We start from the raw sequence: 57671 nt of genomic DNA, 5'->3' as shown, positions 1-57671 counted from the left end.
CCGCCGCGCACACCTTCGCGCAGACTGGTCCTTTCCGCCCCCGCAATCTGCCGCGCGGCTGGGACAACGTCGTGCTCGCCGGGTGCGGTACCACTCCGGGCGTGGGCGTGCCCGTCGCCGTCATCTCCGGCAAGCTCGCCGCCGCCCGGATCACCGGGGCCCACCGGCAGCGACCCCACCGTGCCCCGACCCGGGGAAGCGCCCCGTACACAGTGGGCGCAGACGGTGCAGACGGTGCAGACGGCAAGTACGGCAGGGACGGTACGGCCAGCTCAACCGGTGCGGTCGGCGCAGACGGCGCAGAAAGTGCGGACGGTACGGTCGGCGCGGACGGTGCACGGTGACGGCCCGGGAACTGGACGCGGCGGGCATCCACGATGCGGCCCTGCGCGCCGCCTACACCCGATGCCGCCAAATCAACGCACACGGTGGCGCCACCTACTTCCTCGCCACCCGGCTACTGACGCCGCATCAGCGCCCCGCCGTGCACGCGTTGTACGGCTTCGCCCGCCATGCCGATGACATCGTGGACGCGCTGGACGACGCGACGGACGTCACCGCTCGGGCCGCGGCTTTGGACGCGTTGGCCGCCACCGTTGACCGCGCGCTGCGCACCGGGCGCAGCGATCATCCGGTGGTGGCCGCGCTCGCCGACACGGCCGGCCGGTACCGCATCGAGCCGGCGCACTTCACCGACTTCATGCACTCCATGCGCATGGACCTGCACGTCACGGACTACCCCAACTGGCAGGCGCTGCGCACGTATATGCACGGCTCGGCCGCCGTCATCGGGCTGCAACTGCTGCCCGTCCTTGGCACCGTCGTACCGCGCGAGGAGGCGGCGCCTCATGCAGCGTCGCTAGGAGTGGCCTTTCAGCTCACGAACTTCCTGCGCGATGTCGGCGAGGACCTGGACCGGGGCCGCGTCTATCTGCCGCGCGATCTGCTGGCCGCGCACGATGTGGACCGCGCGCTGCTGATGTGGTGCCGGGCGACGGGCCACACCGATCACCGAGTACGAGACGCGCTGCGGGAGTTGATTCACCTCACGCGCGGCAGCTATCGACACGCCGCCAAGGGGGTGCCGATGCTGCATCCGGCCTCTCGCCCGTGCGTGCGTACCGCGTTTATCCTGTACCACGCGATTTTGCAGCGTATCGAGGCCGCCGACTACGCCGTCATCGACCACCGGGCCATCGTGCCGCGCCGCCACCGGGCGGCCATCGCGCTCGGTGGCCTGGCCACCATCGGAGCCGGGCGGCTGCGCGGTGCACTCGGCCCCGGCGGTGGGCCACCGACACGGGCGGGGGCCCCCGCATGAGGCGGGGCGAGCCCTGGCGGGTTCCGCTGCGGTTGCTGCCGGCCCCGCCGTGGAGCGAGCAGAGCCCCACGTGGCGCGCCGCAAAGCCGCATCTGATCGCCGGGGCGCTGCGTCGCGCCCTGGCCCGCCCTTCAGGCAACTGGTACGTCCTCGGGGCCAGCCGCGAGCTGCCGCCGGGGCGGCCGTTCGGGCGCACGGTGGCCGGTGCGGAGGTCGTCGCCTGGCGGCGGGAGTCCGGGCAGGTGACCGCAGGACCTGGCGCCTGCCCACACCTGGGTGCCCCGTTGTGCCACAGTCCGGTGATCGCGGGGCGGCTGGTGTGCCACTGGCACGGACTCACCCTGGCCGAAGAAGGCGGCCCCGGTTGGGAGCCGTTTCCAGTGCACGACGACGGCGTGCTCGTGTGGGTGCGGCTGGACGACATCGGCGGTGAGCCGCCGCTACCCGCGCCGCGACTGCCCGAGCGCCCGCGCCCAGAGGCCGCGGTGGACGCGGTCACCACGGTCGTGGGCGCGTGCGAGCCGCAGGACGTACTGGCCAACCGGCTCGACCCCTGGCACGGTGCCTGGTTCCACCCCTACGCCTTCAGCCATCTGACGGTCGTCGAGGAGCCCGATGCGAAGGGCGACGACCGGTTCGTGGTCGAGGTCGCCTATCGCGTCGGCTCCCGAGCGGCCGTACCGGTGCGTGCGTCGTTCACCGCGCCGGAACCGCGCACGTTGGTGATGCGGATCATCGACGGTGAGGGCGCGGCGTCGGTGGTGGAGACCCATGCCACTCCGCTGACGCCGCCCGGTGCCACCGAGCCGCGCACCGCTGTCATCGAGGCCGTCGTCGCCACCTCCGAGCGGCCCGGGTTCGCCGTGGCGCGCGCGGTGGCGCCGCTGTTGCGGCCCCTGGTGCGGCGGGCCGCGGCCCGGCTGTGGCGCGATGACATGGCCTATGCGCAGCGGCGTTGGGAGCTACGTAGCCGCGGCCAGTTGCCGGGCGTGCCATGACCGCGAGGAGCGCGGCGCCGGCCGTCAGCGGGCCGCGGTACGAGGACGGTGCGCAAGAGGTCGCGGTGCCGCGGCGCGGCGCGGGCCCGCTCCGGCGCGTACCTGCCACGCACTGTGCGCGCGGCCGGCCGGGTGGCCGGCCCAAGGGCGGTTCGGGCGCGGCCGGTGGGGCTTGTCTTCGCTGCGTCGATGCCGGGAGGGGCACGTGAGCGAGGTGGACATCGTGGTGGTCGGCGGCGGCGCGGCAGGGCTGTCGCTGGCCAGGAGGCTGACCGCGCCGGCAGGCCCCGGCCGGGCCGTACCGTCGATCGCGGTCATCGAGCCACCGACCGGGCCGCTGAGCAGCCCACCCCGCACCTGGTGCTTTTGGGAGCGGGGCGAGGGCGACCTCGATGCGTACGTCTCCGCTTCCTGGGGCCGCGTGCTGGTGCGCGGGGCCCACCGCGAGGTAGTGAGCGACGGCCGGGGCCACCGGTACAAGATGATCCGCTCCCATGACTTTTTGCCCGCCGTCACCGCCGAGTTGGCCTCGCACGAGCGAGTGCGCCTGCTGACGGCCACCGTCACCGGCATCGTGGACAGCCCTGATGGCGCTCAGGTCACCGGCACCGACGCCACCGGACAGCCGATGTGTGTGCGCGGGCGCTGGGTGTTCGACTCCCGCCCGCCCCAGGGCCTGCCGCCTGCGCGTACGACATTGCTCCAGCACTTCCGCGGCTGGTTCGTACGGACCGCGTCGGATCGGTTCGACCCAGGGGTAGCCGAATTGATGGACTTTCGTACGCCCCAGCCGGCCCGGGGCCTGTCCTTTGCCTATGTGCTGCCCTTCACCCGCCGCCGGGCGCTGGTGGAGTACACCGAGTTCTCCCCACGTGTACTGAGCGACGACGGCTACCAGGCCGCGCTGGAGCACTACACACGCCGCGTCAGGCCGCTGGGCGCCTTCACCGTCACCGGCTGCGAGCAGGGCGTCATCCCCATGACCGACGCCCACTTCCCTCGCCGGCGCGGTGCCCGCGTCTTCACCATCGGCGCCGCCGGCGGCGCCGTCCGGCCCGCCACCGGCTACGCCTTCGCCACCATCCAACGCCAGGCCGCGGCCATCGCCACCGCCCGCAGCGCGGGCGCCCCTCCGCTGCCGCCGCGACCGCACCCGCGCCGCCACCTGGCCATGGACGCGGCATTGCTCCGGGCGCTCGCCACCGGCCGCGTCGATGGCGGCGCGTTCTTCACTCGGCTGTTTGACAGCAACCCCCTGCCGCGTGTTCTCGGCTTCCTCAACGGCACCTCCTCACTGGTCCAGGACGTCGCGCTCGGCCTGCACTGTCCCCTGTGGCCGATGACCCGATCGCTGCTCGAACTGCCCTTCCTGCCCCGCCAAGCCGCCGAAGACCAGGGCCAGGGCCAAGAGGCTTTCCCGCATGCCGCCCAGCGAAAGGCGCACCCGTGAACCGCCGTCGCACGACCCGACTGGCCCGCGACCGGCGCGCCACCTACTGGCCCGCGCCCCCCGGCGCGCCCCAGCTGACCGACCCCGCAGCGCGCACCGCCGTCGTCGGCGGCGGCATCGCAGGGCTGGCCGCCGCCACCGCGCTGGCCGAACGCGGCATGCGAGTCGATCTCCTGGAGCAGCAGGCGGTGCTCGGTGGACGCGTCAGCGGCTGGACGACACGGTTGGCCGATGGCACCGAGGCCACCATGAGCCGCGGTTTCCACGCCTTCTTTCGGCAGTATTACAACCTGCGCAACCTGCTGCGGCGCACCGATCCGGCCCTGACCGGCTTGGTCGGGCTGCCGGACTACCCGCTCCACCACGCGGCCGGCCACCGCGATCGCTTCGCGCAACTGCCGCGTACCCCGCCATGGAACGTGCTCGCCTTCGCCGCGACCAGCCCGACCTTCACCGCAGCGGGCATGTCGGGCATGAACCCGCGCGCCGCCCTGCACCTGCTGGATGTGCAGGCCAGCAACGTGTACGGGCGGCTCGACCACCTCAGTGCGCACGACTTCCTCAACGCCGTGCGGTTTCCGCCCCCGGCCCGGCACTTGGCCTTCGAGGTGTTCTCCCGTAGCTTCTTCGCCGACCCTCGTGAGCTGTCGGCCGCCGAGCTGGCGCTGATGTTCCACATCTACTTCCTCGGCTCAGCCGAGGGCTTGCTGTTCGACGTACCCGCCGAGCCCTTCCCCACCGCGCTATGGGACCCGCTCGCCGCCCGGCTCGACCGCCTCGGTGCTCGGGTGCGCACCCGCACTCGGGCCGAGCATCTGGAAGCGCGCGGGGGCAACTTCGCGCTCACCACCACCGACGCCTGCGGGCGGGTGCGCGAAGAGCGCTACGACGCGGTGGTCCTGGCATTGGACACCGGCGGCCTGCGGGCGCTCGCCGCGGCCTCCCCGAAGCTGGGTGGCCCCAGGTGGCGCAAGCGGATCGATGCCCTGCGCCAGGCCCCGCCCTTCCTGGTGTCCCGCTACTGGCTGGACCGCCCCGTCGCGCCACACCGCCCCGCGTTCTTGGGCACCAGCGGATACGGTCCGCTCGACAACATCAGCATCCTGAGCCGCTACGAGGGCCAGGCCGCACGCTGGGCCCGCCAATCAGGCGGCAGCGTCGTGGAGTTGCACGCCTACGCCGTCGATGCGGACGCCGACCGCGTGGGCGTGCAGCATCGGCTACGGAGCGAGCTCGCCCGTATCTATCCCGAAACCGCGGGCGCGGTGGCCATCGACGAGCGGCACGAGTGGCACGCCGACTGCCCCCTGTTCGCCCCCGGCACCCACGCCGACCGCCCCACCGTGCACACCCCGCACCCTCGGCTGGTCCTCGCCGGAGACCTCGTACGAACCGCTGCGCCCGTCGCCTTGATGGAACGCGCCGCCACCACCGGTCTCCAAGCCGCCAACGTCCTTTTGGCCACCTGGCAGGTGCGCGGCCATCCCCTGCTGACCGTCCCCACAGCAGGGCGCTCCCCCCTGCTGCGCACGCTCGCCCGCGCCTTCGCCCCCACCCTGACCACCCCTGACCACCTGCGACGACCAGACCGCCGTGGCATGGCCACCGGCTCCCCATGCCTGTCAGCCGAGGCCCAAGTCCGGGGGCCGTGGTCCTAGCTGTGGCCTGGTCCCAGCCCTGGTCCCAGCCTTGGCCAGGGAGGTTCGTCGGAAAGTCGTGCGCGATGATGGCACCGTGAGTGAAATAACTTTGATGTCGGACCCGAAGGTCGCCGCCATACCTGTGGTGGATTGCGGTGAACGTCTCGTAGACGTCCGCCTCGGCGGCTCGCTGCTCGTCGATGTGCGCAGGCAGGACCCGTCAGGCGCGTTCGCGTACGTGCGGGAAGGCGTACTGGAACGGCTGCTCACGGCCCAGGCGATGCTTCCGCAGGGCCTGCGGCTGCTGTTCGTCGAGGGGTACCGGCCGCCGTCCCTCCAGCGCACCTACTTCGAGGAGTACGCCGGCCAGCTACGGGCCGGCCACCGCGAATGGCCCGAGGAGCAGGTGTTCGCGGCGGCGAGCCGGTATGTGTCGCCGCCCGATATCGCCCCGCACAGTGCCGGCGCGGCCGTTGACCTCACGCTGGCCGACAGTGGTGGGCGCGAGTTGGATTTGGGCACGCGGATGAACGCGAACCCCGAGGAGAGCGACGGCGCCTGTTACACCCATGCCGGCAACATCAGCGAGGAGGCTCGGGCCAACCGGGAGGTGCTGGGTACGGCGCTCACCTGCGCCGGCCTGGTCAACTACCCAACGGAGTGGTGGCATTGGTCATTCGGTGACCGCTACTGGGCTCTGCTCTCCAAGGAAGTTACTGCCCGCTATGGCTCGCAGGAGATGACTCCGCGCGGCTGACGCTGGCTCGTGCAGCGGTGATCGCCATCGTGGCGTAGTGCGTCGTGAAGCTGCCGCCCACCGCGTCGATAGCGGCCCCGACGCCCTCCAGTATCGACGCCAGCGTGTGAGGCGGGACGTGGGTGAGGGTTCCGTGGGTGGGCAGTTGTTCCAGCCACGCGTCCCGGGTGTAGGTGTGCTCCCAGTCGTACCGTCACTGCTGTGGGGTGCTGAATCCGCCCGCACCTTGGATCGCGTCGGCGGTCTTGGTGACCAGCGCCTGGTACGCGTCCATGACCTTGGCCTCCTGCGTCAGCGCAGGGAGATTGACCGGCGCATCGGGCATGACCCGGCGGTAGACCGCGGCGCAGGCTTCCGCAACGGTGACCGGCAGACGGAACACGTTCCACAACACGGCGAGTTGGCCGCCGGGGCGCAGTGCCAGTGCGACCTTGGCCGTACCCGCAGCCGGGTCTATCCAATGCCATGCCTGGCCGGCCACGACCGCATCGAACGTCCGGCCGGCCGGGCCCCATGCCTCGAAGGTCGCTACGTCGGCCTCGACGACACGGTGGCGCGCCAGGTCGGCCATGCGCGCGTCGGTGGCTCGACACCGAGCACCCTCCGTAAACAGCGCACACGGGCCACGGCCCATTCCCTTGGCTCTCACGAGATGGCCCGCACAGCACGTCGGCAACCGGCAACCAGCAGCTACGACAACAGCATGCGGCTGGCTGTACTGGTCTGCCCTGCGTCCGTCAGGCGCCCCCGGGCGCCGCGTGCGGGTTGCCAAGGCCCTCGCCGAGTGAGGCGATCGCCGCCGCACGATGCCCCGCGGCGAGCAGCGGGGCGCGGATGTCGCGGTCGAGATCGGGTAGATAGCCGATCAGCACGTCGGCCGGCCCGTCGATCTCCACCCGCCCCAGGGCTGCGGGCAGCAGAAATGTGCGAGCTCGATCGAGGGTGCCAGACCAGCCGTGCGGCGCGGTCAGCGTGGCCGCAGCTCCCGCGTTGCTGAGGATCACGGCGGTGTCGAGGTCAATGGCCAATTGCTCGGCGGAGCCCGCCTGGTGGCGTTCGAGCGCGAAGTAGGGGCCGGCACACAGCACGGTCCGTTGCGTATCGTCGTTCGATGGCAGGCTCAGGCCAGGGTGGAAGACAGGCCGGCATGCCGGCTTCCACTCCACCAGCAGTCTGTCGATGTTGGCCCGCCGCTGCGTCTCGTCCAGCGGCGAGCCATCTTCCATCCGCCACGTCATGGCGTGCTGTTGGATGTCGGAGGTCTGCTCGATCTCGTAGATGAGCGTGTCCGGGCCGAAGCTGTGCAGCGTTCCGCCGGGCACGTAGAGGGTTTGGCCCGCGCGTAGCGGCAGCCGGCGCATGACCGCATCGAAGTCCTGGTCGAGCAGGGCGCGGCGCAGGGCCTCGCGGTCGATGCCGGGGCGTACGCCAACCAACGCGGTGGCGCCGGGAGCAGCATCGAGGATGTGCCATGCCTCGGTCTTACCGTTGGTCTGCTGCTCGAACCGGCGAGCGTCCTCGTCATCGGCGTGCAGGTGCACCGGCAACGCCCCGGCGGCGTCGATGTATTTGGTCAGCATCGGAAACCGCGTCCCCGACCAGCCCCGGCCAACGAGTTCCGCCGGTGCCTCACGCACCAGTTCCCGCAACGGCCGCCCGCTCAGTGGGCCGTCCACCACGGCCGCTTCGTCGCCATCGACGTCGCTGACCTCCCAGGTCTCCGCGACGCGCCCGTCCGGCAGCCCTGAGCGGCCCCAGCGCTGCGCGATGGCCCGGCCGCCGAAGATGTGCTGCTTGATCGGGGTGGTCAGCCGTAGCGGGTACCACTGCACGACAGCCGTCCCCTCACTTCCTGGGCCGGGCCCTCGCAGGCCGGGCGAGTGGTGATACGGAGCCGGCGGCGTGGCTCGAACGAACGGGCGAAGCCGCCGCAGACTGCTCCATTCGGTGCCTTGAGATGCGACTACCCGCGATCTTTTTGGACAAACCGCCCATTTCATCGGCCGGCATCGGGCATAGACGCCTCATGGTCAAAAACCTGTGGGGCGCACAAGGCGCACGGGGCGTAGGTGACACGGGAGGTGGACACCACCGCAGGCCGCCGTGGTACCTCGCGGCGGCGGTGGTCTTCGCCGTGGCCATGGCGGGCACCACCGTGCCCACCCCGTTGTACGGGCTCTACCAGCAGGAAATCGGCTTCTCGGAACTGGTCGTCACGGTGGTCTTCGCCGCGTACGCGGTGGGAGTGATCGTCGCCCTGCTGGTCGCCGGGGACTTCTCCGACGTCCTGGGCCGACGCCCCGTGTTGCTGGCCGGCCTGGGGCTGTCCGCGGCGAGTGCGGTGTGCTTCGTGGTGGAGGGCGGACTACCCCTGCTGTTCGTGGGGCGGGTGTTGTCGGGCTTCTCCGCCGGGTTGTTCAGCGGGGCCGGTACGGCCGTGGTGCTGGAACTGGCCCCACAGGGGCGCAGGGCACGGGCGGGGCTCGCCGCCACGGCGGCGAACATGGGCGGCCTCGGTTGCGGCCCACTGCTGGCCGGGGCGTTGGCGCAGTACGCGCCATGGCCACTGCGGCTTCCCTTCCTCGTCCACCTGGCGCTGGTCATCGCGGCGTTCATCGTGTGCTGGGCCCTTCCGGAGACGGTGACCCCACCCACTTCGCGGCCACGGCTACGCCCTCAGGGGATGGGCGTGCCGCCCGAGGCACGAGCGGTGTTCGTACCGTCCGCGCTGGCCGCCTTCGCGGCGTTCGCCTTGATGGGGCTGTTCACCGCGGTGGCACCCAGCTTCGCCAGCCAAACATTGGGGGTGCGCAACCTCGCGGTCACCGGGGCTGTCGTCTTCACCGTCTTCGCCGCGTCCGTGGCAGGCCAAACACTGATGCCGCGCCTCGGCGTGCGGCGGGCGTTGCCCACGGGGTGCTTGACCCTCGTGGTGGGCCTGGTGTTGGTGGCGCTCTCGCTGCTGGCGCATTCGCTCCTGCTGCTGGTGGCAGGCGCGGTGGCGGGCGGGCTCGGCCAGGGGATGGCGTTTCGGGGCGCGTTGACGGCGGTGAGCGACGCAGCGCCACCTGAGCACCGGGGGCGGACCATTTCGGGATTCTTCGTGGTGGCCTACGGCGGAATCTCACTGCCCGTGGTGGGGGTGGGCGCGCTCACGCTGCCGCTGGGGCTGCGGAACGCGGGGCTGGTGTTCTCGCTGTGCGTGGTGGTGCTGGCCGCGTCCGTCGCCGGGTATCTGCTGCACCGACCGGTGCCGGAGTCCGAGTAGGACCGCATGGGCATGGGGCCAGGGGCTGGCATCCACCCCCGCAGCGACCCCTGGCGGGGCCGGGGTGGTGCCGAGCCCCGGGGCTGCGCCCGGGGCTCGGTGGCCGGTGGCCGGTGGCCGCTTCGTCAACGGCGGCACCTAGCCGTGAGCGGTGAGGCGATCGGCGCGTCGCGTACTGCTGGCGCTGTCCGGCCTATGTGCCGGTGGAGCCGCCGCTGCTGGTCGAAGTCTGCTCGGCACGCGCGGCAAACAAGCGAGCTCAGGCCGCCCGGGCAGGGCCGGGCTCGGTGGGCGCTACCGGAGCTACCGGAGCTACCGGAGCTACCGGAGCTACCGGAGCGTCCCCAAGGCGCTGCGACTGCGCCAGTACCGCATCCGCAGCGGCCAGGGCGTCACCGATGGAGCGGGCCCCCGTCGTGACACACAGGGTGTACGTCACGTCTGCCAGCTTGCGCTGCGAGGCCGGCGTGCTCCGGTGTGCGTGTTCGATGCGCACGGTCGCGTAACGGGCGAGCAGAGTTCTCACTTCGCGTGGGTCCGGCGTCAACACGGTTACACCTCTTTGATGAAAGGGCGGGTATGTGTTCTGTCGCTTACCCCACTGCGACCTACCGCAGGCATCCATCGGACATACGCACGGCACGAGACGTGGTGGCAGAACCCTGCTGACGCAGGTCCGTCATGTGAGTACGGCGCTGCTCACTTGGCGGGGTCATGCCCCCAGTTCATCAGTGAGTACCGCCACCGAGTGTCGGAGATATCGCCCTGGGGCCGCTGCGCCAGGTGCCGGTGCACGTATCCGACGACCTTGCGCAGGTGCGCGATGTCATCGTCGGTGAGGTCGGCTTCCTTGGTGCGCAGCAGATGCACGATGCGGCGTCCCGAGGCGTGGCCCACGCTCTCTTTCGAGCCATCGGACTGCCCAGCGCTGCGCGACTCGTCCGTCCCCAGCCACTTCTCCATCTCTCCCGCCGTCATGTTGACGGCCTCGCCGAACTGCTTCACCGCCTCCTTCCGCTGCGGGTCGGCCCCGCCGCTCACGCGTTCCCGTCCTTCGGGTGCAGGGACTCGGGCTTGTGGACCGCGTGGCGGCCGGACTTGTCGCTCTCGACCTCGTACTGCGGCTCGTCCTTGGACGCCGCGACCGTACGGCCGGCCGCCTTCGTCCGTTCCGTGATCTTCTTCCGTACCGTGCCGGAAACCTCCTGCCCGTGACTGCTCCAGGTGACCTCGTCGCCCTTGCGCAGTTTCTTGTTCTTCGCCATGGGAAGGTCCTCTCGCTCGTTGCGGCCAAGATGCCGCTCATCAGCACGACCGCGGCGTGTTCCGGTGCCAACTGGTCGGCGCCCCACGGTCGGCATGCCGGGGGGTGGACGGCGGCTTCGGCCGGGTGCTCACGGGGGCAGCTCGCTGAGGAGGTGGCCCTCGTCCCGCGTGTCGGGAGCACACCTTCCATGGTGCAGCCAAAGGCCGCGGGGGTCATGCGGAGCGCGGCCAGGCGCACGCCGCCGGCATAGGGCTGGCCGGCGGCGTGCGCCGCTCATGCGAAGGAGACAGCGGGCGATCCGGGTCGGCGTCGCTAGCGCGTGGCCGGATACGCGTAGCCGCGAAGTTCACCACCCATGGTGCCCACCACATAGACCTTGCCGCGGTCCGCGGCCACCGGGGTGGAGAACACGTAGTCCCGGGAGATCTGTCCGCGTACGCGCGAGGTCATGGTCGCGGTGTCCACGCTGTAGACGAGACCGCCGTGCCCGGTGACCACCGCATCGGTGCCGGTCAGGACGACGCCGGCGTTGGCGAGTTGCGGCACCGTGGAGGTTTGGCCGTGCACCGAGCCATCGGCCGGGTCCACCAGGCGTACGGTGCCGTTCTCCTCCGGATAGAGCAGGTACTCCCCCGACCACACCGGGGCGGTGTGCCGGTAGCTGCCCTTGATCTCCCAGGCGGTGCCCCCGGTCACCCGGTGCAAGGCCCGGGTCTGCAAAACGGTCGAGACCAGGACGAGGTCATCGGGCAGCATGACCTGGCTGTCCCAGGGGCCGTAGATCAGCCGGGAGTACGTGCCGCCGGTGGGCGTCTGGTCGGTCGTCCACACCGGTGCGCCGGTACGGGCGTCCAGCGCCCAGGCGTTGCCGTCGCCGTCGCCGAGATAGACGCGCTCGCCATCGCAGGCTGCCGCGCCGCAGGTGATCTGCGGCAGGGTGTGCCGCCACAGCACCGCGCCGCTGGCCGCATCGATGCAGGCGAACGTGCGCCTGGCGGCGGCCAGCACGACCGGCTTGCCCGCAACCTCGGCCACGGTGAGGTCCGACATCACCGGATCACCCAGGTCGGTCTTCCACGCCACCTTGCCCGTGGCGGCGCTCAGCCCGTACACGTGGTGGTCGCTGGACGGCGCGAACACCCGCCCGAGCTCACGGCTGAGCGCAAGATTCGTATGGACTGGCCCGATGGTGCGCGACCAAACGGTGGTGGCCCTGCTGCCCCGCGGACGCAGCCCGCGTATCGCGCCGGCCGAGGATGCCGCGACGACCAGGCCGTCGAACTCCACCAGACCGGCCTGGACGACGCCGCCCAGGTCCGCGGTCCACAGCGGCCGGAACCCGGCGACCTCGAACGGCACCAGTTCACGCCACACCGTCCCATCGGCTCCGACGACGCGTACGATCACCCGATGCTCGCCCGGCACTACGTTGGCCAGGGTCAGGCTGCCCTCCCATCGTGTGCCGCTCGCGGTCAGTTGCTGCCACGGGTCGTCGTAACTGCCGCCCACTTTCTTGTAGTTGTAGATCGCAGCGTCCACCCGCGCCGCGGGGGCGTGCCGGGACAGCCGCGCCCGTACCTGCACCTGGTTTCCGCTCACGGTCGCGCTCACCGCCAGTGGCCGCAGTGCGGTGTTGCCGTGCCGGCGCGGGGCGAGGTCGATCGTGGTGAGTTCGCGACGACTGCCGGTGCTACCCGGCTTCGCGGGGTCGGCGACGACGACCCGCTCCACCGTCAGGGTGTCCGCGTGGGCACTGCGACGCCGGGTCAGGGTGTAGAAGCCGGGTTCGTTCGCGTTGGCCGCCCCGACGATCTGGGTCAGCCCGTTGACCTCGCTGACGTGTTCGCGATGGGTGTGCCCACACAGGAAGCCGGCAACGCCCGCGTCGGACAGGACATCCAGGAAATCCTCGGCGTTGTTGACGAGGTAGTACGAGTCGCCGACCGGGTAATGTCCCACGACCAACTTCGGCTTGCTGCCGGCCCGGGCGAGATCACGGCGCAGCCATGCCAGGTCACTGCGGTCGTAGTGGGCGAGTTCCTGCTGGGCCATGGTCGGGTCGGTCATGACCACATGCAGCCCACCCACGTCGAACGAGTGGTTGCGGGCACCGTGGAACTGCTCATAGTTCTCGTACGCCGACGCGTCCCAGCGGCTCTCATGGTTGCCGGGCACATGGTGGACGCGCGAGCGCAGCGCGGCAGGCAGAAGGTCAACCCAGGTCTGGTGCTCACGGACACTGCCGTATTCGGTGAGGTCGCCCCCGTGCAAGATCGCGTCCGGGTCGAGCTCCACGAGCGCCTCGACAGCGGCGCGCGCCCTGGCCACCTTTGTCGGGTTCTGCGGATCGACGTGGACGTCGGTGAAGTAGGCCAGCACGGTCTGGGCCCTGGCCTGCGCTGGGTCGGATGCGGCGCCCGGGGCCGCACTCGCGAGGGGGCTGACGAGCGCGGGCCCGACCAACCCGGCGGAAGCGGCACTGAGGAATCTTCGTCGATTGACTGTCACCGCCGGGACGGTAACCGAACTCTGCGAACCCCACGGCAACGCTATGTGACACCCCGGCTCTGAGCGCCGCCGAGACGCCCATTCGTCGAGGGTGCGCGGCTTCACCCACGTACGGCGTCTGCCAAGAGTGGAGACACATAAGGCGGCAACTCAAAGGTGGGAGCTGCCCGGTACTCCTTCCCGCCCACCCGCACGGTGCACTTGTAGATCTCTGCGGCCCGCGCTTCCAGCAGGTTCATTTGACCAATGGCGTAGTCCACCTGGCCGGGGCACCCGTTGAAGCCGATATGCAGATTGTCCACCAACGCGGCGTACAGCGTGTTGAATTCATCGGCGCGCTCGTACGCTGGCGTGCCTAGCTCGTAGAGATACATTCTCGGGTCCGGCACGATCTGGGTGACCTCGCTGTCCGTGGGGATATCGAGGTGGCCGGTGGGGTTGCACTCCACGTCTCCTTCGACGAACTTCTTGTGATCGCTCAGGCCGAGGAAGGCGAAGTAATGGGAGATGTCGCCGTTCTCGTCCCACATCTTTCCATCGTCCCCCTCCCCCTCGTCGATGACGTCCGACAGCAGGGCGAGAGCGCTGTTCTCGTCCGACACGCCGATGTAGTCCTGGCCACCGAAGTAGAGGTACTGGTTGCCGAGCGACCCCTTGTTCGGGAATACATAGTCGTTGCCATACTGGGCGACCAGTGCGGTGATTCCCTTCTTGACCTCGGTGTAGAACGCCCCGATGGACGGGTAGGGGGCTAGCACAAAGGGCATCAGCGGCCCATTCTTGCCCAGCCGTACGTAGGTGACCCCCTCGGTGGGGGCGGCCCCGGCGGCCACATTCACTTCCGAGGTGTTCACGTCCCCGCGAATCCAGTCCTCGCACGGGTTCTCCGGCTGCTCGATGAAGACGCCCAGCTTCGCGTACGCTTCCCCGTAGTTGAGCAGCGGAATCTTCTTGAGCTGTTCAAAGCCGGCGGGCAACAGCCTCGGGTAGGTAGGGGCCGCTGCGCTGCGCACGTCGGCGAATCCGCCTACGGCGATCAGCACATTAGCGGCGATACTCAAGTGCCGCATCTCGCAGATGACGATCTGTTGCAGGATGTTGGCGAGTCCCTGGTATTTCCCCTTGCGGTCCGGAATGGTCCACAGGCCACTGAGGTAGGCGGGAATCGTGGTGTATTCCAGGGTCATGGCGGCCTGGAGAGCACTTCGCAGCTCCGCCATCGTTTTGATCTCCGGTACGCCAGCGGCGTCGCGCTCTTCGATGTCTTGCCTCACGAGGCTCTGGGTCATGGCTCTTTGGCTCCTTAGCTTGGGCTGGGCACGGTGGCAGGAGGCCGGCCGAGGGATTCACTGATCCGGGACAGCAGGTCGGAGGAGGGCAGCAACGCGGAGAACACGAAGTTTTGGGCGATGATCTCGTCGGGGTGGAACAGTTCCGAGGCGGTGTTGCGCCCGATCGTGTTCAGGTACTGCTCCTCCAGGTAGTCCCGCCATTCGTCGCCCGGTGGGGCGGCTCGGTAGGTGACGGGGCGCCCCTCCCCGTCCAGAACCGGCTTCCACTCGCCGCCTTCTTCCGTGACCTCCAAAAAGAGCCACTCCAGGTAGGCGAAGAACACCCCTCCGTCATACGGGCCGTTCGCCATCAGGATCGGCACCACGTCGCGGGTGGGCCAGGGCGGTGGTTCCATGTTCGGGAAGGAGAAAGTGAACAGGGCGTCGAGGAGGGGCGCATCCGGATTGGTGATCTTCAGGTCCGGCATCCTGGCGGAAGAGGTGTTCTTCGGCCAGGGCACATCAGGCAGAGCGACCGGTCGGTCGAGTTGCCGGTAGCCGATCAGCTCGTACAGCGCTTTCCGCTGCTTGGCGTTGTTCTTGCTCACCAGGTGGAACAGCTCGTGAATCAGGATGTCGCGCAGGCTGGCGGTGTTGTTCCTGGGAAACAGCGGATCGCTGTCACTGGAGACGGCGAAGATGGTGTCCACCTTGCCGGCCGGCAGCACGATCGTGTCCAGGTGCCGGGTGTACGCGGCCCGGCCCTCCTCCTGCCCGGTCGTCTTCACCAGGTGGATCACCGGCGGCAACGTGAACGACCAGCGCCCGGAGATCCTGCCGTCGATCTCCTTGACGATGCCCTGGAGCGCGTCCGTCTCCGCCTTGGTCCAGGCCATGATCTGGGAGGCCACATAGTCCAGGTAGATTTCCGTGGTGACGGTCACGGATGAGCTGCGCAGGCCAACACGGGACTGGCGGTCGAAACCGCTCAGTGCGTTGACGAACGCGTCGTGTGCGCGCAGCAGTTGCCGGCCATCGGCAACGGACGCGGCGACGATCTGCGACCCCATGATGGTCCCCAGCGGGGTGCCGCCTGGTCGGGTCACAGGGACTGTCCCGGCAGCTTCTTCCAGCCGTTTTCCACCAGCCACTGGTAGAGCTTCATCACCTGATACTTGCCTTCCGACAGTTCGCGGGAGGACGGCATGTAGAGCGTGCTGTTGTCCGTGCTGCGCAGTTCCGGGTCCGCGAGTTCCACGATCTGCGCGATGTTCTTGTCCACGCTGGTCTTGTCGCCGAGGTCGAGGCCGGCGACGTAGCGCATGACGGGATAGACCACGTCGTAGACGTACAGCACACGGTCGTACAGGAACTTCCACGCGACGTGTTCGCGAGCCGAGTCGGTCGTACATGCGTTGACCGCGGTACGGAACTCGGTAGGTACGGGCTTGTCGCGGGGCAGCACGCGTACGCAGCAAAAGGAAGCGGACGCGGTGGACAGGCCGCCTTCGGTGCTGGGCACCGGGCCGATCTCCTCCGGCAGGTCCTCGACCTTCGTCTCCCCGGGGAAGAAGACGAGGATGGGGCAGCCGGGCTGTTCGTCGTCGATGCGGTTGATCTGGAAGGACCCGGTGCCGTCCGTGAGGGTGACTTCCATGCTCGTCGCGTCGCCTCCCTCGAAGGTGACGGCCGGCGGGTAGTCGGACAGGGCGCGGCCGAGGGTCACCAGGTGCCAACCGCCCGTGCTCTCGCCGGGCGGATACGGGTCGGGCATGTACTGCGCGACCCGTACCGTGGTCGGCTCGGTGGGCTTGGCGCCCTTGGTCCTGGCGTGGAGGGTGATCGTGACGTTGTCCCCGTCCAGGTAGGTGCTGCGCTGGTCGGTTTCGACGACGGTGGCCCGCTCCGTCAGGACGTCACCGCTGTCGCCCACCGGCATCGCCGCGGCCTTGAGGCTGAGATCCGCGTCGTTGAACATTTTGTCGGTAACGGCATCGGGGATCAGTAGCTCGACGATGCCGCTGGTTCGCTCGTAGGCCGCCTTGGCGTATTGGCCATAGGGAATGGCGGGTAGCTTGTCTCCGCCGGTGGACAGGACCAGTTCGAGGGCGCCGTGTTCCGCGTCATTCTGCCGCTTTTTGCTCAGTTGCGCCTTCAGCGCGTCGCCGTCCGTTTCCGGAATGGTGCTGCCCAGGTCGATGACGGCGTAACGCTTGCCATCGGCCGCCTTGTGGCACTCGACCATCGCCGACCCGAGCCAGCCGGACACTGGGTCCTCATGCTTACTGGGCGGCGGGGCCCAGCCGAAAAACTTCTTCTTCGGGTACAACACTCTGCCGCAGGGCCCCGAGGTCACGTCCTCACCCTGGTGCCAGAGGCCGACCGTGCCGACCACCTTGGAGACGGTCGGGTTCTGGCTGGGGACCCTGCCCGCTTCCAGTTCGTCGTTCCACAGTCGGACCAGCCGCGAGTACTGGGCGGTGAATCGGTTGCCCAGGTCCGGGATCTTGTTGCAGTCCTCGAAGCCATCGAGGTTGAAATAGTGGGTCAGGTACACCACGCAGCGCACCATCAGCCCCCGCACGGTGCTGTCGTTGTCTACCTTGTCCTTGAGCGCCTGGAGCGCTACGGACGAGCCCTGGGTGATGCGGAGTTCCTCCTTGGGCAGACATGCCTGGAGCATGGCTGCGCCGACCCCGGCGAGTTGGCGCATGCCATCGGTATTGAGGTTGCGCTGGAGATTCAGCCACCGCGAGGTCATATAGGTGCCCGGTTGCACCTCGCCTGTCACAAAGCATTCGGGCGCTGTCACGGTGCCGATCTGGATTTTCTTCAGATAGAAGTTCGTGCACCAAAACGCGTCCGGGTTGTTGTCGATCGCGCGGGCGGGGGTGTGGAAGGTGTTACCTGGAAAGGGATCGCCGACGACGTCGATCACGGCCTTCTGCTTGACCAGCTCGTCGTCGGTGACGGGCCCCGTGCCGTGGGCCAACTGAGTGCCGGTGACCCGCGTCTCCAGGTCTCTGTGGTGTAGTGCCCAGCCCATGTCGCCGTAGTAGTTCCACTCGCCGGCGCACTGCTGCCACTTGCGCCCGCGCTCGTCCACGTAGTCGCGTAGCTGGCGCGCCCATACGGGGAAGGTGTCCCGGACGTTCTCCGGGGTGATCCCACTCTGCTGCTCGTTGAGGTAGTCCCAGTTCAGTTCCGCGTGCGGGAAGTCGTAGACGGGCCACTGGTCGTTGTTGTTGCCCGTCGCCGGGTTGTTGGACATGACGCCGTTGAAGTAGAGACGTGGTACGGCGAGGACGCTCACAGTTTTCTCCGGGGTGATCTCGGTGTGCGGCAGATGGGGCCTTATGTCGCCGTATCAGTGCGGGATGTTGAGGGCGGCACGTTCGAGCCGCAGCGTGGCGACGGTCTCGCCGGTGCCACGCAGGGCCAGCTTCAAGGGGATGCTGTCGCTGTCGCCGAGCAGGTCGAGGATCTCGTCGAGTTGCTTTCGGGTGATGTCGAGCACGGGCGTGCGCGCGGTTTCCGCGGCAGCCTGGGCTGCGGCCTCGGCGGTGCCGGGCTGGTGGTCCTGGATGATGGCGGTCAGGTTTCCGACCATGGCTTCTCCCGGTGCTCTTGGCACCCACCGCGGCGGCGTGCGGGTGGCTGTATGCGGACGGGACCGGTCATCCGGCCCGTGCTGCGGCTAGTTGTCCACGGCCGGTGCGCCGTGTGTCTGCGAGCCTTCTCCCCTGCGGAACACCGAGTTGCCTCGGCCTCGGCTCGCGATCACCCGTTCGGCGAGGTCGTTTCATGCGCTTGCGGGCGAGTGGTGCATCGCGCGAAGCCGGCCCGCGGCTCGGTGGCGTCCATGAGGGCCAGCAAGATGGCTGGCAGGTCGGTGGCGGCGTACCGGTCGCGGGCCGCGGGCGTGGTGATGGGCTCGGAGCACAGCAGTACGGGAGCGTCGTCAGCGGTGTCCGGGAGGCGGCCGTGGCTACCGCGTACACAGCCGGGGTCCAGCGGCACCACCGACAGGGTGGAGCGCAGCCCCAGCTTGCGGCGGGCCAGGGCGCCGGCGGCACGGAGCCGGACCAGCGGGTCGCCGGGGTCGAGGAAGAGTTCCGCCGGGTCGTAGCCGGGCTTGCGGTGGATGTCCACGCAGCGGGCGAAGTCGGGGGCTCGCGCGTCGTCAAGCCAGTAGTAGTAGGTGAACCAGGAGGTCGGCTCGGCGACGGCGATGAGTTCGCCGGCCCGCTCGTGGTCGATGCCGTGGGCGGCCTTGTCGTGCGGGCCGAGGACGTGTTCCACGCCAGTCAGTGCGGTGACCACCTCCCGCACCCGGGCGACGTCGTGTGGATCAGCCACGTAGATGTGGGCGACCTGGTGATCGGCGACGGCGAAGGCCCGAGAGGTCCAGGGGTCGAGGTACTCCATGCCTGCTTGCGCGTACACGCTCAGTAGGCCCGCCTCGCGTAGCGCGCGGTTGATATGGACGGGGTGGTCTACGGGGGTGATGCCGTACTCGGACAGCACCACCACGGTGCGCCCGCGCTCGCGGGCGAGGGCGAGCAAGGGGGCGATCGTGGCGTCGAGTTCGGTGGCCGCGGCGACGGCCTGCGGGCCGAGAGGGCCGTGGCGTTGTAGTGCGTAGTCCAGGTGTGGCAGATAGGCCAGGGTCAGGTCCGGGTCGGCGGTGCGCAGGATGTGTGCGGTGGCGTCGGTGATCCACCGGGTGGACGTCAAGCCCGCGCGCGGCCCCCAGTAGTCGAACAGCGGGAAGGGCCCAAGACGTCGGGTGAGTTCGTCGTGCAGGGCCGGCGGGGTGGTGTAGCAGTCCGGCGACTTGCGGCCATCTGCGTGGTAGACGGGGCGCGGGGTGACGGTGATGTCGGTGCCGGCGCCCATGGCGTACCACCAGCACACATTGGCCACGCGGTAATCCGGGTGGCGTCGTCGTGCGGTCTCCCACACCTTCTCGCCCTGGATCAGCCGGCTGTGTTGGCGCCACAGCAGTACCTCGCCGAGCTCGCGGAAGTACCAGCCGTTGCCCACGATGCCGTGCTGGCTCGGGGCCAGGCCGGTGACCAGACTGGCCTGAACTGAGCAGGTCAGGGCGGGGAAGACCGGGTCAAGGCGGGCGGCCGGGGCCGCACCGTGGCCGGTGTCGCAGGCCAGCGCGCGGAGCGCCGGCATATGGCGCAGGGCGCGGGGGGTGAGACCGGCGACGTTGAGGACGAGCAGGGGTTGGGGGCGCGGTGCGGCCGTCACCGGTGACGCCTGGTGCCGGCGGGGCTCGTGGGGTGGGGTGTCATGCGAGGGTCTCCTTCAGCCCGGCGTCGATCAGATGGTCGCGGGCCCAGGCGAGTTCGGCCGCAATGCCCGTGACGAGGGTGGTGGTGTCGGGTGGCCGGTGCCCGCCGGGAAGCACCGACCAGCAGTACGTCTCGACCTCCAGGTGGTCGGTGCGGGGGTGCGGCCCTGCGAGCAGCGTGCGGATGGTGTCGTCCAGGACCGGGCGTGTGGAGGTCAGGGGCGGCTCGGGCGGAGCGTGCAAGGGGACGTGGAAGTGCACCCGCCACGGCTGGCGGGGCTGCGCGTCGGTGCCTACGGGGGTGCGTAGCGCCTGATCGAGGTCGTCCCACTGCCGGGGAGGGCCGTCGGTGCCGGCGCGGGTTTGATGGAGGTATCGAGGTTCGGCGAAGCGGGTCAAGGCCCGGCGTACGGCGGGGTCGTTTGGGGCGTCGGCCTGTAGGGCGCACGACAGTTGTGCCTTGACCACCGGCAGACCGGCGGCGGCCAGGTGCCGGGCCGCTTCGCCGGGGTCCTCGAAGTCGGTGGCCAGATGGCAGGCGTCAAGGCACACGCCGATGTGGGTCGCATCGACATCGTTGAGCCGTGCGCAGGCGTCGCGTACGGTGCCGACCTCACACCCGGGCTCCGGTTCGAGGCCGACGCGGACCGTGCGGCCGGTGCGGTGGCGCAGGTCGGCCAGGCCTGCGGCGAGCGTGTCGAGCGCCCGTAGCGCCCGATCGTGGCGGGCCGGGGTCCAACTGGTGCGCCAGCCGAGGGGCAGCGTGGAGATGCTGCCGCGCGCGGCGTCGTCGGGTAGCAGCGCGGCCAGGATGTGCGCCAGGTCGAGGGTGTAGGCCAGCCGCGCCGGGTGGCTCCAATCCGGGATGTACACGGCCCGTTTGACCACCTGCTGATGGAACCCGCCGTACGGGAAGCCATTGAGCGTAACGACTTCGAGTCCGTGCGCGGACAGGGCATCGCGCAGCCGGTCAAGCGCCGCTGCGTCGTGCGTCAACTCGCCGACCACCTGGTACGGCAGCCACAGGCCCACGCCGAGGACGGGGGCACCGAGGCGCTCGCGGACGGGCGCGGCGTAGGTGGCGAGTTGGCGCAGGATGCCGTCGAGGTCTTCCGCGGGGTGCACATTGGTGCAGTACGCGAGGTGCACGGTGGTCCCGTCCGGGTGGCGTAGGCGCATCGCGGCCGGTCTCCTTCCTACCCGGGGTCCGGTGCCGCCCGGGGTCGCGGGTGGGGGCTATTCGCCGCCGCGCAGCACGGAGTTGCCGAGATAGGCGCTCTCCTGGGGCGAGTTGGCTGTCTCTTCGGGGAGGTCGAGCCGGCCGCTTTGGCCGTAGAAGGCCACCGGGTTGCGCCACAGGACCTGGTCCACCTGGTCGGTGGTGAACCCGGCGGCGAGCATCGCGTCGGCCGTGCGGCGGGTCGCCAACGGGTCGCTGCGCCCCCAGTCGGCGGCGGAGTTGACCAGCATGCGGTCGGTTCCGTACCGCTTGAGGACGTGCACCATCCGGTGCGGGTCCATCTTGGTGTCCGGATAGATGGAGAACCCCATCCAGCAGCCGGTGTCGGCGACCTCGGCCACGGTCAGCTCGGTGAGGTGGTCGATGAGCACCGTCTCGGGTGCGATCCCCGCCTCGCGCAGCACCGCGAGGGTGCGGCGGGTGCCGATGGCCTTGTCACGGTGCGGGGTGTGGACCAGTGCGGGCAGTGCGTGCTCCATCGCCATGGCCACCTGGGTGGCCAGCGCCGCATCTTCTTGCGGGGTGATCGCGTCGTAGCCGATCTCGCCGACCGCGACGACGGCGTCCTTCTCCAGGTAGCGCGGCAACACGTCGAGGACCTCGGCGCACCTGGGGTCGTTCGCCTCCTTGGGGTTGAGGGCCAGCGCGCAGTGGTGCTGAATGCCGAACTGGGCCGCGCGGAAGGGCTCCCAGCCCAGGAGCGAGTCGAAGTAGTCGGCGAAGCTGGTGGGCCCGGTCCGCGGCTGGCCCAGCCAAAACGCCGGTTCCACGACGGCCCGCACGCCGGCGGCGCGCATGGCCTCATAGTCGGCGGTCGTCCGTGAGGTCATGTGGATGTGGGGGTCGAACAGGCGCATCAGCACTCCGGGACGAGTGGTGGGGGATGGCAGGTGACGGGTGTGGGGTCGGCGAGCCACAGCGCGTCGGCGCGCACCGTACGGCCGGCGCTGCGGCGCTCACGGACGTACGCGGCGGCCATGCGGCTCAGTTCGGCGTCGGCGCGGCGGGTCAGGTCGGCCACGGCGCGCAGCGGGATGCCGCTGTGCAGGCAGGTGAGCACGCCGTGCCGCCAGCGGGGGGTGGGCAGGTGCCGGGCCGCGTAAGGGCCGAGAGCTGCGGCCACGAGGCGCGGGTCGTGCGTGCGCAGCGCGTCGGTCACCAGGGCCAGGCCCTGCTCGTTCAGGTCGTTCAATACGTTCGGGTCGTTCGGGTTGTTCGGGTTGTTCGGGGCGTTCGGGTGTTCCGGGTGGGCTGGCGCGGGTGGGCCGAGGGAGCCGAGGGCACGCAGGACGCCGCGCCGTTCCGCGGCGTCCCCGCCCGCGTAGAGCTCGGCTACCCAGTGCGCCCAGGCGGTGGCCGGCGCCGGCGCGGCGGCCAGGAGCAGGGTGCGCACCGCGTCATCGACGGTCCACACCAGACAGACAGCGGGCACGGCACCAGGCACAGCCGCCGGCATGTCATCGGGCACGGCAGCGAGTACGGCAGCGGGCGCGGTGTCTGGCGGGGATGCGACATCTGGAGCGGACGCGGCCCGGCGGGTGTCGGGGCCGGCCGCTTGCGCGGGCGCTACATCAGTGAGGAGCGTACGGCCGCAGCGGCGACCCACCTCGGCGAACCGTCGCCGCAGCATCGCCCGCGGGTCGTCGGCCACCTCGGCCAGGGCGTCCGCGAGCCATCGCGCCGCTTGCGGGGTGAGCCGGTGGCGAAGGATGGAGCGCAGCAGGGGCAGGCTGACGTCGGCGGCATTGGTGACGGCACCATGGGTACCGGCGGCGTCGGTGAAGGCAGCATCGGTGAAGGCAGCGTCGGTGGTGCTGGTCAGGGGGGCGATGGCGGCTGCGGCGAGGTTCATGCAGGGCTCCCGGTGTGCGGGGCCGTCGCGGCGGCCCGCAGGAACGCGAGGGACGCCGCGGCGGTATGCGGCGCGGCGTGGCTGTGCCGTGGCAGTTCGACGCTGACGAGCCCGCGGTAACCGGTGCTCCGCAGAGCCACAAGCACCGGCGGGAACTCGATCTCGCCGGCCCCGAACTCCAGGTGTTCGTGCACGCCTCGGCGCATGTCCTCGATCTGCACGTTGACCAGTCGCGGCCCCGCACGCAGGACGCAGTCCCGCACGGTCGCCTTCTCCAGGCACCGGCAGTGGCCCACATCCAGCGTCAACCCGAAGCACGGGGGGTGGCCAAGTAGCCCGGACAGTCGGTCGTAGCCGTCCAGAGTGTCCACGAGCATGCCCGGTTCGGGTTCAAAGCCCAGCGTCACGCCATAGCGGTCGGCCTCCTCGACCACTGTGGCGCAGCCGCTCACCAACCGGTCCCAGGCCACCGGCCACGCGAGTGCGGCGGGCCGGATGCCGCTCCACAGGGAAACCGCCTGCGAGCCCAAGTCGGCCGCGACCCGCACGGCCAGCGTCAGATATTCGATCCGATGCTGCCGGGCGTCGTCAAGCAGGGTGGGGGCGTGCTTACGGTGCGGGTCGAGCAAATAGCGGGCGCCGGTCTCCACCACCGTGTCCAGTCCAAGGCCCGCCAGTTGGCGGGCCAGTGCGGCGGTACGGCGGGCGAGTTGGGGGGCGAACGGGTCGAGGTGGCAATGGTCGAGCGTCAGGGCCACGCCGTCGTAGCCGATGTCGGCCAGGACCATCAGGGCGTCGGTCAGCCGGTGGCCGGCAAAGCCATTGGTGCCGTATCCAAAGCGCAGCCGCACCGGCCGTCGCACGGCCTCGGAAGCCCCGGGCACGGTCCCCGCTGCCATCGCGACACCGTCCGTACCTGCCATCGCGACACCGTCCGCACCTGCCACCGCGACACCGTCCGCACCCGCCACCGCGACACTGTCCGCCCTTACGGCTGTCGCACCGCTCGTGTCCGGCTCCGCCGACCCGGGGTTCGCGCCTGCTGTGGCGACCGGCTGGGGGCCGCCCGTCTCCCGCGCGGTGTACGTCATGTCGGCGACACCTGCCGGGACAGGGCCCACACCAGTGGCACCGCGGCCAGCAGCGCCGCCGCTGCGGGCGCCCGGCCGGCCCGGGCCGAACACGCGGCTTGCAGCGGAAGGGTGCCCAGGATGCCGGCCGTGACGGCGCGGCGCACACTGCGTGGGTCCCGCCGGACCACGATGGCCTGCGCTCCGGCGAACCCAGCCGCGTACACGGCCAGCGCGGCCAGCCCCAGCGTCCGATGCCCGTCGCCGCCCGGCCCTGCCCCGCTCGGTCGGCCGGCCAGGGCCGCCACGGCGCCGGTGCACACCACGGTGGCCAGCGGCGGGCTCGCCATGCCGTGCACCTCGTGCCGGCTGAGGGCACAGACGACAAGGGTGTGGGCGCCAAGGAGAGCGGCGGCGGGCGCAGCGGTACGCAGCCGCCCGTAGCCCGCGCCCAGCAGGACGTCCAGGGCCCGGGCGGCGGCCATGGTGAGTGGCCCGGCCAGCGGGTGGGACTTGGTGGCCAGGTCGTAGACCCACACCGTGCCGGCGAGCGGTGCGGCGACCGCTACGGCCCGGGCGCCGCCGCCGGCTTGGGCCAATGCCAGTCCGGTCGCCGTCAGTGTGGTGGCCAACGCCAGGGCGAAGGCGGGTTTGATCCGACCGGACGGAATGGGGCGCTCTGGGCGCTCGGCGGCATCCGCCTCGCGGTCCGCGTAATCGTTGAGCGCCATGCCGGCCCAGTACAGGCAGGCCGAGGACAAGCACAGCAGCGGTGTTTTGCTGGTACAGGCCCGACCGGCAGCAGCGGCGCCGGCCAGGGTGTCGCCGGGAGTGGTGAGCGCGGCCGGGGCGCGAACCAGTTGGGCGACCGCCCCGGCGGTCGGCAGCCAGCAGGGGCGCGCACTCGTCGGCTGCTTCGCCACGGCGCTCACCGCGCGTGCAGCGCCGTGGCGAAGGCCCGCAGGTCCCGGTACTGGTCGGCGAGGTCGGCCGGCGGCCGGTCCACGGGGTCCTTGAAGAAGAAGGCGAGCGGCGCCAGCGGTCCGGCCAGGCCCGCGGCGTGTGCGGCGGCCGTCAGCCGGGCGAGGTCGAGGACCAGGGGCGCGGCCAGCGCGCAGTCACAGCCCTGCCATGTGAACTGCATGCTCATCCGTACGCCGAGGAAGCCGTCAAACGCCACGTGGTCCCATGCGGTCTTCCACGTACCCAGGGCGGGGACGCAGTCGATCCGCACGGTGCCCTCGATGTCGTCGCCCACCATTTGCTGAAGGGTGCGACGCTTGGACAACGTCTTGCTGGCCGCCGGTCCCGGTGCCGCCAGCGTCGCGCCGTCGCCGCCGCCCAGCAAGTTCGTACCCGACCAGGCGCGCACCCGTAGATTGCGGGCGGCGAACATCGGCGCCAGGGCCGTCTGTAGCAGTGTCTCGCCCGTCTTGGCGTCGCTGCCCGCAAGGGGCAGTTCGCGCCGGCGGGCCAGCGCGGTGAGCGCGGGCAGCCGGGCACCGGGCGAGGGTGTGAAGTCGATGTAAGGACATCCGGCCATGAGGGCGGCGTACGCGTACAGGGAGCTGGGTGGCAGCAGGTCGGTCACCGATGGCAGGGCGCGTTCCAGGGCCTCAAGGTCGTTGTGCTCGGCCCGGGGAGGCACGGGCGGCTCGGTGGAAGCGACGTGGACCACCACGACCCTCGCCAGGCCGAGCCGGCGCCGGAAGTCGTCGATGTCGGCCGCCAGTGCGCCCGCCACTTCGGCCTGGGAGGTGCCCGCGGTGAACCGGGGGCCGCCCATGGGGCCGGCGTAGCCCTCGCGGATCTCCTGTTCGGCGGCGGTCAGGTCCTTTTCGCACGGCTCCAGCAGTTGGGCCGGCAGTGCCCGGTCGCGCACCAGTGCTTGCGCACGCTCGATCAGCGCGGGGCCAGGCAGGTCGTGTCCGCCGAACACCAGGGTGTTCAGCGGCGGCAGGTGCTCGTCCGGAAACTCTGCGCGTGCGGTGACGCACCCCGTCGGCTCGGCCAGCCCCGCGCACATCGCCGACGCGCCGACCACCGCCGTGGTGGCCACCGCGCCCCGCGCGCCGATCAGCCATACGCCGACTCGGCTACCCGTCTGAGTCACGCCACTCTCCTTCGCTGCATGCGATGCCGATCGCCGCCTGGGAGCCACCGTCGCCCGACGCCGGAGGCGGCCCCTCGGGACCCGGGTCGTGACGGAGCGTCCACTCCCACCGTGGGTAGCCGATGACAGCACCGTACGAAGCTGCTGGCGGCAGCGGTCGCAGCACGCCCGCGATGATCACACTTTCGGATGAGATGCAGAGCACCAGTCAGGGGAACGGTGCGGGGCGTACGAAGGTCAGGCTTGGCCTGTGACGTGGACCGCCGCCGGGTCCAGCGCCCTGTCTCGGGGTGGGCTCGGCGGGCAGCGCGGGGCGCTGGCCCGCGCACGCCCGTGGCCGCTGGTCCGCGCTCAGCGGTGGCGGGGGCCTCGCGGGCGTGTACGGCGGGGATGCCGCGTGCGGGCCCGCAGTACGCCCGCAGTACGAGTGCCGCGATGGCGGCGCCGGGGATGGCCAGCGGGAGCAGGGCGCGCGGCCCGGGCGGTGCCTGGACCAGCTCGGGCCCGAACATCTTCGTCAGCAACTCGCCGCGGCCCTGGCCATCGCCGTGCTCGCCCGACAGCGATCCCCCATGCGCCACGACCAGGTCGGCAGCTCGCTCGACGAACGCCCGCATGAGAGCGACACCCCCTCCGCGCCCGGCTCAACGGGGCAGCGCCGATTTCGGGCATCCACCGAGAGCAGCCGGTTGCAGTGCTTGCTCCAGTCCATCACGACGGCGGCGTTGCAGCACTCGCCGGGGCAGGCTCGTGCCGCCACCACGCGACAGCAACGGCGCCCCCAGTTTCCCGGCACACCGCCACGGTCTCCTGCGCCACCTCCGCCGTGCGCGGGATGACCACGGCGTTGGGGATCTGCCGGTAGTTGGAGCCATCCGTCGAGTACGTGGACAGGGCTAATCGGTCGGCCTGGGCACCGTCAACCTGACTCGTCCCGCTCGTCTCCGCGATCGCCCTCAGCTTGCGAAGGAGTCGTTCGGGGCGTCGCGCGACCGGGTCGGTCGGCGGAGAGGCCCCGCGTCACTTCACGTTCGATGTCATCGTCTCGCTCGCCCTCGGCCTGGGAGGGTGTCTGCTCGTTCATCTCACTCATCGCAAACCTCCGGTGTGGCCGTACCCGGTTGACGCGTCGGCGCGAGCCGGCCTTGGCCGCACACCGATGACGGCCGCGAGCCGAGCCGTGGCGCGCGGGTACCCGCGGACGCCGCCGGCTAACAAACGGCCATGCAGGTGTGTGCAGGTGTGGTACCCGGCCCGGCGGCAGACCCGCGGACCGGCCGCTCAGGTGCATACGAGTGAAGCAGCGCTGCAACGCCGGCCGGCTGGCATCGCCTTGCCCTGACGACCTTGCCCTGCCGCGGGGAGGGGGCCCCGGCTCAAAGCGTCAGGTCGCTGCCGCACGCCATGGGGCGAGCGCATCCGAAGGAGACCGCAGGCCGCGAGGAAGTTCGGATCGAACAAAACTGTTGACCATGTCTCGTCAAGCAGTATGGTCTAGGCCAAGCAGTCGGCGCGGGCCCCTCCCGAACGGCCGCTGACGGGCCGGAATCCCCACCTCCGGCCGACGCGTCAGCCGCCTCAGCCGCATGTTGCCCTGCTGCCATCACCTGCCCCCACGGCAGGCCCCCCACTGAAGGAGCTGCCATGAACAGCAAGAAGAAGCTGGCCATCACCATGGGGGCAGTCATTGCCCCACTCATCGCCATCAGCCTGCCCGCCAACACGGCCAGTGCCCACGGCTACATCTCCTCGCCCCCGAGCCGGCAAGCGCAGTGTGCTGACGGCACGGTACCTTGCGGCCCCATCAAGCACGAGCCGCAGAGCGTCGAAGGCCCCAAGGGGCTGAGCAGTTGCAGTGGCGGCAACGCCGCCTTCGCAAACCTCGACGACGACAGCAAGGGCTGGAAGGCAACCCCCGTCAACCGGATCACCAGCTTCAACTGGCGGCTGACTGCGCGGCACTCCACCAGCACCTGGCAATACTTCGTCGGCGGATCGAAGATCGCGGAGTTCGACGACGGCGGAGCCCAGCCCGGCTCGACCGTCACCCATCAGGTTGACTTCGGCAACCTGTCCGGCAAGCAGAAGGTGCTGGCGGTGTGGAACATAGCCGACACCTCCAACGCCTTCTACGCCTGCGTGGACGTCAACATCGGTTGATCGGAACCACAATCGGGTCCGGGCCGGGGTCGGGAGACTCCGCTCCGGGGCTGGCCTGAAGCCTTTCGGCTACGGCCGCGCACGCCTGGCCCCGGCGGGGTTCCCATCGCCTGCCGGGGCGTCAGCCGATCTTCGGCGGCTGGTCCGCCAGTGACGTCACCTGAAGGCGCCCCCAGTCCACGAGCCGGTCGAAGCGCAGCGTGGCGGACTTGGTTTCGGCAGGCGGCGTGACCTTCAGATATCCGGCCTGCACCGCGTCCGTGCCCGACTGCGTCCAGGCCAGGTCGGCCCAGGCCGAGTCGCCGGACTCTACTCGTACATTGGTCTTCCCCGGGTCCTTGGCGTACCAGGTCGAGCCCCACTCGGCCTTGGTGGCAAGCGCCTTGTGGTCCGTGCGCTCCAGGCCCAGGCCCGGGTAGCCACGCAGTAAGCAGGTGTGGTCGGTGGTGTTCTTGAAGCGGAGGTAGATTCCCGCATGGCTCATGCCGTTTCGAACACCGGGATCGACGCCGCCGTCGTCCAGCGTCACCTTGAGTCCGCCGAGCTTGCATGTGGGGACGGCCGCCGCCGACGCCTTGCGTGCGTGATCGCCCGCCGCGCTGCCGGTGGCGCTCGCGCTGCTCGCCGACAGACCGGCGGCCAGCAGCGCCGCGGCCATGACGGCGACCCCGGCAGTGGTACGGGTGGCCGGCGTGGAACGCGGCGCGGCAGTGGCCCGGGTCATGATGGTGCTCGTGGTGCTGGTGCTTCGCATGGTCGTTCGTCTCCTCCGTGTGTTGCCCCGGCGTTTCGCCCAGGCAGCGGTATCGGCGATGTGACGCCTATCCGTACTTGAGGTGACAAAAAACGGTCGCCAACGGATGGGTCCGCTTTAGGCCATGAACTACTTTTTTCTAGACAGCGATCACCAACCGTCCCTCGACGCATGACTTTCGCAGGTGCCTGGCCGCCGCCCACCCGAGGCCGTGCACGCCGTGGACAGCGCCGACCGGCAACGCCCTACCGGCCCTTGGCAAGCCGATCCGGGCCGTCACACTGACCTTCAGCCGCCACGCCGGGTGCCGGTGGGCGCGCCGAAGAAGCACCAGCCGCTCGACCCCGCTCACGCCCGGGACAGCGCCGCTACGTCATGGCGTTCCACCACGGCGACCGGCCGCGTCAGCGACTCGTCTTGGGCGTCGATCTCCAGCCGCCGTAGCCCGTCCTGGAACTCCCCGGCGGTGAGTTGGGTGAACTTCGACTGGGGCTGGGATGTCATACGGGCGTGGTAGTCCCGCAGGCTAGCGGTGACCGGCCGAGCGAAGGACGTCACCGTACGGACCGTGAAACCGGCTGCGGCGAAGTCGTCAAGCACCTCGGACTCGGCGGGGAACCGCTGCTCATCCAGCGCGCGCAGCTGCGGCCAGTAGTCGTAGACCAGTGCGTCCAACCGCTCCCGAAACGTTGTCCGAATGACCACTACCCCACCGGGCCGAAGGATGCGGCCCAACTCGCCTGCAACCCGGGCCCGGTCGGGCAGGTGGTGGATCACACGGGACAGCAGGGCCAGATCAAAGAGGTGGGAGCCGGTAGGCACGGCTTCAGCGGTGCCTACCGCGTACTGGACTACCGGATGCGAGTTGAAGCGGTGAGCTTGGATGAGCATGGGCACGGACGCGTCGATACCGACGACCGCCGATGGGTTCAGCCAACGGGCCATGGCCGAGCAGAACATGCCCGTCCCCGCCCCGATCTCCACCACGGCAGGTGTTGGATGCTCCGTGAAGGAGCCGATCAGGTGCGTCCAGTCCCGCAGTGACGCCTCGGGCATCTCATTGCCGCGCTGGTAAACGCCCGCCAGCCGCGGGTCCTCGTAGACATTGGCCATGCCAAGGATGGTCGTGAGTGCACCGTTCTTGGGCAAGACCGCCTGCCCGTGGTCAAGGCGTGCGGTCGGCATCTGAGCACGACCAACGCGGCGTTACGTCACCGGAGATCCTTCCCCCTCTGGTACCCCGCCGGGCCCGCGGCCCTTGGCCGCGTGGCCCTCCCCTGCCACCCCCGTCACTCCGGGCACATTCAAGCGATGGCCCCGGATTAACAGACAGGCATCAGGCAGGTCGGGGTGGACCGGAAGCCAATTGGTCTAGTCCTACCTTGGTTCAGACCATTGACATGTATCTGACCGCGAGGATATTCCAGTGTGCATACCGCTGCGCACCCGGGAATCGGCGGTCCCCACCTCACCAGCTTGGACAGACATGAGACGTAAGCGCTCGCTCAGCGCCGCCCTGGCCACGGCCGTCACCGCCGTGGTCGCTGCGGGCCTGACCGCGATCAGCGGCGGCACCGCCCAGGCGGCAACTCCCCTGCCACCCCGCGTCTTCGCCCCCTACTTCGAGGCTTGGACCGGCGAGAGCCCCGCCGCCATGGCCAACGAGGCCGGCGTAAAGCACCTGACGATGGCGTTCATCCAGACAGAGAAGAAGGGCTCCTGCACGCCGTACTGGAACGGCAGCACGAGCATGCCGATCTCCCAGGCCACCTTCGGTGACGACATCAAGACCATCCAGGCCAGGGGTGGCGACGTCATCCCCTCGTTCGGCGGCTATACCGCGGACACCACCGGCACCGAGATCGCCGACAGTTGTACGGACGTCAACCAGGTCGCCGCCGCGTACCAGAAGGTGATCACCACCTACGACATCTCGCGGCTCGACATGGACATCGAGGTTGACGCGCTGAACAACACCGCCGGCATCGACCGGCGGAACAAGGCCATCAAGAAGGTCCAGGACTGGGCCGCGCAGAACGGGCGCCAACTGGAGATCTCGTACACGCTGCCGACCACACCGCAGGGTCTGGCCGACAGCGGCCTAGCCGTGCTGCGGAACGCGGTGAGCAACGGGACCCGGGTGGACGTCGCGAACATCATGACGTTCGACTACTACGACAACCTCCCGCACGACATGGCCAAGGACACCGAAACCGCGGCCCAGGGATTGCACAACCAACTCGCCCGGCTCTACCCGGACAAGTCCGCGACACAGTTGTGGGCCATGATCGGTGTCACCGAGATGCCGGGCGTGGACGACTTCGGTCCGGCCGAGACCTTTACCCTGGCCAACGCCACCCAGGTCTACAACTGGGCGGTCTCCAAGGGCATCAACACGCTCTCGATGTGGGCTCTCCAGCGGGACAACGGCAGTTGCCCCGGCGGCGGAGCCAGGGACAACTGCTCCGGCATCGAGCAGAACAAATGGGACTTCAGCCGCATCTTCGCGCCGTTCACCAGCGGCTCCAAGCCTCCGACCAACGACTTCTCAGTGACGGCCACACCCGCCTCCGGCTCGGTAGCCGCCGGTGGCACGGCCACCACCACGGTGAAGACCGCGGTAACAACGGGTGAGGCCCAGAAGATCGACCTCGCCGCCACGGCACCCAAGGGCATCGCCGCCACGCTCAGCCCCAGCTCCGTAACGGCGGGCGGCTCCTCGACGCTGACCCTGTCCGCGGCTCCTGAGATTCACTCAGGCACCTACACCGTCAGCGTCACCGGTACGAGCGGCGACCTGAACCACACGGCGACGTACACCCTGACCGTCACCGGCGGGGGCGGCAACGAGTGCACGGCCGCTCCCTGGGCCGCCAGTACGGTCTACACCGGTGGCCAGCAGGTCTCGCACAAGGGCCACAACTGGAAGGCCAAGTGGTGGACGACGGCCGAAGAGCCTGGCACCACCGGCCAGTGGGGCGTCTGGCAGGACCTCGGCGCCTGCTGATCTGTTCCTGACTCTTCCTCCAACTGCTCGGCAACTCCACTGCTTTCGCCTCTCCGCCCATCGCGGCGCACCGATGTCCGGCAGGTTCGTCCTGCCGGACATCGGTTCCGCATCGCCGTGGGACTGCTCACGCATACCGCTTGCCCACGCTTGGCGGCGCCGGGGGCGCGACCTCGCAGCCACCGCCCCTGACCGGCAACGACCAACGGGCCCGCCACCTCGCCCACACGCCCACACGCCCATACGCACCGTCAGACGGGCAGGACACAGCCCGAGGAAACGGTGGCGAAGGGCGTTCCGGAGGAGGTGAGTGCACCGGTTTCCCGGTGCACGGTGAAGGTGCCGACCGTACGTCCGTACTGGTTGGCCGCGAAGAGCACCGTGCCCGCCGGCGAGAGGCTGATGTGCCGGGGCCAGGACCCACCGCACGGCACCGTGTCCACCAGGCGCAGACCGGCTCCGCCGTTGGTGACGGCAAATCGCGCGACGCTTTCGTGGCCGCGGTTGGAGAGGTAGACGAACCGGCCATCGGCCGAGATCACCACCTCGGCCGGGTAGTTACGCGTGCCTGGGTCGGAGCCGCCAGGGAGCGTCGGCTGACTCTCGCCGCGGGTCAGCACACCGGTCGACGTGTTGTAGGCATAGATGCTGATGGTGCTGTTCAACTCGTTGGCCACATAGGCGTAGGGGGCCGTGGGGTGGAAGACCATGTGCCGGGGGCCGGCGCCCGGCACCGACTTCGCCTCGGACACCGGCCTGAGCGTGCCGGACCCGGCCACGAGCCGGTAGGTGTACACCTTGTCGGTGCCCAGGTCTACAGCGAAGACGTAGGCGCCCGCCGGGTCGGTGAGGATCTGGTGCGCGTGCGGGCCCTCCTGGCGGGTGGGGTCGGGGCCGGAGCCAGTGTGCTGAACGAGCGATGTGCGCGCGCCCACGCTGCCGTCGCTGTTGAGGGTGTGAGCGGCGATGCTGCCGGCTCCGTAGTTCGCGCTGAGCAGGTGGCGGCCGGTGGGGTGCACCGACAGGTGGGTGACGTTGGCGCCGCCCGTGGACCGCGCCGGGCCCAGTGCGGTCAGCGCGCCGCCCGCGCCGATGGTGAAGGCACGTACTGCCCCTTCCCGGCCGCCGTTGTCCAGCGAGTAGAGCACCTTGCCGCTGGGGCTCAGCGCCAGGAAGGAGGGGTTGACGACCCCGGGAAAGCCTCCCTTTTTGGTCAGCGCACCGGTCGCCGTGTCGTAGGTGCAGGAGATGATCCCGCTGCCGTACGTACCAAGGAACGCGTATCGCAGGTCGGCGTCGCGTCGCTGGCGAGAGGGGGCCGGAAGGGCCTGCGCGGCGGAGACTCCAGCGCCGAGCGCCGTGGCGCCCAGCACGCCGGCGCCCACTGAACCGACGAACGAGCGGCGTCCGATGCCCGAACCGAGGGTGACGCGGCGAGGGCGCTCCTGTGGGGAGAGGGACATAATGGGGGACCTTTCGACACCAGAGGTATGACATGCCTAGGTCAAAAAGCATGACGCGCGCCGCCACCTAGGTCCAGACCTATTACCGCCAACGGCGAAGGCACAACCCTTCGCGTTCCCGGCTCCTGCATAACGGCCGCCCGCCCGGTTGGCTACGGCTGTGGGGCTGTTTGTCGCCCTCGGCTCAGCGCCTTCGCTGGCCCCCGTACAAGAGAGCCCCGCTGGTGACGGCGAACAGCGCGGCCGATATCCCCAGGCCCGTGGTGTCGAGCGCCTGCTGGTCCGGTTCCTCGATGTACGGGTCGAGGAGTCCCGCGGGGTCCTTGTACAAGATGACCCGCTGGCCCGGCTTGAATTGCCCGGAGCAGTTCTGTTGCTCAGAGATGCGGTGCACCGCGCCCGAGGTGTCGATCACCGTGCAGGTCTCCATGGTGGTGCCCTTGGCGTTCCGCCGCTGTCCGGTCTGGGTGACCATGGCGTCCAACTGGTCGCCCACGCGCTTCGCGTACAGGTCATAGAGGGCCGGCCCGGCAAAGAGCACCAGGGCACATGCCGCGACGCAGGCAAGGGTTGCCGCGCCCGGCCGGTGCCATCGCCCGCCCGCTATGAAGCCGGCCGCGCACACCGTGCCCAGTGCCAGCGGAGCCGCCAGCCACAAGCCGTGCGGGTACTGCCCGGACCAGCCCGCCACGGTGCTCAACAGCGGAATGAGCAGGGCCCACAGCAAGTGCTGAGGAACGCTGAGGAACGGCGAGCGCGACCGCGATGCCAAGGCGGCGGTCGTTCCCCCGTCGCTGCCCGCATCACCGGGCGTGCGCTCGTGCGTCTGGCTGCGCTGCGTACGCAGGCTGCCCTGCGTACGCGCGTCATCGCTCGGGCCCGTCGAGCCATCGGTCCCGCCGGTCACGCTCACGCACACTCCCCCGCCGCCCTCCCTCACTCACTCACTCACTCACTCACCAGCCATCCTGCCGCTGCCCCCGCCGGGGCTCCCCCTGGGTCGCCCCTACCCGACCAGATCAGACCAGACCAGACCAGACCGGCCTCTCGGTCGGTGCCCGATGGGCTCACTGGATGGCGGGTGGCGGACTGGCAAAAGGTTATGGCCAGTTGGCAGTTCTCTGGGACGGCCGGTTGTGCCAGGCTCCGCAGCGGCGGCGTACGGCCTTGTGCGCAAGGACGTACCGGCCGGCGCCCGCCCCACACCCGTTGTCCCCCCACACGAAGGAGTGTGTGATGGTATCCACCAGACGTTGGGGCCGTGTCGTCGGCCTCATGGTCGCGGCAACCGGTCTTGTGGCCGTCAGCTTCGGCCCTGCGTCCCCGCACGCCTCGGCGGCACGGCACGACACCGCGCCGGCGGCGTCCTCGTCCACCCGCTCGACAGCACCCTCTTCAGCACCTTCGGTAGCCGCCGCCGGTACCGAGCGGACGGCCGATGTGGCCTTGCGATACGGCAGCGCTGGGCGGTCCTGGAGCCAGGAGATCCGCTCGCCCGGTTCGTCCTACGTGAAGGTGCACTTCGCCGCGCTCAAGCTCGTCGGCAACGACCGGGTGACCGTGGCCTCCCCGGACCGACGCGAGGTGCACACCTATTACGCCGACCGCAGCCGCGGCTCTGACTACACCGAACACGGTGACGCCGGCTTCGCCGCCCTGTCGATCGACGGCGACACCGCGGTCGTGACCCTGCACGCGACAGGGGCCCGGGACGCCGATCGGCTCGCCCGCCGCGGCTACGGCGTGGAGATCGACACCTACTTCCGTGGTCTCGACGCCACCGAGCGGGCCGTGCGCGCCCCGTCACCCAAGAGCGTATGCGGCAGCGACGCGCGAAGGGACGTCGCTTGCTACCAGACCAGCCACCCGGTCGAGTACGCCCGCGGCAATGCGGTAGCGCGGCAACTGCTCAGGGGCACAGGCCACTGCACCGCCTGGCGGGTAGGCAATACCAACCGGATGCTCACCAACCAGCACTGCATGGAGAGCGAGGCGGACCTGCGCTCCAGCGAGTTCCAGTTCGACTACCAGTGCGCGACCTGCGGCGGCAACAACCCGCGCCCCGGCACCAAGGTCAGCGGTCAGCAGCTGCTCAAGCTGAGCGGGCTCAACGCCCTCGACTACGCGCTCTTCAGCGTCAACAGCTTCGAGAAGATACAGCAGTTCGGGACGCTCTATCTGGAGCCGCGTACCCCCAAGGCGGGCGAGCGCATCTACATACCGGGCCACGGTGACACCAAGCCCAAGCGGCTGTCTGTCTACGAGGAGTCCCAGGGCGGTGCCACCTGCAAGATCGACACCGTGTCGTCCGGAGTCAACACCGGCTATCGGTGCGACACCTCGGGCGGCAACTCGGGTTCGCCCGTACTGGCCGCCTCCTCGCACAAGGTCATCGCCCTGCACCACCTCGGCGGCTGCCCCAACTGGGGAACGCGCATCTCACTGGTGTACGACCAGATCAAGGGCGACATCGACAACAACCAACCGCCGCAGGCAGCCGCCCGCTAGGCAGCTCTGACCGATAGCCACGTGCCCGAGCCCGTACGCCAGCCCGCGACCGATCCACGGCCTGCGCTGCTAGCGCATGGCTCGCTGACCGTAGGGCCCGGCGCGTCCGCCCCTACCGCCATCTGCTGAAGGAAGTTCGTCCGGCCACTGCTACCTCCGTGTCCGCATGGTGGGTGCAGACGGGCCGGACGAACGGACGCCTCGCGCCGCGCTCACAGCGTCGCTCACTGGCCGCACGGGACAGCCCGACGCTCTCCCCCGCAGAAGACACCTTCCGCAACGCGCGGCGACGGGTCGGCACCGGTCAAGGGGCATGGGACGCGCTCAGGATCAAAGGCCGCACTGCGGCAGGGCGAAGTGGCGGATCACTGCGCCTGGCCAAACCTGCCCCGGTGGCTATGCCTTACGCGCCACGCCGCCATACATCGCAACATCGTGGTCGGGGACATCGACCTGACCGGGCCCGGGGTGCCAGTGATGCACCAGGACCACGCCAGGTTCCACCAGATCAAGGCCGGTGAAGAACGCACGCGACTGCTCGTGCGAGCGTAGCCGCAGCGTCATGTTGCGCCGGGTGTACTCCCGGGCCACGGCGGTCATTTCCCGCGGAGCCGAGTCGGCCGTGGCAGTGGTCAAGGCGAGAAAACTCCCGCTGGGCAGCGCATCCATCAGCCGCCGCACGATGCCGTACGGATCGTCGGCGTCCGTAAGGAAGTGAACGACGGCGATGACGCTCAGGACCGTTGGCTGAGACAGGTCCAGGGTGTCGCGAACCTCGGGGGACGAGATGATGCTGTCCGGATTGCGGAGGTCGGCCCGTAGGAAGCTGGTGCGCCCCTGCCGGGTGCTGTCCAGCAGGGCTTGCGCATGGGTCAGCACGATGGGGTCGTTATCGACGTAGACAACTCGGCTGTCCGGCGCGACACCCTGGGCGATCTCGTGCAGATTGGGTGGGGTAGGGATGCCCGTGCCGATGTCGAGATACTGGCGGATGCCGTGCTCGCGCGCGAGATAGGCGACCGCACGCCCCATGAAGTCTCGGTTCTGCCACATCGAGATCGGGAGCGAAGGCCAGCCGCCACACATCGCCCGGCCAGCGTCTTGGTCCGCCGGATAGTTGGTCTTGCCGCCCAGGATGTAGTCGTACACCCGCGCCGGGTGTGCCGTCGAAGTATCCAGTGGGAATGGTGTGGGGCGGTCCTGCGTCATGTCCTACCCTCCCTGTTTCGGTGGTCCGGTCTTGATCGTGGCGAACGGTCCGGTGACGCCAACCGCGGTGTACCCGCGGGCGAAAGCGCATGTGCACATTCGCCCCGAGGCAGGTCACGGCGGGCCGGCGGGACGTCGCGGGGGCGGCACGTTGTCTATGAGCTCCCACAGGGGGCGGGAGCCGGCGGCCCAGGTGCCGAGCAGGCGACGGTCTATGAGGTGGATGCGGTGGGTCTTGCCCCAGGGGACGGCCGGTGCGGAGAACCGGCCGTTGGTCAGGACGACCGCGACATCGGCGCCATGGACTTGCCGGGCGGTGCCGTTGACCTGCTGGAGCACGCCAACGCCGACCGACGAACCGCGATCCCCGTCCCTGCGATGTTTGCACTGGATCGCCCAAACGCGACCCGCCGGGTCCACTGCCTTGACGTCGCAGGCGTCGTCTCCGGCGCCTCCAATGCGCTCCGCCCTACAGCCGTCCCGGCGCATCAGGTCACGGACCGCAAATTCGAACTCGCTGTGATGCAGCGCGTCGATCTCCGCCAGTCCCCATCGCAACGCGCCGGCGCGCGCCTGCTCCCACTGGGCTCGCTGCTGAGACCGCTGCTGCCAGGCCACCCCGGCCACTGCTGCCAAAACGACGAGGACGATCAACACCCACCAGTGCGCGACAAGCCATTGGACGAGACCGACTACCACGACGATCGCGACAACGGCGCCCAGCAGTCGCTGATTTCGCCGCTCTGACGATCTACTCTGACGCCGTCCACGGGCGGCGCCCCGACGTGCGGGACGACGTGCGAGACGGCGTGCGGGGCGACGTGCGGGACGGCGCGCGGGTCTGTGCGGAGGGCGACGCGCCGGCCGGCGGGCGGGCCGGGGGCTCATCGGATGCCCTCCTGCCCGGCCGCGACGGCTGCGGCGAACCGCAGTTGCCGGGCACGCTGCCTCCTACTCCGTTCGCCCCCACCCCGTTCGCGCCCTTCGCAGCCGTCTCGCGACGCGGGCTGCGATGCCCTGCGCAGCCGCCGCGGGGGCGCTCCCGGAAACCGTACGACGGGTCCAGGTGCCAAGGCCGTTTGCCCGCTGCTCATCGGAGCCAGCCGTCCGGCTGGCTGAGGCCCGCCGTCGTCATGCATCTCGTCTGTGGTGGCCACGATCACGCCCCATCTCCTCGTCAGTGGCCTGCTGCCCGGCCGACCGCCCGGGCCGAACCTGCCGCCCTCACACCCCTCGTAGGCCGCAGCCGCCCCCACACCTCGCACCTTCGCCACCCCGTTCCCTGTCGCTACTGCTTGCCCTGCGCTCCGACACAGCACAGCCACCCCCGCCCGGCCGGCGGGTGCCTCCCTGTGTCGTTCCACCATCAGACCACGCGCCACTGACAATGAGCTGAGCAATGGTAACTTTGAGCGATCATCGGCCTTCCATGGCCGCGTAAATCTCCGGCCCGGCGTCCGTCGTGAGAGCCCGGGATATGCCCCCGCTGGGCCGGGCCGAGCGGCCTCGCGTCGTCGGCCGGTCGTCCCAGTGCCCTGGGCCGCGACGCCGCCCCGTACAACCGACAACAGGCGTTGCACAAACACGTCATGGCCCCCCATACGACCAACGCCAGGCAGCGACGAGCAGGCAATGGACGGCATGCGCGGCGTGGAGCGGGGCGTGGAGCGGGGCGTTCCGGCTGGGTGTGATGGCGTACCTGCCTCGCCGTTCACCGTACGTCGGCGCATCAGTTGGCCAACGAATCGGTCCGTACGCTCCCGCAGTGTGGATCAGCGGCTTACGATGCGCTTGCGCATACAGAGGACACCTGGGGGGCTTGATGTCCGGTATATCGCATGACGGGGCGCCACGTGACGGCGTACCAAAGGCCTACGCCTCGGAAGGGCTTCGGCATCTGAGGAAGCTGGCCGCACGGCTGCCGGACGGCGTGGAGTTGTACGCGCTGAGGCCCGATGGCGGCATCGCCTTTGCCGACCGGGGCGGCGCCCGAGAGCTCGGCCCAGAGCGGGACTTCCTCCGCTTCATCGACGACGGCCAGTTCGCCCACTACCTCGTCGGGGACGCCGGCACCTCACCCGAGCGACCGTCCAACGCCACCGTCAAGCTCGGTGTCGTCGGCCCGCGCAGCGCCTTCACACCACACGCTCACGGCGGTGAGCACTTCGTGCTCAGCCTCGGCCACGCCGCGTGTGGCCTCTACGACGCGGAACGATCCGAAGTCAGCCAAGTGCCCCTGGTACCAGGGGTGATGATCCGTATCCCGGAGATGATGCCCCATTCGTTTTCCAACCGGGGCACCGCGCCACTGACCATCTTGGCCGCCAACACCGGTTACGGCATCGACCACGAGGACTACGCGATCACCGCGCAGGAGGCGGAGCGCCGTTCGACCGCCACGCCCGCCGCCGGTGATGGGCCGCTGAGCACCATCACCCGCTCCGGCACTGACTTCTACGCGCTCGCCGCGGCCCTGCGCGACATCGAGAACGTCCAGCGGCTGCGGGGCACGGGCACCACCACCATGCGGGAACGATTGGCCACCAGGTTGCGCCGGGTGGCCAGCGCGCTGGAGGCACCCCGGTGATCTGCCCGCACTGCGAGAAGTCGCTGTTACGCAAAGAGCGGCCCAACAACGTCTGTAGCAACTGCAAGCGGCGGTACGCGCTTGACCCCAAGACCAATCCCTTGCAGATCAGCGACCTGCGCATACGCCGGGTCATGACCAAGCTGACCGACGAGGGGCGGGTCCCGTGCACGCCCGGGCAGTTGTGGTACGCGCTATCGCGCAAGTCGCTGCGGTCGAAAAGAACCGAATCCGGTTGCGTGGCGCTGTTCGTCGCCGTGGTGGCGACTATCGTCGGACTGTTCAGTGACACCAGGTTCGTTGTCATCGCTGGCTGCGTGGTCTTGCTCGGCGCCATCACGTACCTGGGCATGCTGGCGGGTGGTCTGCGCAGGGGCCGGCCGAGAGTGGCCCGCTCGGACTTCCACAAAGACGTACTCCAGCAGTGGATCGGCGTATACGGCAGCCCCCCGCCGGGTCTGGTGGACGATCGGCGTCATCCGCAGCCGGGGCCGATCCCCGCCGGCAGCCACCATGCAGTGCTGCTGTGTCCGGACCCGTCCATCGCCGCCTTCCTCGTCGCCGCCGGACTGCCCGACCGCTACGGCCTCGCCCTCGCCCGTGAGGTGCACGACGTCCCCGCCCGCGGCCCCGTCATCGTGCTGCACGACGCCGGGGCGCACGGTCTGCTGCTCCTCCAGCGTGCCCGTGGCGCCCTGCCGGGTCGGCCCGTGATCGACGCGGGGCTGCCGCTGCGCACCATGCGGGGGCTGCCGAACGCCGTGCCCTACCGGAGCGGCAAACCGGGCCGGGCCGCCATGGCCGAACTCACCGCACGGGGCCACTTCACCCGCGGCGAGCTCAGATGGCTGCGCGCGGGCTGGACGTTCCCCCTCATCGGGGCACCACCGGCCCGGCTGCTTGCCGTGGTGGAGCGGATCGCCGAGCGCGTGGGTATGGCCACCGACCCACAGCGGCGGCACGCCGCGGCCGTGGGCTTTTTGACCTGGCCCACCACGGGGGAACGATGACGTGCCCGCACTGCCAGGCGCAGCTGCTGCGCAAGGAGCGGACCGGCAGTGTGTGTTCCCGCTGCCGCAAGCGGTTCGCCCTGGACCCGAGGGAGCACGGTAGGGGCATGCACGACCTGCGGATACGCCGCCGTGTCCAGCAGGTGACGCAGGACGGCCGAGTGCGGGTGACGCTCGGCCAGTTGTGGTACCTCACCCTGACCGACAGCCTGTATTGGGGCCCTTCCGACGCCAAGGGCACGCCGCCGCGAACCCGGTGGCTAATCACCGGTTCGCTGGCCGCCGCGCTCACCGTGGCCGCTGTCGTGGCCGCCGTCAGCACTCCCGTGTCAGGCAAACCGGTGGCGTACGCGACCGGCGTGGCGTGCCTATTGCTCCTGGGCTGGGCCGCGGGCGGCAAGTACCGTCCGGCGAGCCGTGGCAAGGTGTCCCTCTCCTCCTCGTACGTACGCTTCCGGGAGCTGATGTGCGGTCCCTGGAAGCAGGTGTACGGCGAGTTGCCTACCGGGATCGTGGACGAGAGGGCGTTCACCGACTCGGCCCTGCCGGTGGCCAAACCGAATGCCGCACTGCTGTGCCCCGACCAGGCCGTCAGGGTCTTCCTCGCCGCCAACGGCCTTCCTCAGCGGTTGCGGCTGGCCGTGGTCGAAGGCCTCGGTGAGCTGCCCAGGAAGGTGCCGGTGGTCGTGCTGCACGACGCGAGCGCTGAGGGCGCCCTGCTGGCTTCGGACATACGCGAGGCCCTGCCGGGGCGGGTGATCGTGGACGCCGGTTTTTCGGTGGGTGTCGCGCACGCCACCCACACGGTACGGCTGTTGAACCTACCGTCCCGCATCAGTTCGGAGCGGCTACGCACGGCTGCCGGGCTACCTGCGGCGCTCGCCGACTGGCTGGCCGATGGGTGGTGGAGCCCGCTGGCGGCGGTGCCTCCCGCCCGGCTGGAGTCCGTTGTCATACGGGCCGTGGAACAAGCGGTGGAGCGGGGCCGGATCGCGGCCGACCCGCAGCACCGACGTGCTGCCGCGATCGGCTTCTTGACCTGGCCGCAGGCCACCAGTTCCGCTTTCGAGGAAGGCAGAACCACCTGATGACCGCGCAACCCCCTCCGGCCCCACATGCCCGACAGGTCCCGCAAGTCCCACAGGCCCCACAAGCCAGCCCGGGGCCGCACCGCGGGCGACGGGTCGGCGGGCCCGCGGCCCACCTGCTCGACTGGGCCATCACCGTGGCCGCCGCCCGGGCCGCCGCGCCCGGCGGCATCCGCTTCACCGAGCGCCAGCTCTACTACGCCACCTGCCGCGTCCTGCGGCCGGTGCCCAACGTGCTGCGCCGTATCCCGCGCTCCCCTGCCCCTTCGCTGCGGCTGGCCCATTTCACCCGCGCGCTTGAGGCCCGCGGCGGGGAGGTGCCCGGGTTGCTGCGCGAGTTCGTTGCCGAGGGGACCAGTCCCGCGGTGGGCCCGGCCCGGGAACCCGATGTGTACGACTACGGGCTGCCCCGGCTACTGATCTGTCAGGACCGTTCCATCGCACGGATGCTGTTGGCCAACCATGTGCACCTGGAGGCGGCCTGCCCGATCCTGGCCGCCGAGGACGGCCAACCGCTGGACGCCCGTCTGGTGGCCGGCCTGGAGCGGGCACAGGGCGCGACCGTGTACGTCCTGCACGACGCGAGCCCCACCGGCCTCGCCCTGCCCGGCCGCATCCGAGACGGATTCGGGCCGGTGCCGGGGGTGCGCGTGGCCTCGCTGGGTCTGGTGCCCCGGCATGCGGCATCCCTGCATCTGGCGTCCGGGCGTGCGCCCGGCCCGGTGCCGCTGCGCGAGCCTCTGCCCAAGGGGCTACGCCCGCAGGAGGTCGCGTGGCTGGCACAGGGGCGGTTCACCCAGGTCGCTGCCGTACCACCAGAACAACTGCTGCGCACGGTGCAGCGGCTCACGCGCGGCCCTCGCCCGTTGCGGCCCTCCGTATGGACCGATCTGCGCGAGCTGCGGAGCACTGGCTTTTTGACGTGGCCGACCGCGCAACGCGCTCCGGCGCTTCCTACCACCCTCAGCACTTCTCGCCTACCGACCGCCCATACCAAGGACCGCAGAAAATGACCCGGCCACATGAGATCGGTTATACCGACGAGTTGCTCGCCGACGGCAGCGTCCATCGCGCTTACGAGGACGGTTGCCAGGAGTGGCGCCGCCGCGGGGACGGTGGCGTCGTGCACTGGCACGACAACCGGGGCGCGGTGGGCACCGACGAGCTCCTGGGACAGCGCATCGTCAAGCGCGTACAGACCGATGGAACAGTGACGTACGGCCGCGACATCGGGTACGGCCGGACGCTGTGGGCACGGGGCGAGACGGTCATGATCAACCGGACGTCGTTCGGCGGCCGGACGGGCGCCGTGCTCGCCACACTCGGCGTGGTGAGCCTGGCCATCACCGCCGCCCAACTCCCGCCGCTGCACCTGACGCCCGCGGAGGAGGAAGCGCTGCGCCAGCAGCAGGCCGCGCAGGCGCAGGGGTCCGCAGGCGGTGACGGCGGGGGCGACCCCGGCGGTGATCTGAGCGGGGCTGAGGAAGAGAGCTGGGAGGGTAACTGGGGCGAGGACGACGGCGGTTGGAGCAACGACGACTTCGGCTGAGCCTCGATAGCAGCTGGTCGGACCGATCCGATGGCATGGAAACTACGGGCGCCACCAGCCGTGCACAACCAGCCCAGCAAGCGCAACCAGCACCCGGCGCCTACCTCCGGCGACCTGCCCACGGGTGCAGGGAACGACACACAGAACACGGAAAGACTCAAGAAAAGGAGCCGTCCATGGCGCGTTATTGCGCCTGTCTGGCGCCCTCCCCCGGACGGGCTCGCGACCACCTCGCCGCGATGGGCGCCACCGAGCGCACAGCGCGCGGCACAGCGACACCCGGCACAGCGACGCCGGGTGTCGCCCTGCTCATGGACGAACCCGGTCACGCCGACGGCCCCTTCGTCGTCCGCGGGCTGACGGCCATCGGCGAGGTCACCGTGCACAACCGCGCGGAGTTGTTCGCCGCGCTCGCCGCCGTAGGCGAGAACCCGCCGCCCGACTGTGCCGATGGTGAACTGCTGTTGCGCTGCTGGGCACGGCTGGGCGAGGGCGGCGTCGCCCTGGCGGAGGGCATGTTTACGCTCGCCGTCCTGGACGGCTCGGACCTGGTGCTGATCCGTGACCACGTGGGCGCCCGCACCCTTTTCTACGCTCGCGCAGACGGCTGCTGGGCCGCCTCGTCGTCGTTGCGAGCGTTGCGGCGCTGGCCCGCTTTGGGCGCTGGGCTGAACATGGCCGCCGTCCGCTCCTTCTTGACCTTCGCCTATCTGCCCGGCGAGGAGACGCTGCTACGCGGCGTGCGCGAGGTGCTGCCCGGGCGAGTGCTGCGGCTCGCGGCGGACGGCACGGTCACCGAACAGGTGCACTGGGAGCCACGCGAACACCTTGCGGACCCGGAGCAACGAGACCCTACGGACACCGTGCTGGACCTGCGCGCCGCGCTGGAAGCGGCCACCGCTCGGCGGCTGCCTGAGGCCGAGGCCGTTGGCGTCCTGCTGTCTGGCGGCATCGACAGTTCCCTGGTGACGGCCCTGGCCGTCAAGTTGCACACGCATCCGGTGCGCACGTACTCGATCAGCTTCGGCAATGAATTCCCCAATGAGCTGGGGTACTCAAGCCTGGTCGCCGCGCACTGCCACACGCGGCATCGGGTGCTGACCGTCTCCGGCGATGCCGTGGCCGCGCGGCTTCCCGAAGCGGCGGCGCTCATCGACAATCCGGTGGGTGATCCGCTGACGGTGCCCAATTTGCTGCTGGCCGAGACGGTGGCGGGGGAAGGGCTGCGGGTGGCCCTCAACGGGGAGGGCGGGGACCCGGTGTTCGGCGGTCCGAAGAACCTGCCGATGCTCGTCCACGAAATGCACCAGGACCCGGCCGGGCCCGGCGATGACCGTGCCACCGCCTATTTGCGCTCCTACCGCAAGTGCTGGACCGATCTGCCCGACCTGCTGACGGCCGAGGCCCTTCGGACACTGGCCGATGCACCGGTGCCGCAGCGGTTCGTCGAGCCCTATCTGTCCGGGCCGGATCGGATGACGTATCTACTCAACCAGTTGCTGCACTGCAATTTGCGCACCAAGGGCGCGCACCACATCCTCACCAAGGTGGAGCGGCTGACCGCCTCGCAGGGGATACAGGGGCGGTCGCCCCTGTTCGATCGCCGAGTCATCGACCACGCCTTCGCCACCCCGCCCGGGCTGAAGCTGCGCGGCACCGTAGAGAAGTGGGTGCTGAAGGAAGCCGTGCGGGACCTGCTGCCCGCCACCGTCGTGGACCGGCCCAAGAGCGGGATGCGGGTGCCGGTGCAGCAGTGGCTGCACGGGCCGCTGCGAGAGCTCGGCAGCGATCTGCTCCTGGGCGCGTCCGCACGGCAGCGCGGGCTGTTCCGCCCCGACACGGTGCGTACCTGGATGCGCGGCGAGGGCACCCTACAGCCTCGGCACGGCAGCAAGCTGTGGCTGGTGCTCACCCTCGAACTGTGGCTGCGGTCCTACGAGCTATGAGCGCGGCGTGATCGAGCGGGCAAAAACGGCCCGTAGGCCGCGCCGTGTGCACCATACGAGTCGGCACCAGGAGGACCTGAGCCCATGGACACCCCGATATCCGCTACGCAGCCCAGCAGCCCAGAAACCACCGCGCAAACCAGCACCCCGGCGACCACTGTGCGCTCCATTGCGCTGGTCGATCCCCGCACCGGGCGGGTACGCGGCACGGTGCAGGGGGCGCGTAAGAAGGAGGTCGCGGCGGCCGTCGCCGCGGCGCGCACAGCGGCGCACGCCTGGCGTGAGCGGACTCCCAGGGACCGATCGCGGCGCCTGGAGCGGCTCGCCACGCTGGTCGAGGAGCACGCGGCCGAGTACGTGGCTCGGGAGCAGGCCGGGACGGGCAAGCCGGCGGCCGAGGCGGTGGGCGAGGTGGAGCAGGTCGCCGATCTGTTCCGGTTTTACGCTTCGGCCGCCCGCACGCAGCTGGTTCCGGCATCGGGGCGCCTGGTGGCCGGGCATGAGAGCTGGGTTCGCTGGGAGCCGGTGGGCGTGGTGGGGGTGATCGTGCCGTGGAACTATCCGCTGATGATGACGGCGTGGCGTGGCGCGCCCGCGTTGGCCGCCGGTAACACGGTGGTGGTCAAGCCCGCCGAGACCACCCCGGACTCGCTCACCCTCTTCGCCGAGCATGCCGCCGATGCGCTGGGCGATGCCGTGCTACAGACGCTTCCCGGCGACCGCAAGACCGGCAGGCTGCTGGTAGAGGCGGACATCGACATGGTGGCCTTCACCGGCAGCAAGTCCGCCGGCGCCGACGTGGTGGCCCGCGCCGGGATACGTCGAGCCAGCCTTGAGCTCGGCGGCAACGCCCCCGCGCTCGTGCTGCCCGACGCGCCCGATGACACCTGGGCGGAGCTGGCGCGGGCCTGTACGTACAACGCGGGGCAAAGCTGTGCCGCGCCCGCCCGGGTGATCACGCTGCGCGAGAACTATGAGACCGCCGTCGAGCGGTTGTCGGCCGCGATGGCCCAGCGGCTGGCCGGGCGGGACTTCGGGCCGCTCAACAACGCCGACCAGGCCGCGCGGTACGACCGGATCGTCGCGGCCTCCCGGGCCGGGCGGAACATCGCGGCCGAGATCGCGCCGGGGTCGGGCGAGGAGGGCGGAGTGTGGCGCGCCGCCCGGGTGTTGGCGGATGTGCCCGATGATGATCCCGCGGTCGTCGATGAGGTCTTCGGGCCGCTGCTGACCGTCCAGTGGGCGGCCGGCTTGGACGCGGCCATCGACCTGGCGAACGGCGTACCGCAGGCGTTGGCGGCGAGCGTATGGACGCGCGATGTGGGCACGGGGCTCGATGTGGCGGGCCGACTGAACGCGGGCGAGGCCTGGTTGAACTGCCATCTCGTTCAGACGGCGGAGCTCCCGCACAGCGGCAGGGGCGCCTCGGGCCATGGCACGGATTTGAGCGTCCTGGCGCTGCATGAGTACCAGCGACCCAAGACGATAACGGCCCGCTTGCTGGCCGGCCCGGCGTCCATGGAGCGGTGAGGACCCCGTACGGCCAGCGGGGCTGCCACCGGGCTCGTCGGGGCCCGCCCAGGTGTGGTTGACCAGGCGCGGCGGATCAGTTGCCGGGAAGGTGGAGCCAGCAGGAGTCTTCCGGCGCGATGGTCACCGAGCGGCCGGCGAGGTCAAGCCGAATGGGAGTCTCGTTGAAATCGGGCACGCTGACGCACAGCTTTCCCGACCGCATGCGCAGCGAGACGCCCCGGTGGCCGTGGAAGCGGGCGCAGAAGCCGTACTCGGATGGCTCCAGCAGTGGCGCCGCGCCGGGTTCAGCCACAGCGCGTCTTCGCGAGTTTTGAGGCCGCAGCCACCGAGTGAGGGTGCCCTGCCGCAGGTCGAGCTTCTGCCGGAAGCTGGTGAGGGTGGCGCTGTCAGGGGTGAGCCAGGGCCCGGGGGCCCGTCGCCCCGGCGGACTCGGTAGCGCACGGGCAGTCGGTGGGGAGTACGGGCTGACCCCGGGGCCAGCGTCGGGCAGGCCAAGAGGCGGGGCCGGCCGCAACCAGTTACGAGGCCAGCGAAGCTCCAGGCCCCCGTGCCTTGCCGCTTTGGGCGGGCCCAGGAGTGCGCGGGCGCCCGCGCGCTCCTGGGCAGTTTCTCGGCGTGGGGAGCGGGTCAGGCCGCGCGCGCCGGAGCCAACTGGGCCTGGCCGAACAGCAGCGCGTATCCCTCGGGCAACTGGGCGAGGATGTTCCGCACCAGGTCAGGACCTGCGGTGCGGGCCAGGACGCCGAGGACGGACCCGGCGTTCCAGCGCGCGGTCACCGGATCGAGGCCGGTGCGCGCGGCGAGCTCGTCCACGAACTCGCCGCCGGTGAGCCGTCGCGTAGCAGGGATCTGGGCGGCGAACTCATGAGCCGCTTCCGCCGGCAGGAGACGGGCCAATACCACCCGCTCATCGCCGACGAGCTGACGGCCCAATGCTGCCAGCACGGTACGCGTCACCTCATCGGCTTCCGCGGCCGTGGCGTAACAGCCGTCCTCCTGCACTGCCTTGATCAGCTCGTCGAACCTCATGCCCCTCTCCTGCTGTTCAGCTCGCCGCTCAGTGCGCATGGTGGTGTGATTGCCTTTCTCGTCGAAGGGGGAGCCCGGCTTAGGCCACGATCTGGCGGGGGGTCCCGCCTCCGTCGCCGATCTTGATTTTGCGGGGCTTGGCCTTCTCAGAGACCGGCATCCGCAAGGTGAGCACCCCCGCGTCATACGACGCATCAATGCGCTCAACGTCGAGCGTGTCGCCGAGCAGAAGCTGGCGAGTGTGTACTCCGGAAGGCCGCTCCGAGGCGATCATCTCCGCCCCGTCAGGCGCCGGTGAGCGACGCTCGGCCTTGACTGTGAGCACATTCCGCTCGACGTCGAGGTCGATGGTGTCTGGGTCGATGCCCGGCACATCGAAGTGCACGACGAATGCGTCGTCCACTCGGTAGGCGTCCATTGGCATCACGGCCGGGTGCGCGGCGGTGCCAAGGAGTTGCTGGGTGATTCGATCTAGATCACGGAACGCATCAGTACGCATGAGCATCACAGGTCTCTCCTCTCATCTCGAACTGCGTGCGATGCCCTACGCCTTCTTATATAGCTCGCCACCCATAAAGTTGACAAGAGGAGACTCAGGAAAATCGGCGAGTCCGTATCGCAGGCCGCACACGCAGCGGGCCCTGCCGAGGCTAAAGATCAACCTCGACAGGGCCCACCGCACAGCCCGTACGCGTCATGCCCCATCCGGAGACAAGGCCATGACGGTCACGGGGCTTCCGCGCCACACGACCTCAGCCGAATGGCACGAGTACCGCCGTGGTCATCAGGTGCGGTAGGCGTAGTAGAGGGCGCGCGGGTTGGACGCCACGATGCTCGCCACCGACTTCCGGTAAGTGTTGACCGAGTGGTACGTCAGGTACGGGACGCCACTGGAGCTCCGGTAAGTGGTCATCATCGTGTGGTCCTTGGAGCCATCCCGGTCGAAGTCCATCTGCATGACGTCCCCGACACCCATGTGATAGACGTTCGACAGGTTGGTGGCCCGCTTGGAGCCAAGCGTGAACCACGACCACTCGTTGGCGCCGACCCAAGACAGGGTCTGGTAGGAGGAGTCGTACCACCAGTTCCGGTAGTCCGAGTACACACCGGAGTCATGCTTCCAGCCGCCCGCCTTCAGGGCCTGGCTGATGAAGTTGGTGCAGTCCCCGCCGGCGTCGTTGAACTTCCGGTAGGCGGGGTTGTAGTTCTTCCAGTACTTCTCGGCGTAGGCCGCCATGGCCTTGTAGTTGTAGCCGGCCGTTCCCGGCGGCTTGGCCTGCGGCCTTGAGGGGCGCGCCGTGGCGGCGGGCTTCGCGTTGGGAAGCGCGACCGCGCTCGTCACCGTTGCCGTCTGGGGCTCATTGATCGCAACCGGGCCATCGTCCGTTGACCGCATGCCCGTCAGTTCCCACTTGCCGCCCTGGGCAAGGGCGAAGCTCAACTCGTGGTGGGCCTCGAAGCCGGTCGTCGCGGGCTCGTCGCCGCGGATCTTCTTGTACCGGAGCGTCGTGTTCTCGGTGACCTGAACGATGGCTCGGCTGCCCGTGATGCGGGTCTTGTTCACGGTGGTCTTGGTGTCGGCGGCGGTGTACGCCTCACCCAGAGCCGCAAGCCGGGCCTTGCGCTTGCCCAATGAGGACACGGCCGTGTTCTCCACCCGGGCCAGCGCGGCCGACAGGCGTACGGTGCCAGCGCTCTGCGGCGCCGCCCGACGCGCGGACCGACCGTCCACGATGGCGGCGGTGCGCTCCGTCAATACGGCATCGGCGATACGACCAAAAGACTGGGTCGTCGCGCTGTCCACCGTACGCGTCTTGGATTCTGCGCTCTCCGCCGCGCTCGCAGCCGACGCGGGCAGAAGTACGGCCGAAACGGCCACCGTCAGTGCCGCCCCGACAGCGGATCTGAAGGTCGTAGGTATCACGTTGTTTCCCCTTGTCACCCGGTCCGGACGGGCCGGAGACGGAATCTTCGCATGAACTCCCGATTTTTAGCGGGTATGTGAGGAGATTGTGGATCAACCGTGAGATGAACTCCGCGGAGGTGACCCACCGCCACCCGGCTAACCAGCGAACGCGCACCCCCGGAGGCAGCTCCCCCGACCCGCGGGGCATCCGCTTCGGGCGCATATGGCTCGCTGCGGTGCCTCACCCAACAGGCAAGGGAGGCGGGCCGATACGGGGCGAGTAGGCGGCCTCCTAGTCGCCGCGCGAATCACCAATAAATGCGTAAAAGGGTGGAAGCTCGGCGAAGCCCTCATCATGAGATGTGTCTGCCAAGTGAAGTGAGGAGGAACGACATGCCATCCAAGCGACGCCGCAAGAAGAAGGCGCGCCGCAAGAACGACGCCAACCATGGTCAATGACCGCAGTCCTGACCCATAGGCGGGTGCCATCAGACGCATTCGAGGCACGCGCCAACCGGGCTCCGCCGCCCCGACTGGCCTGTCGCGTGGCGCGGTGGGCCCGGCACCGCGCTCCGCTTGAGCGGCAGCGGCAGGTCTTAGCCGATGGCCTTGGCGATCAGCGCATACCGCTCATCGGTCACGGGGCCGCCCCAAAGGTTCGGATCATCGCTGAGACTTTCCACGCGCAGCTCAGCGACGAGCGGTCGCACATGGGCCGCAAGATCAGCGGCGCTCACGCCGCCATTCCACGGCAGCGCGCCCGCCCCGGCCACGTACGGCACGTCGGACTGGCCGGCCTCGCGCCACCGTCCCTCGATGAGTATCAGCGTGCCGCCCGGCCGCAAGCGCTTCGCCCACTCCCGTAGCGCCACGTCGGGATCGGGCAGGGTCCACACCAGATGGCGGCTCAACACCACGTCGTACTGGCGGTCCCCGGTGGGCGGCGCCGCCGCGTCACCAACCAGGAAGTTCCCCTCCAGCCCCGCGGCGGCGAACTTGGCGCGGGCTTGGTCGATCATCCGTGCGGAGAGATCGACGCCGGTCATTCGGTGCCCGGCCGCGGCAAGCGGCAAGGACAACGAGCCCGTCCCACAGCCAACATCGAGCACATCGACGGAATGGGACGGCACCCAGCCGTGCAGCAGGCTCGTCCACGCAGCCCGGACATGATCGGCTCGCAGACCGTGGTCGGGCTCGTCGTCGAACGATGCAGCCGCGCCGTCCCAATATTTGGTGATGGCGGCAGAGGTCTCAGTCATGTCGGCGATCCTCGCAGCCACCACCGACAATGCCACGGGCCCACAGCCCTCAGGCACCTGCCCCGTAAGGGAACCCACCAGGTCAAAGACCCGCCGCCAACCTCCGATAGCCCCACCGCCGGCCAGATGGAGGCAAGCAATCCGCCGGCGGCCGAGCGGGCGGAGGAAGTTCGTCCGCAAAGCGGGGTGGGATGGGCTGATGGGCCGTTGACCAGGCGTCTCGGTCGGTGGTCGTAGGCCCAGCGCAGGATTTCGCGCCCCGGGCCCACCTGCCAGCATCGCCACATGCACCCTTCCTGGCCCGCCCATCTCGACGTCGGTGCCGTGCGGTTCGCGCGCCCCACGGCCGCGTACGACGAAGTCCTCGTCTTCTACCGCGACGCCCTGCAGTTGCCCGTGTTGGCCCAATGGCGAGGCCACCAGGGGCACGACGGCATCGTGTTCGGTCTGCCCGGTACTCCGGTGCACATGGAGATCACCCAGCACGGCACCCCGCCGCGCATCCCTGAGCCGCACCCGGAGAACCAACTCGTGCTCTACCTGCGCGGCTCGCAGGCCGTGGCAACAGCAGTCGAGCAACTGGCCGCACACGGCCGCGCCCCCGTCCCAGCAGCCAATCCGTACTGGCCCGACCGCGGGGCGGTTGCCTTCGAGGACCCTGATGGGTGGATGGTCGTCCTCGCCCCCTGGGTCTTCGGTGAAGACCCCGTCCCGCCGGCGAACCCAGACCGCGGCTAGCGGACAACGGCCGCACGCCCGTCCTGGCAGCTCGCCAACCGCCCGGGGGCTGGCATCAGTTTTCACTGGCCGGCTGGCCTGATGTTCTTGTGCCGCACATGCTTCTAGCGTCATTCGGGTCGCAACAGCTTGATCAAAAAAGATCCGAACCATGCAAAGGAGCACGATGCGCATCGCATCGACGGTTGCCGCCGGGCTCGGCTTGACCGGTTTACTCGCGGGAGCCGTGCCCGCTCTCGCCGCACCCGCCCCACACTCGCCCACCTCGCACCACGCGCCGTCCTCCCCTGACGCCTCGTACCGGCACCAGCGCCTGAACTGGGGGCCGTGCTCGGCTGCGCAGGACGAGCTCCACACGGCAGGGGCCCAGTGCGCGCAGGTGAGCGTGCCACTCGACTACGCGAAGCCGAGCGGGCGGACGATCCAGATCGCCGTCTCCCGGGTCAAGGCGAAGAACCAGCGCGAGCGGCGCGGCGTGCTGTTCTCCAACCCGGGCGGGCCCGGCGGGACCGGACTGGCCAACACCGTGGCCCTGCGCCCCACGCTCAAGGAGGTGGCGGACCGCTACGACTTGATCGGCTTCGATCCGCGGTTCCTCGGCGAAAGCAGCCCCATCACCTGTGCGCCCGCCCCGCCGCCAGTGCCACCCGGGCCCACAACCAGCCCGCGGCAGGACTTCGACGATTCCGTGCGAACCTCCCAGGACACGGCGCGACGCTGCGTGGACCACGGGAACAACGCCGATCTGCTACCGCACGCCTCCTCGCGGAACGTTGCCCGGGACATGGACGCCATCAGGGCGGTGCTCGGCGAGCGCAAGCTGTCGTACTACGGCATCTCCTACGGCGCCGACCTGGGCGCCGTCTACACGCAGATGTTCTCTAGGCGGGCCGACCGCATCGTCATTGATTCCTCGACCGACCCGGCAGCCAGCCAGTACGAGCTGTTCCAGCGTGCGGGCGTGCCGCTGGAGGAGTCGCTCGATGAGTGGGCCACGTGGGCCGCTCGCCACGACGGCACGTATCGGTTGGGGACCACCCGCGCGGTGGTGCGCGCGAGCGTGCAGCGGCTGCTCGACCACGCCGAGCGGCGGCCGGTTGCCGTCCGGGACGACCGGTTGAACGCACCGCTGATGCGGCTGCTGTTCCGGCAGCTCATTCAGCACCAGGAGCACGATGCGGCGCTGGCCAGCGTGGTGCGGGACCTGGTGGACGCCGACGCGGGAAGGCTGACCGAGCCCGGCCCGGAACTCGCTGGTCTACTGGAGCTGCTGCACTCTCCTGACCTGGCCGACAGCATGGTGGGCGGGGCGCTGTTCATGTGCGGTGACGGCGGCTGGCCCGCCGGTGGTTGGCCGAAAGAGCCGGCCACGTACTGGAAGAACATGCAGCACAGCCGCGCCACTCAGCCGGTCTTCGGGCCGTTCGCCAACGGCATGATCGCGCCGTGTGCCTTCTGGGGGATCGAGCCTCGCGAGGCCGGCACCGCGATCGACAACGACGTCCCCGTCCTGATGCTCCAGGCACGGCGCGACAACAACGTCCCCTATGAGGGGGCGTTGGCGCTGCACCGCAAGCTCACTGGTTCGCGCCTGGTGACCGCCGATATTCGCTCGCACGGCGTCTACGGGCGTGGCAGCGAAGGGCTGCGGCCTGTGCCGTGCGCCGACCGGGCCGTCAACGACTATCTGCGCGGTGGTGCGTTGCCGGCCAAGGACCAGAGCTGCGCGCAAACCGTGAAGGCCGGGCAGACCGGGAAAGAGCAATGAGTGGGGAGCAGCCGGTGTTCAGCCGGCGCACCGGGATGACCGCTGCCGCCGCGGCGCTGCTCGTGGGGGCGTCCCCAGCGGTGGCGACCGCGGACAGCACATCGCGCCGAGGCGGGCTCTTTCGAGCGGACCAGGCCGGGCGTGATGAGGGCCTGCAACGGGACGTGGACGCGATCCGCGCGACGGGCGCCACCGGCGTACTCGCCGAAATACAGACGGCGCACGGTCGCGCGGCGGCGCGTGCCGGTGGGGCGGACCAGGGGGCGCGGCGCCCCGTGCCCTGGGACGCGTACTACCGCATCGGCAGCGACACCAAGACCTTCACCGCCACGGTCGCTTTGCAACTCGTCGGGGAGGGCAGGCTTGCGCTGACCGACACCGTCGATCACTGGCTGCCCGGCCTGGTGCGCGGCAACGGCAACGACGGACGGCGGATCACGGTCGCCAATGTGCTGCGGCAGACCAGCGGGCTCAACGACTATTTCTCGGCGTCCGACACGGGAGATGTTTTTACCCCCGATGGCTATCGCAAGGGCCGGTTCACCAGTCAGTCCCCGCGTGAGCAGGTGGCGGCGGCGCTCAAGCAACCGCCTCGGTGGCTGCCCGACGCCGACGATCCGGTCAGCGAACAGCGCTGGGGCTATGCCAACACTAACTATGTGCTGGTGGGCCTGCTGATCGAGCGGGTGACTGGCCACTCCTGGGCGCAGGAGGTCCACGAGCGCATCATCGAACCGCTGGGCCTGCGCCACACCCTGATTCCGGGCACCTCACCGTATGTGCCGCAGCCGACAGCCACGGCGTACACGGCCTTCCCCGGCACCACCGACCTCACGGACACCACCTTGGCCTATGCCGGCTTCGCTGACGGCGCCCTGATCAGCACGCCCCGGGACCTGGCCACCTTTTTACGCGCCCTGTTCAGTGGGCGGCTGCTGAGTCCGGCCCAACTGGCCGCTATGCAGGTAACAGTGGCGGCGGAGGGCTGGATAGCAGCGGCGGGCGTCCGCTACGGGCTGGGTATCGCCTGGCGACCGATGCGCGGAGATTTTGGCGGGATCTGGTTCCACGGCGGTACGCACCTGGGCGTGGTCTCGGAGAGCGGCGTACGCGCCGATGGCTCCCGCGCCGCGACCACCGCGATCTTCACCCTCCGCATGGAGGGCGGCCAAAAAGACGCGCAGGAGAAGGCGGCGCTACGGCTGGTGGACAACGCGCTGCGGACGGGGGCCGCGCCCGACTGAGCGGGCCGCGGAGCCCGAACTCCCGTGCCCATGTGCGCAGGCCACCCCAATTGTCAGTGCCCTCGGGTTCACTGGTTCCAGTCCGAAGGGAAGGGGACCACCGTGCGCGAAGCCCGCCACGCCACCCGCTGGAGCCAGCACGCCACCACGCCCCCGCGCGGCGCAGGCAGGAAGGGAGGCGCGATAGTGCTGGCGCCTTCGGCGGGAGCCGTCCGCGAGGGCACCCGGCCAAGGGGGTGGTGCGGTGATGGGCAAGGCGCGGCGTAAGGCGTCGGATGCGGGCACCGAAAGGGCAGGTAAGACGGCGAGTTCGGTCCATGCGAGTAATTCGGCCTCGTCGTCCGCCGCTGCTCATCCGCGGCAACCGCCCGGTCCGGACAGCGCCGCCGACCCTTCCGCCGAGCCGGGCAGCGACGGTCTGGACAGCGGCATCTCCGCGGCGGAGCGGGAGCTGTTCGGTGGGAAGCTGCGCTACGACTCGTCCTTCGTGCAGCATGAACAGCCGCTGCTCAAGGTGGGCTTTTGGGGCATGGCCAAGGCCCTGCCCCAAATGGTTGCGGTCGTGGTGCGCGCGGCCTGGGCAGCGGATCGGCGCGCCCTGTACGGCGTGGTGGCTGCGGAGTTGGGGCAGGGCCTGACCGCGGCCTTCGCCTTGGTGGCCGCCAACCGGGTGCTGACCGAGCTGTTCGCCCAGGGCCCGACGACCGACCGGTTGCGCATGGCCTTGCCCGCACTGGCGGCCATCACGGTGGTGGCCATGTGCTCGGCGGTGCTGGCCGCCTGGTCGGTGGCCATGTCCGGTCGGCTGGAACCACAGGTCGAACGGGCGGTCTCCACGCGCTACTACGCGGCGACCGCACGGGTGGAGTTGCGGGCCACCGAGGAGCCGGCCGTTCAACGCAGCCTGGAAGCAGGCAAGTTCGGCACCGACTCGGCCCGCCGGATGATCGGCTCATCGACGGCCGTGGCCAACGCCCTGATTGGGCTGGCCGCCGCGGGCACGGTGTTGGTCACGCTGCATCCGTTGCTGCTGCCGATGCTCTTGCTCGTGGCGGTGCCCAAGGGCTGGGGCGCGGTGCGCTCGGCGCGGCGGGAGTACGCCTCGCGACGGCACTGGGTCGATCACCGCCGGGCCATCGCCACGTTGCTTCAGTATGTGACGATGCCGCACGCCGCCCCGGAAATCCGGGTGCACGGCGCAGGTCGGCTGTTGCTGCGTGGTTACGAGGAGATGTCCGCCTCGATGGAGACAGAACAGCGCCGCCTCGCCCGCGAACAGGCGAGTACCCAGCTCATCGCCGCCGCGATCTCCGGTGTCGCCGCACTGGGGGTCTACGGGGTGCTGTGGCTGCTGCTGACGACCGGTGGCATGCCGTTGGCCGTGGGTGGCACCGCGGTCATCGCCATCCGCACCTCCACTGGCAAACTCACCGCCTTGGTGACCCAGCTCAACCGCACCTACGAGGAGGCGTTGTACCTGGCCGATACCGAGGAGGCGTGCGCACTGGCCGACCAGCACACCATCCCCACCGCGGGCAAGGCGCTGCCGAAACGGGTGCGCCAAATTCGGCTGGAGCGAGTGTCCTTCACCTATCCAGGCGCCACGCGGCCCTCGCTGGACGAGGTGAGCTTGACCGTGCCGCGGGGCACGGTGGTCGCATTGGTCGGAGTCAACGGCTCCGGCAAGACCACGCTGGCCAAGGTACTGGCCGGTCTGCTGCTGCCCACCGCGGGCCAACTGTGGTGGGAGGGTGACTGCGCACCCGACGACGGCCAGGAGGGCAGCAAGGAGGGACAGGAGGGCACCGGCGCATCGGCGGTCGAGGTGCGCGAGGCGGATCGAGCCGAGGTCTTCAGCCAGGTGGCCCTGCTGGGCCAGGACTTTCCGCGCTGGCAGATGTCGGCTCGTACCAATATCACCATCGGAGACGGGACCACCGCGGCCGATCAGCAGCGCCTGGAGCAGGCCGCCCGGGATGCCGACGCCCGCACCATCGTTGACGGCCTGCCGTACGGCTGGGACTCCATCGTCGTCAAGGGTTACGAGCGCGGTACGCAGATCTCCGGCGGCCAGTGGCAAAAGCTGGCCAACGCCCGTATCCGCTATCGGGCGGCGCCCTTCGTCCTCGTAGACGAGCCCACCTCGGCGCTGGACCCGCACGCCGAAATCGACACCTTCGCCCGGCTGCGACGCATGACCGACGATGGCACCACCCTGGTGCTGATCACTCATCGACTGGCCGCCACCGCGGCGGCCGACCACATCTACGTACTCGACCACGGCCGACTGGTTGAGGAGGGCGATCATGCGGCACTGATGCGGCGCAACGGGGGCATGTATCGCGCGATGTACGAGGCCCAAGCCGCGCAGTATGGCCACCCACCCACGCGGCAGGACGCACCGGCGACCGCCCAGCACGCGCCCACAGACCAGGCTGCCGCGCCGGCGGGGCAGGCCGCCGCACCGGCTCAGGGGCAGGGGCAGGCCGCCACGGCCTCGGAGGGAGGCGGATAGCGTCCCGAGAATGGATGGACGGGCCTCTCCGGAAGCGGGTGAGAAGGCGTGTGGGCCCCGGCAGCCAGCACGCCGGGGCCCGCACACCGGCAACCGACGTGCTGACATCGTGCTGATGGCATGGTGCTGACATGCTGTCGGCCTGCGTTCCGGTTGAGGTTCCCCCGAGATGCGGAAGATGGTGACAGAGGGTCAGATGGTTCTCATGAGAGGAACATCGACCATGGTTGCCCCAGGAAATACTCGCTGGAGTTGCGTGAGCGTGCGGTGCGGATGTATCGCGCCTCGGATCCGAAGCCGCAGATCAAGAAGCTGGCCGTCGACCTCGGCGTGCATCC

The 57671-nt window shown here is 69.8% G+C and carries 50 protein-coding genes and 1 pseudogene (1 of these 51 running past the window's edge); 22 read left to right on the top strand and 29 right to left on the bottom strand.

Translation table 11 applies throughout. The features are described from left to right. From crtI to FHS42_RS32720, 6 genes are all read left to right on the top strand, one after another. Nucleotides 1-344: the 3' end of a phytoene desaturase family protein gene (crtI, locus tag FHS42_RS32745; protein ID WP_221477091.1), read on the top strand. 1312 nt of this gene lie to the left of the window's left edge; 344 of the gene's 1656 nt are visible here — the last part of the coding sequence; its start codon lies beyond the left edge, outside the window; it ends in the stop codon at nucleotides 342-344. Further along, nucleotides 341-1321, top strand: coding sequence for a phytoene/squalene synthase family protein (locus tag FHS42_RS32740; RefSeq protein WP_184579358.1), 981 nt, complete (start codon nucleotides 341-343; stop codon nucleotides 1319-1321). Before crtI ends, FHS42_RS32740 begins: the two co-directional genes overlap by 4 nt. Next, nucleotides 1318-2319 (top strand): DUF5914 domain-containing protein, encoded by a 1002-nt coding sequence (locus FHS42_RS32735; protein WP_184579356.1) that lies wholly within the window; start codon nucleotides 1318-1320, stop codon nucleotides 2317-2319. The genes FHS42_RS32740 and FHS42_RS32735 overlap by 4 nt, the downstream gene beginning before the upstream one ends. A gap of 205 nt (nucleotides 2320-2524) precedes the next feature. Then, nucleotides 2525-3769: a lycopene cyclase family protein gene (locus FHS42_RS32730; protein WP_312867142.1), complete on the top strand. Its 1245-nt coding sequence runs from the start codon at nucleotides 2525-2527 to the stop codon at nucleotides 3767-3769. Continuing rightward, nucleotides 3766-5427, top strand: a complete 1662-nt coding sequence (locus tag FHS42_RS32725) for an FAD-dependent oxidoreductase (protein ID WP_184579350.1) — start codon at nucleotides 3766-3768, stop codon at nucleotides 5425-5427. The genes FHS42_RS32730 and FHS42_RS32725 overlap by 4 nt, the downstream gene beginning before the upstream one ends. 76 nt (nucleotides 5428-5503) lie before the next feature. Beyond that, the gene (locus FHS42_RS32720; RefSeq protein WP_184579348.1) at nucleotides 5504-6166 is read left to right on the top strand and encodes a M15 family metallopeptidase; all 663 of its coding nucleotides are present in this window, start codon (nucleotides 5504-5506) and stop codon (nucleotides 6164-6166) included. Between the two features lie 193 nt (nucleotides 6167-6359). Here FHS42_RS32720 and FHS42_RS32715 read toward each other — a convergent pair whose 3' ends face one another. Both FHS42_RS32715 and FHS42_RS32710 read right to left on the bottom strand, forming a co-directional pair. Beyond that, a complete protein-coding gene (locus FHS42_RS32715; protein WP_246495757.1) occupies nucleotides 6360-6800 on the bottom strand; it encodes a class I SAM-dependent methyltransferase in 441 nt (146 codons plus the stop codon). Nucleotides 6801-6903: 103 nt separating this feature from the next. Then, a complete protein-coding gene (locus FHS42_RS32710) occupies nucleotides 6904-7998 on the bottom strand; it encodes a class I mannose-6-phosphate isomerase (RefSeq protein ID WP_184579344.1) in 1095 nt (364 codons plus the stop codon). A gap of 194 nt (nucleotides 7999-8192) precedes the next feature. Between FHS42_RS32710 and FHS42_RS32705 the strand changes: the two genes are divergently transcribed. Next, nucleotides 8193-9434, top strand: a complete 1242-nt coding sequence (locus FHS42_RS32705) for an MFS transporter (protein ID WP_184579342.1) — start codon at nucleotides 8193-8195, stop codon at nucleotides 9432-9434. Between the two features lie 259 nt (nucleotides 9435-9693). Here the strand turns inward: FHS42_RS32705 and FHS42_RS32700 are convergent, their stop codons facing one another. The 16 genes and pseudogenes from FHS42_RS32700 to FHS42_RS39285 form a co-directional block, all read right to left on the bottom strand. Then, nucleotides 9694-9984, bottom strand: coding sequence for a DUF5133 domain-containing protein (locus FHS42_RS32700; protein WP_184579340.1), 291 nt, complete (start codon nucleotides 9982-9984; stop codon nucleotides 9694-9696). 149 nt (nucleotides 9985-10133) lie between these two features. Next, entirely contained in the window at nucleotides 10134-10475 is a 342-nt protein-coding gene (locus FHS42_RS32695; protein WP_184579338.1) for a DUF3140 domain-containing protein, read from the bottom strand. Then, nucleotides 10472-10699 carry a hypervirulence associated TUDOR domain-containing protein gene (locus FHS42_RS32690; RefSeq protein ID WP_184579336.1) on the bottom strand — a complete coding sequence of 76 codons (228 nt, stop codon included), beginning with the start codon at nucleotides 10697-10699 and terminating at the stop codon, nucleotides 10472-10474. The genes FHS42_RS32695 and FHS42_RS32690 overlap by 4 nt, the downstream gene beginning before the upstream one ends. A gap of 314 nt (nucleotides 10700-11013) precedes the next feature. Further along, the gene (locus tag FHS42_RS32685; protein ID WP_184579334.1) at nucleotides 11014-13209 is read right to left on the bottom strand and encodes an outer membrane protein assembly factor BamB family protein; all 2196 of its coding nucleotides are present in this window, start codon (nucleotides 13207-13209) and stop codon (nucleotides 11014-11016) included. Nucleotides 13210-13310: 101 nt separating this feature from the next. Further along, the gene (locus tag FHS42_RS32680; protein ID WP_184579332.1) at nucleotides 13311-14498 is read right to left on the bottom strand and encodes a ferritin-like domain-containing protein; all 1188 of its coding nucleotides are present in this window, start codon (nucleotides 14496-14498) and stop codon (nucleotides 13311-13313) included. A gap of 14 nt (nucleotides 14499-14512) precedes the next feature. Then, the gene (locus FHS42_RS32675; RefSeq protein WP_184579330.1) at nucleotides 14513-15550 is read right to left on the bottom strand and encodes a hypothetical protein; all 1038 of its coding nucleotides are present in this window, start codon (nucleotides 15548-15550) and stop codon (nucleotides 14513-14515) included. 32 nt (nucleotides 15551-15582) lie between these two features. Next, nucleotides 15583-17793 carry a hypothetical protein gene (locus FHS42_RS32670; protein WP_184579328.1) on the bottom strand — a complete coding sequence of 737 codons (2211 nt, stop codon included), beginning with the start codon at nucleotides 17791-17793 and terminating at the stop codon, nucleotides 15583-15585. 54 nt (nucleotides 17794-17847) lie between these two features. Further along, nucleotides 17848-18090, bottom strand: coding sequence for a hypothetical protein (locus FHS42_RS32665; protein ID WP_184579325.1), 243 nt, complete (start codon nucleotides 18088-18090; stop codon nucleotides 17848-17850). A gap of 170 nt (nucleotides 18091-18260) precedes the next feature. Next, complete coding sequence (locus tag FHS42_RS32660; RefSeq protein WP_184579323.1) at nucleotides 18261-19742, bottom strand: alkaline phosphatase family protein; 1482 nt, start codon at nucleotides 19740-19742, stop codon at nucleotides 18261-18263. A 40-nt stretch (nucleotides 19743-19782) separates the two neighbouring features. Then, a complete protein-coding gene (gene eboE, locus FHS42_RS32655) occupies nucleotides 19783-20964 on the bottom strand; it encodes a metabolite traffic protein EboE (RefSeq protein WP_184579321.1) in 1182 nt (393 codons plus the stop codon). Nucleotides 20965-21021: 57 nt separating this feature from the next. Further along, nucleotides 21022-21882 (bottom strand): TatD family hydrolase, encoded by an 861-nt coding sequence (locus FHS42_RS32650; RefSeq protein WP_184579319.1) that lies wholly within the window; start codon nucleotides 21880-21882, stop codon nucleotides 21022-21024. Then, the gene (locus FHS42_RS32645) at nucleotides 21882-22877 is read right to left on the bottom strand and encodes an EboA domain-containing protein (protein WP_184579317.1); all 996 of its coding nucleotides are present in this window, start codon (nucleotides 22875-22877) and stop codon (nucleotides 21882-21884) included. Before FHS42_RS32645 ends, FHS42_RS32650 begins: the two co-directional genes overlap by 1 nt. After that, entirely contained in the window at nucleotides 22874-23968 is a 1095-nt protein-coding gene (locus FHS42_RS32640; protein WP_376772772.1) for a sugar phosphate isomerase/epimerase family protein, read from the bottom strand. The genes FHS42_RS32645 and FHS42_RS32640 overlap by 4 nt, the downstream gene beginning before the upstream one ends. Further along, the gene (locus FHS42_RS32635) at nucleotides 23965-24870 is read right to left on the bottom strand and encodes an SCO3242 family prenyltransferase (RefSeq protein ID WP_312867141.1); all 906 of its coding nucleotides are present in this window, start codon (nucleotides 24868-24870) and stop codon (nucleotides 23965-23967) included. Before FHS42_RS32635 ends, FHS42_RS32640 begins: the two co-directional genes overlap by 4 nt. Nucleotides 24871-24875: 5 nt before the next feature. Continuing rightward, nucleotides 24876-26060, bottom strand: coding sequence for an inositol-3-phosphate synthase (locus FHS42_RS32630; protein ID WP_312867140.1), 1185 nt, complete (start codon nucleotides 26058-26060; stop codon nucleotides 24876-24878). Nucleotides 26061-26545: 485 nt separating this feature from the next. Then, a pseudogene (locus tag FHS42_RS39285) lies at nucleotides 26546-26689 on the bottom strand (FAD-linked oxidase C-terminal domain-containing protein); the annotation flags it as partial. Nucleotides 26690-27704: 1015 nt separating this feature from the next. Between FHS42_RS39285 and FHS42_RS32620 the strand changes: the two are divergent. Further along, nucleotides 27705-28220 carry a lytic polysaccharide monooxygenase auxiliary activity family 9 protein gene (locus FHS42_RS32620; RefSeq protein ID WP_184579315.1) on the top strand — a complete coding sequence of 172 codons (516 nt, stop codon included), beginning with the start codon at nucleotides 27705-27707 and terminating at the stop codon, nucleotides 28218-28220. 121 nt (nucleotides 28221-28341) lie between these two features. On the opposite strand, the gene FHS42_RS32615 is transcribed toward FHS42_RS32620, so the two are convergent. Both FHS42_RS32615 and FHS42_RS32610 read right to left on the bottom strand, forming a co-directional pair. Continuing rightward, the gene (locus FHS42_RS32615) at nucleotides 28342-28974 is read right to left on the bottom strand and encodes a DUF4232 domain-containing protein (protein ID WP_246495737.1); all 633 of its coding nucleotides are present in this window, start codon (nucleotides 28972-28974) and stop codon (nucleotides 28342-28344) included. Nucleotides 28975-29322: 348 nt separating this feature from the next. After that, nucleotides 29323-30159 (bottom strand): class I SAM-dependent methyltransferase, encoded by an 837-nt coding sequence (locus FHS42_RS32610; RefSeq protein ID WP_246495735.1) that lies wholly within the window; start codon nucleotides 30157-30159, stop codon nucleotides 29323-29325. A 301-nt stretch (nucleotides 30160-30460) separates the two neighbouring features. Here FHS42_RS32610 and FHS42_RS32605 point away from each other — a divergent pair, with 301 nt between their 5' ends. Next, entirely contained in the window at nucleotides 30461-31981 is a 1521-nt protein-coding gene (locus FHS42_RS32605) for a chitinase (protein ID WP_184579313.1), read from the top strand. A gap of 251 nt (nucleotides 31982-32232) precedes the next feature. Here FHS42_RS32605 and FHS42_RS32600 read toward each other — a convergent pair whose 3' ends face one another. Together FHS42_RS32600 and FHS42_RS32595 are read right to left on the bottom strand one after the other, a co-directional pair. Then, entirely contained in the window at nucleotides 32233-33444 is a 1212-nt protein-coding gene (locus tag FHS42_RS32600) for a lactonase family protein (protein WP_184579311.1), read from the bottom strand. Between the two features lie 184 nt (nucleotides 33445-33628). Next, complete coding sequence (locus FHS42_RS32595; protein WP_184579309.1) at nucleotides 33629-34357, bottom strand: hypothetical protein; 729 nt, start codon at nucleotides 34355-34357, stop codon at nucleotides 33629-33631. 323 nt (nucleotides 34358-34680) lie between these two features. Here FHS42_RS32595 and FHS42_RS32590 point away from each other — a divergent pair, with 323 nt between their 5' ends. Further along, nucleotides 34681-35952, top strand: coding sequence for a trypsin-like serine peptidase (locus FHS42_RS32590; RefSeq protein WP_221477089.1), 1272 nt, complete (start codon nucleotides 34681-34683; stop codon nucleotides 35950-35952). 396 nt (nucleotides 35953-36348) lie between these two features. On the opposite strand, the gene FHS42_RS32585 is transcribed toward FHS42_RS32590, so the two are convergent. Further along, the gene (locus tag FHS42_RS32585) at nucleotides 36349-37161 is read right to left on the bottom strand and encodes an SAM-dependent methyltransferase (protein ID WP_184579307.1); all 813 of its coding nucleotides are present in this window, start codon (nucleotides 37159-37161) and stop codon (nucleotides 36349-36351) included. Nucleotides 37162-37275: 114 nt separating this feature from the next. Further along, entirely contained in the window at nucleotides 37276-37860 is a 585-nt protein-coding gene (locus tag FHS42_RS32580; protein WP_312867139.1) for a restriction endonuclease, read from the bottom strand. Between the two features lie 1123 nt (nucleotides 37861-38983). On the opposite strand from FHS42_RS32580, the gene FHS42_RS32575 reads away from it, so the two are divergent. From FHS42_RS32575 to FHS42_RS32545, 7 genes are all read left to right on the top strand, one after another. After that, nucleotides 38984-39748: a cupin domain-containing protein gene (locus FHS42_RS32575; protein WP_246495732.1), complete on the top strand. Its 765-nt coding sequence runs from the start codon at nucleotides 38984-38986 to the stop codon at nucleotides 39746-39748. Continuing rightward, complete coding sequence (locus FHS42_RS32570) at nucleotides 39745-40758, top strand: hypothetical protein (protein ID WP_184579301.1); 1014 nt, start codon at nucleotides 39745-39747, stop codon at nucleotides 40756-40758. The genes FHS42_RS32575 and FHS42_RS32570 overlap by 4 nt, the downstream gene beginning before the upstream one ends. Further along, a complete protein-coding gene (locus FHS42_RS32565; protein ID WP_184579299.1) occupies nucleotides 40755-41846 on the top strand; it encodes a hypothetical protein in 1092 nt (363 codons plus the stop codon). The genes FHS42_RS32570 and FHS42_RS32565 overlap by 4 nt, the downstream gene beginning before the upstream one ends. Next, nucleotides 41846-42859, top strand: coding sequence for a hypothetical protein (locus FHS42_RS32560; RefSeq protein ID WP_184579296.1), 1014 nt, complete (start codon nucleotides 41846-41848; stop codon nucleotides 42857-42859). The genes FHS42_RS32565 and FHS42_RS32560 overlap by 1 nt, the downstream gene beginning before the upstream one ends. Then, entirely contained in the window at nucleotides 42856-43395 is a 540-nt protein-coding gene (locus tag FHS42_RS32555; protein WP_184579293.1) for a hypothetical protein, read from the top strand. The genes FHS42_RS32560 and FHS42_RS32555 overlap by 4 nt, the downstream gene beginning before the upstream one ends. 176 nt (nucleotides 43396-43571) lie before the next feature. Further along, entirely contained in the window at nucleotides 43572-45341 is a 1770-nt protein-coding gene (locus FHS42_RS32550) for an asparagine synthetase B family protein (RefSeq protein WP_184579290.1), read from the top strand. 84 nt (nucleotides 45342-45425) lie between these two features. Continuing rightward, entirely contained in the window at nucleotides 45426-46871 is a 1446-nt protein-coding gene (locus FHS42_RS32545; RefSeq protein ID WP_184579288.1) for an aldehyde dehydrogenase family protein, read from the top strand. Between the two features lie 76 nt (nucleotides 46872-46947). On the opposite strand, the gene FHS42_RS32540 is transcribed toward FHS42_RS32545, so the two are convergent. The 4 genes from FHS42_RS32540 to FHS42_RS32525 all read right to left on the bottom strand — a co-directional run bounded on the left by FHS42_RS32540 (nucleotide 46948) and on the right by FHS42_RS32525 (nucleotide 49827). Next, entirely contained in the window at nucleotides 46948-47166 is a 219-nt protein-coding gene (locus FHS42_RS32540; protein ID WP_184579286.1) for a glycosyl hydrolase family 65 protein, read from the bottom strand. Nucleotides 47167-47501: 335 nt separating this feature from the next. Further along, nucleotides 47502-47903: a DUF2267 domain-containing protein gene (locus FHS42_RS32535; RefSeq protein ID WP_312867138.1), complete on the bottom strand. Its 402-nt coding sequence runs from the start codon at nucleotides 47901-47903 to the stop codon at nucleotides 47502-47504. Between the two features lie 79 nt (nucleotides 47904-47982). After that, nucleotides 47983-48408, bottom strand: a complete 426-nt coding sequence (locus FHS42_RS32530) for an Hsp20/alpha crystallin family protein (protein WP_184579279.1) — start codon at nucleotides 48406-48408, stop codon at nucleotides 47983-47985. Nucleotides 48409-48687: 279 nt separating this feature from the next. Next, nucleotides 48688-49827 (bottom strand): amidase domain-containing protein, encoded by a 1140-nt coding sequence (locus tag FHS42_RS32525; protein ID WP_184579276.1) that lies wholly within the window; start codon nucleotides 49825-49827, stop codon nucleotides 48688-48690. 300 nt (nucleotides 49828-50127) lie between these two features. Here FHS42_RS32525 and FHS42_RS39530 point away from each other — a divergent pair, with 300 nt between their 5' ends. Beyond that, nucleotides 50128-50268 carry a hypothetical protein gene (locus FHS42_RS39530; protein ID WP_512700948.1) on the top strand — a complete coding sequence of 47 codons (141 nt, stop codon included), beginning with the start codon at nucleotides 50128-50130 and terminating at the stop codon, nucleotides 50266-50268. 137 nt (nucleotides 50269-50405) lie between these two features. Here FHS42_RS39530 and FHS42_RS32520 read toward each other — a convergent pair whose 3' ends face one another. Next, nucleotides 50406-51068, bottom strand: coding sequence for a class I SAM-dependent methyltransferase (locus tag FHS42_RS32520; protein ID WP_184579273.1), 663 nt, complete (start codon nucleotides 51066-51068; stop codon nucleotides 50406-50408). A gap of 285 nt (nucleotides 51069-51353) precedes the next feature. On the opposite strand from FHS42_RS32520, the gene FHS42_RS32515 reads away from it, so the two are divergent. The 4 genes from FHS42_RS32515 (at nucleotide 51354) to FHS42_RS32500 (ending at nucleotide 57333) form a co-directional block, all read left to right on the top strand. After that, nucleotides 51354-51806 carry a VOC family protein gene (locus FHS42_RS32515; RefSeq protein WP_184579270.1) on the top strand — a complete coding sequence of 151 codons (453 nt, stop codon included), beginning with the start codon at nucleotides 51354-51356 and terminating at the stop codon, nucleotides 51804-51806. Between the two features lie 166 nt (nucleotides 51807-51972). Next, nucleotides 51973-53574 (top strand): alpha/beta hydrolase, encoded by a 1602-nt coding sequence (locus FHS42_RS32510; protein ID WP_184579267.1) that lies wholly within the window; start codon nucleotides 51973-51975, stop codon nucleotides 53572-53574. Continuing rightward, nucleotides 53571-54818 carry a serine hydrolase domain-containing protein gene (locus FHS42_RS32505; RefSeq protein ID WP_246495730.1) on the top strand — a complete coding sequence of 416 codons (1248 nt, stop codon included), beginning with the start codon at nucleotides 53571-53573 and terminating at the stop codon, nucleotides 54816-54818. Before FHS42_RS32510 ends, FHS42_RS32505 begins: the two co-directional genes overlap by 4 nt. 247 nt (nucleotides 54819-55065) lie before the next feature. Then, nucleotides 55066-57333 (top strand): ATP-binding cassette domain-containing protein, encoded by a 2268-nt coding sequence (locus tag FHS42_RS32500; protein WP_221477088.1) that lies wholly within the window; start codon nucleotides 55066-55068, stop codon nucleotides 57331-57333. Nucleotides 57334-57671: the final 338 nt, after the last annotated feature.

This window comes from Streptomyces zagrosensis (assembly GCF_014203645.1).
Lineage (GTDB): Bacteria > Actinomycetota > Actinomycetes > Streptomycetales > Streptomycetaceae > Streptomyces > Streptomyces zagrosensis.
The sequence above is the reverse complement of the archived record's forward strand: the minus strand, read 5'-3'. Positions and strand labels throughout refer to the sequence as shown.

What these genes read in the sequence shown, in the direction of transcription:
- FHS42_RS32735 (WP_184579356.1), top strand. Translation starts at nt 1,318, where the DNA reads ATGAGGCGGGGCGAGCCCTGGCGGGTTCCGCTGCGGTTGCTGCCGGCC.
- FHS42_RS32715 (WP_246495757.1), bottom strand. Translation starts at nt 6,800, where the DNA reads ATGGGCCGTGGCCCGTGTGCGCTGTTTACGGAGGGTGCTCGGTGTCGA.
- FHS42_RS32705 (WP_184579342.1), top strand. Translation starts at nt 8,193, where the DNA reads ATGGTCAAAAACCTGTGGGGCGCACAAGGCGCACGGGGCGTAGGTGAC.
- FHS42_RS32690 (WP_184579336.1), bottom strand. Translation starts at nt 10,699, where the DNA reads ATGGCGAAGAACAAGAAACTGCGCAAGGGCGACGAGGTCACCTGGAGC.
- FHS42_RS32680 (WP_184579332.1), bottom strand. Translation starts at nt 14,498, where the DNA reads ATGACCCAGAGCCTCGTGAGGCAAGACATCGAAGAGCGCGACGCCGCT.
- FHS42_RS32675 (WP_184579330.1), bottom strand. Translation starts at nt 15,550, where the DNA reads ATGGGGTCGCAGATCGTCGCCGCGTCCGTTGCCGATGGCCGGCAACTG.
- FHS42_RS32665 (WP_184579325.1), bottom strand. Translation starts at nt 18,090, where the DNA reads ATGGTCGGAAACCTGACCGCCATCATCCAGGACCACCAGCCCGGCACC.
- eboE (WP_184579321.1), bottom strand. Translation starts at nt 20,964, where the DNA reads ATGCGCCTACGCCACCCGGACGGGACCACCGTGCACCTCGCGTACTGC.
- FHS42_RS32650 (WP_184579319.1), bottom strand. Translation starts at nt 21,882, where the DNA reads ATGCGCCTGTTCGACCCCCACATCCACATGACCTCACGGACGACCGCC.
- FHS42_RS32645 (WP_184579317.1), bottom strand. Translation starts at nt 22,877, where the DNA reads ATGAACCTCGCCGCAGCCGCCATCGCCCCCCTGACCAGCACCACCGAC.
- FHS42_RS32640 (WP_376772772.1), bottom strand. Translation starts at nt 23,968, where the DNA reads ATGACGTACACCGCGCGGGAGACGGGCGGCCCCCAGCCGGTCGCCACA.
- FHS42_RS32620 (WP_184579315.1), top strand. Translation starts at nt 27,705, where the DNA reads ATGAACAGCAAGAAGAAGCTGGCCATCACCATGGGGGCAGTCATTGCC.
- FHS42_RS32615 (WP_246495737.1), bottom strand. Translation starts at nt 28,974, where the DNA reads ATGCGAAGCACCAGCACCACGAGCACCATCATGACCCGGGCCACTGCC.
- FHS42_RS32610 (WP_246495735.1), bottom strand. Translation starts at nt 30,159, where the DNA reads ATGCCGACCGCACGCCTTGACCACGGGCAGGCGGTCTTGCCCAAGAAC.
- FHS42_RS32605 (WP_184579313.1), top strand. Translation starts at nt 30,461, where the DNA reads ATGAGACGTAAGCGCTCGCTCAGCGCCGCCCTGGCCACGGCCGTCACC.
- FHS42_RS32600 (WP_184579311.1), bottom strand. Translation starts at nt 33,444, where the DNA reads ATGTCCCTCTCCCCACAGGAGCGCCCTCGCCGCGTCACCCTCGGTTCG.
- FHS42_RS32590 (WP_221477089.1), top strand. Translation starts at nt 34,681, where the DNA reads ATGGTATCCACCAGACGTTGGGGCCGTGTCGTCGGCCTCATGGTCGCG.
- FHS42_RS32585 (WP_184579307.1), bottom strand. Translation starts at nt 37,161, where the DNA reads ATGACGCAGGACCGCCCCACACCATTCCCACTGGATACTTCGACGGCA.
- FHS42_RS32575 (WP_246495732.1), top strand. Translation starts at nt 38,984, where the DNA reads ATGTCCGGTATATCGCATGACGGGGCGCCACGTGACGGCGTACCAAAG.
- FHS42_RS32565 (WP_184579299.1), top strand. Translation starts at nt 40,755, where the DNA reads ATGACGTGCCCGCACTGCCAGGCGCAGCTGCTGCGCAAGGAGCGGACC.
- FHS42_RS32560 (WP_184579296.1), top strand. Translation starts at nt 41,846, where the DNA reads ATGACCGCGCAACCCCCTCCGGCCCCACATGCCCGACAGGTCCCGCAA.
- FHS42_RS32555 (WP_184579293.1), top strand. Translation starts at nt 42,856, where the DNA reads ATGACCCGGCCACATGAGATCGGTTATACCGACGAGTTGCTCGCCGAC.
- FHS42_RS32550 (WP_184579290.1), top strand. Translation starts at nt 43,572, where the DNA reads ATGGCGCGTTATTGCGCCTGTCTGGCGCCCTCCCCCGGACGGGCTCGC.
- FHS42_RS32545 (WP_184579288.1), top strand. Translation starts at nt 45,426, where the DNA reads ATGGACACCCCGATATCCGCTACGCAGCCCAGCAGCCCAGAAACCACC.
- FHS42_RS32535 (WP_312867138.1), bottom strand. Translation starts at nt 47,903, where the DNA reads ATGAGGTTCGACGAGCTGATCAAGGCAGTGCAGGAGGACGGCTGTTAC.
- FHS42_RS32530 (WP_184579279.1), bottom strand. Translation starts at nt 48,408, where the DNA reads ATGCTCATGCGTACTGATGCGTTCCGTGATCTAGATCGAATCACCCAG.
- FHS42_RS39530 (WP_512700948.1), top strand. Translation starts at nt 50,128, where the DNA reads ATGCGTAAAAGGGTGGAAGCTCGGCGAAGCCCTCATCATGAGATGTGT.
- FHS42_RS32520 (WP_184579273.1), bottom strand. Translation starts at nt 51,068, where the DNA reads ATGACTGAGACCTCTGCCGCCATCACCAAATATTGGGACGGCGCGGCT.
- FHS42_RS32515 (WP_184579270.1), top strand. Translation starts at nt 51,354, where the DNA reads ATGCACCCTTCCTGGCCCGCCCATCTCGACGTCGGTGCCGTGCGGTTC.
- FHS42_RS32510 (WP_184579267.1), top strand. Translation starts at nt 51,973, where the DNA reads ATGCGCATCGCATCGACGGTTGCCGCCGGGCTCGGCTTGACCGGTTTA.
- FHS42_RS32505 (WP_246495730.1), top strand. Translation starts at nt 53,571, where the DNA reads ATGAGTGGGGAGCAGCCGGTGTTCAGCCGGCGCACCGGGATGACCGCT.
- FHS42_RS32500 (WP_221477088.1), top strand. Translation starts at nt 55,066, where the DNA reads ATGGGCAAGGCGCGGCGTAAGGCGTCGGATGCGGGCACCGAAAGGGCA.